The 57671-nt window shown below is 60.5% G+C and carries 49 protein-coding genes and 1 pseudogene (1 of these 50 running past the window's edge); 20 read left to right on the forward strand and 30 right to left on the reverse strand.

The window, feature by feature from the left end:
• Together ELQ88_RS15335 and ELQ88_RS15340 are read right to left on the reverse strand one after the other, a co-directional pair.
• Positions 1–941, reverse strand: the 5' portion of a protein-coding gene (locus ELQ88_RS15335; protein ID WP_138966075.1) for an aldehyde dehydrogenase family protein. It extends 451 nt beyond the left edge of the window; the window shows 941 of its 1392 coding nt (coding positions 1–941); the start codon lies at positions 939–941; the stop codon falls past the left edge of the window.
• A 21-nt stretch (positions 942–962) separates the two neighbouring features.
• Positions 963–2336, reverse strand: coding sequence for a glutamine synthetase family protein (locus ELQ88_RS15340; RefSeq protein WP_138966077.1), 1374 nt, complete (start codon positions 2334–2336; stop codon positions 963–965).
• A 197-nt stretch (positions 2337–2533) separates the two neighbouring features.
• On the opposite strand from ELQ88_RS15340, the gene ELQ88_RS15345 reads away from it, so the two are divergent.
• Positions 2534–2851, forward strand: coding sequence for a carboxymuconolactone decarboxylase family protein (locus ELQ88_RS15345; protein ID WP_138966079.1), 318 nt, complete (start codon positions 2534–2536; stop codon positions 2849–2851).
• Positions 2852–2863: 12 nt separating this feature from the next.
• On the opposite strand, the gene ELQ88_RS15350 is transcribed toward ELQ88_RS15345, so the two are convergent.
• On the reverse strand, positions 2864–4282 hold the full coding sequence (locus tag ELQ88_RS15350) for an MFS transporter (RefSeq protein WP_138966081.1): 1419 nt from the start codon (positions 4280–4282) through the stop codon (positions 2864–2866).
• 136 nt (positions 4283–4418) lie between these two features.
• Between ELQ88_RS15350 and ELQ88_RS15355 the strand changes: the two genes are divergently transcribed.
• A complete protein-coding gene (locus tag ELQ88_RS15355; RefSeq protein ID WP_138966083.1) occupies positions 4419–5309 on the forward strand; it encodes a LysR family transcriptional regulator in 891 nt (296 codons plus the stop codon).
• Between the two features lie 63 nt (positions 5310–5372).
• On the opposite strand, the gene ELQ88_RS15360 is transcribed toward ELQ88_RS15355, so the two are convergent.
• Positions 5373–5633: a hypothetical protein gene (locus tag ELQ88_RS15360; RefSeq protein ID WP_138966085.1), complete on the reverse strand. Its 261-nt coding sequence runs from the start codon at positions 5631–5633 to the stop codon at positions 5373–5375.
• A 446-nt stretch (positions 5634–6079) separates the two neighbouring features.
• On the opposite strand from ELQ88_RS15360, the gene ELQ88_RS15365 reads away from it, so the two are divergent.
• Positions 6080–7147 (forward strand): hypothetical protein, encoded by a 1068-nt coding sequence (locus tag ELQ88_RS15365; RefSeq protein WP_138966087.1) that lies wholly within the window; start codon positions 6080–6082, stop codon positions 7145–7147.
• A 16-nt stretch (positions 7148–7163) separates the two neighbouring features.
• Positions 7164–7517 (forward strand): DUF1428 domain-containing protein, encoded by a 354-nt coding sequence (locus ELQ88_RS15370; RefSeq protein ID WP_128869644.1) that lies wholly within the window; start codon positions 7164–7166, stop codon positions 7515–7517.
• A 15-nt stretch (positions 7518–7532) separates the two neighbouring features.
• On the opposite strand, the gene ELQ88_RS15375 is transcribed toward ELQ88_RS15370, so the two are convergent.
• A complete protein-coding gene (locus ELQ88_RS15375) occupies positions 7533–7727 on the reverse strand; it encodes a hypothetical protein (RefSeq protein WP_128869647.1) in 195 nt (64 codons plus the stop codon).
• Between the two features lie 60 nt (positions 7728–7787).
• Between ELQ88_RS15375 and thpR the strand changes: the two genes are divergently transcribed.
• Positions 7788–8327 carry an RNA 2',3'-cyclic phosphodiesterase gene (gene thpR, locus ELQ88_RS15380; protein WP_138966089.1) on the forward strand — a complete coding sequence of 180 codons (540 nt, stop codon included), beginning with the start codon at positions 7788–7790 and terminating at the stop codon, positions 8325–8327.
• Between the two features lie 293 nt (positions 8328–8620).
• On the opposite strand, the gene ELQ88_RS15385 is transcribed toward thpR, so the two are convergent.
• The 5 genes from ELQ88_RS15385 to ELQ88_RS15405 form a co-directional block, all read right to left on the reverse strand.
• Positions 8621–9718, reverse strand: coding sequence for a polyamine ABC transporter substrate-binding protein (locus ELQ88_RS15385; protein WP_138966091.1), 1098 nt, complete (start codon positions 9716–9718; stop codon positions 8621–8623).
• A 157-nt stretch (positions 9719–9875) separates the two neighbouring features.
• Entirely contained in the window at positions 9876–10760 is an 885-nt protein-coding gene (locus tag ELQ88_RS15390; RefSeq protein ID WP_138966093.1) for an ABC transporter permease subunit, read from the reverse strand.
• On the reverse strand, positions 10757–11638 hold the full coding sequence (locus tag ELQ88_RS15395; protein ID WP_168187302.1) for an ABC transporter permease subunit: 882 nt from the start codon (positions 11636–11638) through the stop codon (positions 10757–10759). Before ELQ88_RS15395 ends, ELQ88_RS15390 begins: the two co-directional genes overlap by 4 nt.
• Positions 11639–11667: 29 nt before the next feature.
• On the reverse strand, positions 11668–12810 hold the full coding sequence (potA, locus tag ELQ88_RS15400) for a polyamine ABC transporter ATP-binding protein (RefSeq protein WP_128869640.1): 1143 nt from the start codon (positions 12808–12810) through the stop codon (positions 11668–11670).
• 317 nt (positions 12811–13127) lie between these two features.
• On the reverse strand, positions 13128–13889 hold the full coding sequence (locus ELQ88_RS15405; protein ID WP_138966095.1) for a gamma-glutamyl-gamma-aminobutyrate hydrolase family protein: 762 nt from the start codon (positions 13887–13889) through the stop codon (positions 13128–13130).
• Positions 13890–14169: 280 nt separating this feature from the next.
• On the opposite strand from ELQ88_RS15405, the gene ELQ88_RS15410 reads away from it, so the two are divergent.
• From ELQ88_RS15410 to ELQ88_RS15420, 3 genes are all read left to right on the forward strand, one after another.
• Positions 14170–15546, forward strand: a complete 1377-nt coding sequence (locus ELQ88_RS15410; protein ID WP_128869638.1) for a glutamine synthetase family protein — start codon at positions 14170–14172, stop codon at positions 15544–15546.
• Between the two features lie 229 nt (positions 15547–15775).
• Positions 15776–17266, forward strand: coding sequence for an aldehyde dehydrogenase (locus ELQ88_RS15415; RefSeq protein WP_138966097.1), 1491 nt, complete (start codon positions 15776–15778; stop codon positions 17264–17266).
• Positions 17267–17318: 52 nt separating this feature from the next.
• Positions 17319–18605, forward strand: a complete 1287-nt coding sequence (locus tag ELQ88_RS15420) for an FAD-binding oxidoreductase (RefSeq protein WP_138966098.1) — start codon at positions 17319–17321, stop codon at positions 18603–18605.
• A 24-nt stretch (positions 18606–18629) separates the two neighbouring features.
• Here ELQ88_RS15420 and ELQ88_RS34125 read toward each other — a convergent pair whose 3' ends face one another.
• The gene (locus tag ELQ88_RS34125) at positions 18630–18776 is read right to left on the reverse strand and encodes a hypothetical protein (RefSeq protein WP_161599966.1); all 147 of its coding nucleotides are present in this window, start codon (positions 18774–18776) and stop codon (positions 18630–18632) included.
• Between the two features lie 142 nt (positions 18777–18918).
• Between ELQ88_RS34125 and ELQ88_RS15430 the strand changes: the two genes are divergently transcribed.
• Together ELQ88_RS15430 and ELQ88_RS15435 are read left to right on the forward strand one after the other, a co-directional pair.
• Positions 18919–19467, forward strand: coding sequence for a cupin domain-containing protein (locus ELQ88_RS15430; RefSeq protein WP_007895886.1), 549 nt, complete (start codon positions 18919–18921; stop codon positions 19465–19467).
• A gap of 155 nt (positions 19468–19622) precedes the next feature.
• Positions 19623–24386, forward strand: a complete 4764-nt coding sequence (locus ELQ88_RS15435; RefSeq protein ID WP_138966100.1) for a DUF3320 domain-containing protein — start codon at positions 19623–19625, stop codon at positions 24384–24386.
• Between the two features lie 214 nt (positions 24387–24600).
• Here the strand turns inward: ELQ88_RS15435 and ELQ88_RS15440 are convergent.
• The 4 genes and pseudogenes from ELQ88_RS15440 to ELQ88_RS15455 form a co-directional block, all read right to left on the reverse strand.
• A pseudogene (locus ELQ88_RS15440) lies at positions 24601–24783 on the reverse strand (putative addiction module antidote protein); the annotation flags it as partial.
• Positions 24784–25059, reverse strand: coding sequence for a hypothetical protein (locus ELQ88_RS15445; protein ID WP_138966102.1), 276 nt, complete (start codon positions 25057–25059; stop codon positions 24784–24786).
• A 102-nt stretch (positions 25060–25161) separates the two neighbouring features.
• Positions 25162–25464, reverse strand: coding sequence for a fructose-bisphosphate aldolase (locus ELQ88_RS15450; RefSeq protein WP_138966104.1), 303 nt, complete (start codon positions 25462–25464; stop codon positions 25162–25164).
• 608 nt (positions 25465–26072) lie between these two features.
• Entirely contained in the window at positions 26073–26291 is a 219-nt protein-coding gene (locus tag ELQ88_RS15455) for a PLD nuclease N-terminal domain-containing protein (protein ID WP_138966106.1), read from the reverse strand.
• A gap of 381 nt (positions 26292–26672) precedes the next feature.
• Between ELQ88_RS15455 and ELQ88_RS15460 the strand changes: the two genes are divergently transcribed.
• On the forward strand, positions 26673–27095 hold the full coding sequence (locus ELQ88_RS15460) for an HD domain-containing protein (protein ID WP_138966108.1): 423 nt from the start codon (positions 26673–26675) through the stop codon (positions 27093–27095).
• A 10-nt stretch (positions 27096–27105) separates the two neighbouring features.
• On the opposite strand, the gene ELQ88_RS34955 is transcribed toward ELQ88_RS15460, so the two are convergent.
• On the reverse strand, positions 27106–27228 hold the full coding sequence (locus ELQ88_RS34955; RefSeq protein ID WP_267464304.1) for a hypothetical protein: 123 nt from the start codon (positions 27226–27228) through the stop codon (positions 27106–27108).
• A gap of 158 nt (positions 27229–27386) precedes the next feature.
• Here ELQ88_RS34955 and ELQ88_RS15465 point away from each other — a divergent pair, with 158 nt between their 5' ends.
• From ELQ88_RS15465 to ELQ88_RS15475, 3 genes are all read left to right on the forward strand, one after another.
• The gene (locus tag ELQ88_RS15465) at positions 27387–28454 is read left to right on the forward strand and encodes a helix-turn-helix domain-containing protein (RefSeq protein ID WP_138966110.1); all 1068 of its coding nucleotides are present in this window, start codon (positions 27387–27389) and stop codon (positions 28452–28454) included.
• 387 nt (positions 28455–28841) lie between these two features.
• Positions 28842–30053, forward strand: a complete 1212-nt coding sequence (locus tag ELQ88_RS15470; RefSeq protein ID WP_138966112.1) for a M24 family metallopeptidase — start codon at positions 28842–28844, stop codon at positions 30051–30053.
• Between the two features lie 183 nt (positions 30054–30236).
• Positions 30237–31577 (forward strand): MFS transporter, encoded by a 1341-nt coding sequence (locus ELQ88_RS15475; RefSeq protein WP_138966114.1) that lies wholly within the window; start codon positions 30237–30239, stop codon positions 31575–31577.
• A gap of 77 nt (positions 31578–31654) precedes the next feature.
• Here ELQ88_RS15475 and ELQ88_RS15480 read toward each other — a convergent pair whose 3' ends face one another.
• The 3 genes from ELQ88_RS15480 to ELQ88_RS15490 all read right to left on the reverse strand — a co-directional run bounded on the left by ELQ88_RS15480 (position 31655) and on the right by ELQ88_RS15490 (position 35205).
• The gene (locus ELQ88_RS15480; RefSeq protein ID WP_128870375.1) at positions 31655–32671 is read right to left on the reverse strand and encodes a GlxA family transcriptional regulator; all 1017 of its coding nucleotides are present in this window, start codon (positions 32669–32671) and stop codon (positions 31655–31657) included.
• Positions 32672–32965: 294 nt separating this feature from the next.
• The gene (gabP, locus tag ELQ88_RS15485) at positions 32966–34345 is read right to left on the reverse strand and encodes a GABA permease (RefSeq protein ID WP_138966116.1); all 1380 of its coding nucleotides are present in this window, start codon (positions 34343–34345) and stop codon (positions 32966–32968) included.
• A 77-nt stretch (positions 34346–34422) separates the two neighbouring features.
• Positions 34423–35205, reverse strand: coding sequence for a creatininase (locus ELQ88_RS15490; protein WP_138966118.1), 783 nt, complete (start codon positions 35203–35205; stop codon positions 34423–34425).
• A 397-nt stretch (positions 35206–35602) separates the two neighbouring features.
• Here ELQ88_RS15490 and ELQ88_RS15495 point away from each other — a divergent pair, with 397 nt between their 5' ends.
• Genes ELQ88_RS15495 through ELQ88_RS15510 form a run of 4 tightly spaced genes read left to right on the forward strand, consistent with a single transcriptional unit; the run spans position 35603 to position 39590 of the window.
• Complete coding sequence (locus ELQ88_RS15495) at positions 35603–36730, forward strand: extracellular solute-binding protein (RefSeq protein WP_128870378.1); 1128 nt, start codon at positions 35603–35605, stop codon at positions 36728–36730.
• A 23-nt stretch (positions 36731–36753) separates the two neighbouring features.
• Positions 36754–37671 carry an ABC transporter permease gene (locus tag ELQ88_RS15500; protein WP_128870379.1) on the forward strand — a complete coding sequence of 306 codons (918 nt, stop codon included), beginning with the start codon at positions 36754–36756 and terminating at the stop codon, positions 37669–37671.
• Complete coding sequence (locus ELQ88_RS15505) at positions 37668–38465, forward strand: ABC transporter permease (RefSeq protein WP_128870380.1); 798 nt, start codon at positions 37668–37670, stop codon at positions 38463–38465. Before ELQ88_RS15500 ends, ELQ88_RS15505 begins: the two co-directional genes overlap by 4 nt.
• Before the next feature lie 36 nt (positions 38466–38501).
• Positions 38502–39590 carry an ABC transporter ATP-binding protein gene (locus ELQ88_RS15510; protein ID WP_138966120.1) on the forward strand — a complete coding sequence of 363 codons (1089 nt, stop codon included), beginning with the start codon at positions 38502–38504 and terminating at the stop codon, positions 39588–39590.
• A gap of 191 nt (positions 39591–39781) precedes the next feature.
• Here ELQ88_RS15510 and ELQ88_RS15515 read toward each other — a convergent pair whose 3' ends face one another.
• The 7 genes from ELQ88_RS15515 to ELQ88_RS15545 all read right to left on the reverse strand — a co-directional run bounded on the left by ELQ88_RS15515 (position 39782) and on the right by ELQ88_RS15545 (position 46671).
• Positions 39782–40378, reverse strand: a complete 597-nt coding sequence (locus ELQ88_RS15515; RefSeq protein ID WP_128870381.1) for a cytochrome c3 family protein — start codon at positions 40376–40378, stop codon at positions 39782–39784.
• Between the two features lie 9 nt (positions 40379–40387).
• A complete protein-coding gene (locus tag ELQ88_RS15520) occupies positions 40388–40873 on the reverse strand; it encodes a nitrate reductase cytochrome c-type subunit (protein ID WP_128870382.1) in 486 nt (161 codons plus the stop codon).
• An 11-nt stretch (positions 40874–40884) separates the two neighbouring features.
• The gene (napA, locus tag ELQ88_RS15525; RefSeq protein WP_128870383.1) at positions 40885–43389 is read right to left on the reverse strand and encodes a nitrate reductase catalytic subunit NapA; all 2505 of its coding nucleotides are present in this window, start codon (positions 43387–43389) and stop codon (positions 40885–40887) included.
• Complete coding sequence (locus ELQ88_RS15530; RefSeq protein WP_128870384.1) at positions 43386–43646, reverse strand: chaperone NapD; 261 nt, start codon at positions 43644–43646, stop codon at positions 43386–43388. Before ELQ88_RS15530 ends, napA begins: the two co-directional genes overlap by 4 nt.
• 32 nt (positions 43647–43678) lie before the next feature.
• Positions 43679–43846, reverse strand: a complete 168-nt coding sequence (gene napE / locus ELQ88_RS15535) for a periplasmic nitrate reductase, NapE protein (protein WP_064677494.1) — start codon at positions 43844–43846, stop codon at positions 43679–43681.
• Between the two features lie 247 nt (positions 43847–44093).
• Positions 44094–45401, reverse strand: a complete 1308-nt coding sequence (dctA, locus tag ELQ88_RS15540; RefSeq protein WP_138966122.1) for a C4-dicarboxylate transporter DctA — start codon at positions 45399–45401, stop codon at positions 44094–44096.
• Between the two features lie 100 nt (positions 45402–45501).
• Positions 45502–46671 (reverse strand): mandelate racemase/muconate lactonizing enzyme family protein, encoded by a 1170-nt coding sequence (locus ELQ88_RS15545; RefSeq protein WP_138966124.1) that lies wholly within the window; start codon positions 46669–46671, stop codon positions 45502–45504.
• A gap of 99 nt (positions 46672–46770) precedes the next feature.
• On the opposite strand from ELQ88_RS15545, the gene ELQ88_RS15550 reads away from it, so the two are divergent.
• Positions 46771–47649, forward strand: coding sequence for a LysR family transcriptional regulator (locus ELQ88_RS15550; RefSeq protein ID WP_138966126.1), 879 nt, complete (start codon positions 46771–46773; stop codon positions 47647–47649).
• Between the two features lie 5 nt (positions 47650–47654).
• On the opposite strand, the gene ELQ88_RS15555 is transcribed toward ELQ88_RS15550, so the two are convergent.
• The 3 genes from ELQ88_RS15555 to ELQ88_RS15565 form a co-directional block, all read right to left on the reverse strand.
• A complete protein-coding gene (locus ELQ88_RS15555; protein ID WP_138966128.1) occupies positions 47655–50096 on the reverse strand; it encodes a hypothetical protein in 2442 nt (813 codons plus the stop codon).
• 477 nt (positions 50097–50573) lie between these two features.
• Entirely contained in the window at positions 50574–51473 is a 900-nt protein-coding gene (locus ELQ88_RS15560) for a bestrophin family protein (protein ID WP_128870387.1), read from the reverse strand.
• A 303-nt stretch (positions 51474–51776) separates the two neighbouring features.
• Positions 51777–52628 (reverse strand): CAP domain-containing protein, encoded by an 852-nt coding sequence (locus tag ELQ88_RS15565; protein WP_128870388.1) that lies wholly within the window; start codon positions 52626–52628, stop codon positions 51777–51779.
• 142 nt (positions 52629–52770) lie between these two features.
• On the opposite strand from ELQ88_RS15565, the gene ELQ88_RS15570 reads away from it, so the two are divergent.
• Positions 52771–53391, forward strand: a complete 621-nt coding sequence (locus ELQ88_RS15570) for a cell wall hydrolase (RefSeq protein ID WP_138966130.1) — start codon at positions 52771–52773, stop codon at positions 53389–53391.
• 27 nt (positions 53392–53418) lie between these two features.
• Here ELQ88_RS15570 and ELQ88_RS15575 read toward each other — a convergent pair whose 3' ends face one another.
• On the reverse strand, positions 53419–57540 hold the full coding sequence (locus ELQ88_RS15575) for a bifunctional nitrate reductase/sulfite reductase flavoprotein subunit alpha (RefSeq protein WP_138966132.1): 4122 nt from the start codon (positions 57538–57540) through the stop codon (positions 53419–53421).
• Positions 57541–57671: the final 131 nt, after the last annotated feature.

Here is a 57671-nt window from a genome sequence, read left to right on the forward strand (position 1 = left end):
TCAGCGGCGCCACGTGACACCATCGGGCCGAGCGTGGTGGCTTCGTCCAGCGGATTGCCCAGCACATACTGGCGAGTCAAGGTAACGAATCGCTCGACAAAGGCCGGGTAGAGTTGTTCATCGACATAGATGCGCTCGATCGCGCAGCAGCTCTGTCCGGAGTTGAAGAAGCTGCCGTCCACCAGGTTTTCCACCGCATGCTCGAGGTTGGCGTCGGCCCGGACATAGGCCGGGTCTTTGCCGCCAAGCTCCAGGCCCACCCCGACGAACTCTCCGATGGCAGCGTGTTCCATGCTCTTGCCACCTTCCACTGAACCTGTGAAGTTCACCTGCTGCACACGTCCGGAGGCAATGATCGCCCCGGTATAAACATGACTGAGCAGCAGGTTCTGGAACAGCCCATCGGGCAGATGGGCGCGGCGGAACGCCTCGGCAAACCGTTCGCCGACCAGCAGCGTTTGTGAAGCATGTTTGAGGATGACGCTGTTGCCGGCCATCAGCGCTGGAATGATCGTATTCACTGCCGTCAGATAGGGGTAATTCCAAGGGGCGACGACCAATACCGTACCCAGCGGCTCGCGTTTGATAAATCGGCGAAAGCCCGCGATGGGCGTGGGCTCCAGCGCTGCCAACGCTTCAGGCGCAATGGCGATCATATGCCGGGCACGTTCTTCGAAGCCGCGCAATTCGCCTGCACCGAAGCGCACCGGGCGGCCCATCTGCCAGGCCAGTTCCGGCACGATTTCAGCCTTCATGGCCAACATTGCGTCCACTGCGGCGCTGCAGAAGGCGGCGCGTTCGCTCAGTGGGCGGTGTTTCCATAACCCCTGGGCCGCTTCGGCAGCCACCAACGCCTGGTCGATCTGCCCGGCATCGGCGCAGCGGCGTTCGGCATAGACCCGGCCATCGACCGGCGAGATGAGCTGAATCGTTGAAGTCATGATCTTCTCGATAAAGGCGGCTCAGTAGCGCTCGAAACCGCGCTGCAGTTCCCAGTCGGTAATCCGCCGGTCGTACTCCTTCTGCTCCCATTCGGCGGTGTGCACGTAGTGGTCGATCACTTCATCGCCGAATGCCTCGCGCAACATGCTCGACGTCTGCAGCGCGGCACAGGCCGCGCGCAGGGTCTTGGACACTTCCGGCAGGTGCTCGTCGACGTAGGCATCGCCTTCAAACGGCGGCGCGAGCTCAAGCTTCTCGTCGATCCCGGCCAGCCCGGCGGCAATCAACGCGGCGAACGCCAGGTACGGGTTGAGGTCGGCGCCGCCGATGCGACATTCGATGCGGATGGCTTTGCTGTCCTCGGCGCACAAGCGAAAGCCCGCGGTGCGATTGTCCCGGCTCCAGACCGCTCGCGTCGGGGCAAACGTGCCGGCCTGGAACCGCTTGTAGGAGTTGATGTAGGGCGCGAGGAAACAGGTGATGTCGTTGGCATACTTGAGCTGCCCGGCCACCCAGGCGCGCATCAGCTTCGACATGCCGAACTGCGCCTTGGCGTCGAAGAACAGCGACTTCTTGCCATTCTTGTCCCACAGCGAATTGTGGATGTGACTGCTGGAGCCGGCCGCGTCATAACGCCACTTGGCCATGAAGGTGATCGCCTTGCCCTGCAGCTGCGCGATCTCCTTGCAGGCGTGCTTGATGATGACGTGGTGGTCGGCCATGGTCAGCGCATCGGCATAACGGATGTTGATCTCTTCCTGGCCTGGGCCCCATTCACCCTTGGAGTTTTCCACGGGAATGCCCGAGGCCTGCAGATGTTTGCGAATCGCCCGCAGCACCGGTTCCTCGCGGGTGGTCTGCAGGATGTTGTAATCCTCGATGTAATGGCCGGCCGTCTTGGGCTGGTGGTAGTTGCGGTGGTGAATGGCTTCGTAGCTCTCGTCGAACAGATAGAACTCCAGTTCCGAGGCGAACATGCCGGTATAACCGCGCTGGCGCAGGCGCTCGATCTGCTTTTTCAGGATGGCCCGCGGGCTGTGCGGCAAGTCTTGCCGATGGTGATGATCGAGCACGTCGCACAGCACCAGCGCCGTGCACTCCAGCCAGGGCACCCGGCGCAAGGTGGCCATGTCCGGCTTGAGCACAAAGTCGCCATAGCCTTTGCTCCAGCTGGCGGCGGCATAACCCGGCACCGGTTCCATGTCGATGTCATCGGCCAGCAGGTAATTGCAGCAGTGGGTTTCTTCATGGCCGCTGTCGATGAAAAACTCGACCTGGAAGCGCTTGCCGACCAGCCGCCCCTGCATATCGACCATGCACACCAGCACGGTATCGATTTCGCCGGCAGCCGCGGCACGCTTGAGTTGGTCGAAACTGAGGAGGGGCTCGGTCATCACGTCAGTCCTGCGTGAAGGGGTTGGACCTTTCTGAAATAGCTGTTGCAGACGCTCTCCAGAAAAAACCAAAACCTGCAGACGCGAGCATCGTGGGCAATGAGCTGTTCTTAGCTTAGCTTACTGTTGGAATGCGCAAGTTTCGCCAATCGACGCCGAACAAGGCGGGCCGGGCACCGGCTCGCGAGGAGACACAGATGGGCAAGAAAAAAGAGCACAACCCGTACCGCCAACTCAAAAAGCAGTACCCGGATTACCTGGTCGCCGTGCAGGCGCTGGGTACGGCGGTGCGGCATGCCGGGCCTCTGGACGATGCCATGGTCCAGCTGATCCAGCTCGGCGCCGCGGCAGCCATTCGCTCCGAGGGCGCGGTGCATAGCCATGCCAGGCGGGCCCTGGAAGCAGGCGCTACGCCAGAGCAGATCCGTCACGCTCTGATCGCGCTGACGAGCACGATCGGTTTCCCTACCGTCGTCGCGGCCATCAGCTGGGTGGAGGATGTGCTCGAGCAATGAACGGGCCGCCATCTACCTTGTTTGATCCGCGCGGCTGCTTAGGGCGACGGCCAATGCCGTAACGATCAGCCCCAATGCAACGGCAAAGGTGATCCGCAGGCCGCTGGCCACTGCATCGGGGTGCGCATTGCTGATCTCGGCCGTCGCCGAGGCCAGCGCAAACACTGCACCCAAGGCGCTGGCCCCGGTGATGAGCCCCAGATTGCGCGACAGGTTGAGCAGGCCGGAGATGACGCCCCGCTGGTCCGGCGCCACATCGGCCATGACCGCGGTGTTATTGGCCGTCTGGAACAGCGCATAGCCGAGGGTGACGACCACCATGGGCACGAGGTAGCCGCCGATGCCGAGCGTAGGTGGCAATACCGATAGCGCGAGACAGCCGGCCGCCATGGCGAGCAGCCCGGCGAGGGTCATGCGTTGCGCGCCAAAATAGTCGGCGATGCGACCTGCGGGCACGCCCGTCAGCGCCACCACAAATGGCCCGACCGACAGCACCAGCCCGACCCTGACGGCATCCAGTCCGAGTGCCTGCGAGAGATAGAAGGGCCCGACCACCAGCGTCGCCATGATCACTGTCGCCACCAGTGTGCTCATGGCGAGGCTGGCGCCGAGTTGCGGATCACGCAACAGCGACAACCTGATCAAGGGGGAGCTGACTCGGGACTGGGTGAAGACGAAGAGGGCGCAGCCAACACCTGCCGCCACCAGCAACGCCAGGTTGAGGTGACCGAAGCTGCCGCGTCCGAGCGTCATGGCCAGGGCGTACGCCCCCAGCGTCAGCGCCAACAGCAGGGTGCCCAGCGAGTCGAAGCGGGCACCCTCGGACCTGGCTTTGGGGCGATCGGCCGGCAGGTGGCGATGCGCGAGCCACCCCGTCAGCAAACCCAGCGGCACGGTGCTCAGGAAGAGTGCCTGCCAGCCGAAACCGGCGATCAGCATGCCGCCCAGGGACGGCCCCAACGCGGTGCCAATCGCCGACATCGTCCCCAGCAACCCCATGGCGCTGCCGGTTTTTTCCTTGGCCACCGTCTCGCCGACGAAAGCCATGGTCAGCGCCATCATGATTGCTGCGCCGAGCCCCTGCAGCGCCCGGGCGCCTATCAGCAGCCACAGCGTCGGCGCCAGGGCGCACAGGGCCGAGGCCAGGGTGAACAGGCCAATGCCGCCCAGCAGCAGGCGTCGACGACCGATGAGGTCGCCGAGCCGACCGACGCTGACGATCAGGCTGGTGATCGCCAGCAGATAAGCGAGGACGATCCATTGCACCTGCTGGAACGGGGCGTCGAATACGGCGGCCAGGGTCGGCAGGCCGACGTTGGCGATGCTGGTGCCCAGCGCGGACAGCAACATCGACAGCGCCAGGCTGGCCAATGCCCAGCGCACTGAGGCAGTGGGTTGTACGGAGTCCGCTGCTGCAATAGTTGGCTTCATCTCGCCCCTCTTTTGTGAAGTCACTCCCCAAGTGGAGCTGTCACAAAGGTACGTCCGGGCCTAACATGGCGGAAGGCGCAACAGTTGCAGTTGATAAGTGCGTCAAACGCCATGTCACCATGCCGAGGGGCGATAGATGTCCACTCCCGATTTCAATCTGCTGGTCACCCTTGATGTGCTGCTTGCCGAAGGCAGCGTTGCGCGCGCCGCCAAGCGCTTGCGACTGAGCCCTTCGGCGATGAGTCGGGCGCTGGCACGCTTGCGCGAAACCACCGGCGATCCGCTGCTGGTCAGGGCCGGACGGAGCCTGGTGCCGACACCCCGGGCGCTGGAGCTGCGTGAGCGGGTCAGTCAGCTGGTGCAGGACGCAGAAGCGGTATTGCGGCCAGCCGAGCAGCCGGACCTCAGGCAACTCAGCCGCACCTTCACCCTGCGCAGCAGTGAAGGCTTCGTCGAGAATTTCGGCGCGGCGCTCATTGCGCGCATGGCCGGGCAAGCGCCCGGGGTACGGCTGCGCTTCATGCACAAACCCGACAAGGACAGCACTGCATTGCGCGACGGCACGATCGATCTGGAGACGGGCGTAGTGGGCAAGTCGGCCAGCCCCGAGTTGCGGACACAGGGCTTGTTTCGCGACCGTTTGATTGGCGTTATACGCAGGGGGCATCCACTGGCGCAGGGCGAGATCACCCCCGCCCGGTTTGCGGCGGGCAGCCACATCAGCGTGTCCCGGCGGGGGCTCGAAAGGGGGCCGATCGATGAGGCCCTGGCGTCGCGGGAACTGGAGCGGCAGATCGTGACCATAGTCGCCGGTTTCTCGACCGCCCTGGCCCTGGCCCGGGCTACCGACCTGATCGCCAGTGTGCCTGAACGGCATACTGCCAGCCTGCGCGAAGGGATGCACAGCTTCGCTTTACCCTTTGCCGTGCCGACGTTCACCGTGGCCATGCTGTGGCACCCGCGGCTGGATGCGGATCCTGCCCACCGGTGGTTGCGCAGTTGTGTACATGAGGTGTGTGCACAGTAAGGCAACAACTCGTGATCAAGTTGAAACCCCTGTACACAGGGCATCAGTGTTAACCAATCGGTGTCAGAAGGTAAATGAACGGGACGAATGCTGCGCCAGTCCGACGTCCAGCAGATGCTCGACCAGCACGTCGTTCAAGAAGCGGAACTGATCGTTGAGCCCGACCACTTCGTTGTTGAAGTGGTGGGTGGCAGCCGGCATCAGCAACGCCTCGAAGTCCTGGTCGAACACCAGCGAGCGTTCTTTGCGCGAAACGACTTGCTGGGCGTAGTAGTTGTTGCCGAACACCGGAAAACTCACGGCCAGGGTAATGGCGTGGATCATGACGTGCGCTCCTCGGACAGGATGTACCAGGCAAAAATGCTCAGGGTGACGACGGTCAGGGCCAGGCAGGTCAGGAGATGGATGATCATGATGTGCCCCTCCGGTGCGGGGTTTTGTGATGGGTTGAGATTGATCCTACGCTGACGGGTTTTTAGCGGAAGGCATTCGTGGCGATGGTGGATATCGATGTAAGTGATGGTCGGGTATTTTGTGGTGTTCTTGAGGGCCTCTTCGCGAGCAAGCCCGCTCCCACAGTGGATTTGTGGTGGGACATTGTTTCGTGAACGACACAGTCCCAATGTGGGAGCGGGCTTGCTCGCGAAGAGGCCCTGAGGCCCCGCCACAACATCCAGACGAATGGCCAATCACTGCCACCTATACTCAAACCAGAAGGCTTCCAACCCCCGGATATCCTGTTCAGGGGAAGTCTGTAGGACATCGCGATCTTGAACCTGCGTTCGCTGATCGTCGCCGTGCTGGTGGTGCTGGCGGGGTGCGTCGCGCCTGCGCGTGCCCCGGTGACAGGCCCGCCGGTGGTGATTTCCCAGAGCACCTGGCAGCAAGTGGACCGGGAGATCGTTGCAGCGTCGCAATCGGCCACCGAGCAGGCCAAGATCTACTCGCGCGGTGCCATGGATTACTGGCGAACCCGGGTCTATCAATTGACCGAAGAAAACTTCATCCCCTGGTTCAGCAGTTACTGGACCCAGGAATGGATATCGATGAAGGTCAGCTGGTACAGCCTCAGCGCGAAGGGCGAACAGGATGCCTCGGCCAAGCGCCTGGCCGCCTATCTGCTGGAGCAATACCAGGAGCGGGTGCTGGCGCCGGTCGCGGTGGAGATCGATCCCGACCAGATTCTCAGCCTGGCCATGGCGTTCTACGTCGACATTCTTCAGGAAGAACTGCAGCGCATCTCCCAGCGCCATGGCGTACCGATGGCCCAGCTCAATGGCCGGATCCAGAAGATCCCGGCCATCGCCCTGGGACCGCCGCCGGCACGGAACGCCTCGCTTTACCAGGTGGTGCATACCCAGCCGCTGAATACCTTGCCGGCGTATGCGGCGCTGATCGACAAGATTCACAAGGCGGGCGGCGACAAGGGCGTGGACAACACCGACACCGCCATGGCGCCGGTAGCCAAGCGTGCGAGCAAAAGGATCGAAGCCGAAATGGCTCCGCGCGGGGCCGCCAGTGCCGTGGCCGCAGCCGCGGGGAAACTGGCCGGGGCGTTGATTTCCGTGGGGGTGGCGGGCGTACGGGCGATCATTCAGGCCAACGACCGGCCGGACAGCGAAGCGCTGATTCGCAGCAGCCTGGGCAATACGTTCGACAAGGCCTGGGTGAAGCTGGTGCAAAACCCGACGAGCGGCGTGATGGCGGGGACGCTGTACATGGCGGCGCAGATTGAAGGCAACCTGGCGAGCAGCGCCGAAGTACCGTCGGTCAGTTCGGGCAGCGGATCGGTCGATTGGACCGCGACCCAGTCGACTAGCCAGCAGATGGCCCCATGACCCAAGGAGAATGACCATGTCCTACGTAGATGGCTTTGTGATTGCCGTACCCACCGCCAACCGCGAAAAATTCAAGCAACACGCCGAGTCCGCCGCCGCCATTTTCATCGAGAACGGGGCGCTCAGCCTTGCCGAATGCTGGGGCGACGATGTACCTGATGGCAAGGTGACGTCATTTCCCATGGCGGTGAAGCTCAAGGACGACGAAACCGTGGTGTTTTCCTGGATCGTCTGGCCCGACAAGGCCACGCGGGACAAGGGCATGGAAAAACTCATGGCCGATCCGCGGCTGCAGCCCGACGTCAATCCGATGCCGTTCGATGGCCAGCGCATGATCTTCGGCGGTTTCGACATGCTCGTGAAGGCTTGAAAGCCTCGGGCAGGATCACTCCGGCGTCGGGGTGATCCTGCAACTCTTGCGTTGACGAATCTCGCTGTCCGACGGCCGCTCCCTGACGAACTCGAAGCGCGGCTCACCTTCGTTGTAATGAACCAGCCAACCCCATTCCAGCTCGGTCTCATCCTGCCCGGGTTTCGGTGGCACGGCCCACCATGGCTCCTTGCTGATGATTTCTCGCATGGCCCCCTCCAGTTGAATCGTTTGCATGAACTATAACTTGGATGTCAGGAGGTGCCACGCATGAGCGACGAATCCCACGTGCCGTTGAAACGACTGTTTTTTGCCCTGGACTGCGCGCCTGCCCAACGCAAGGCGATTGCCCAATGGCGCGCTGACCTGCAGCTCAGGAGCGGACGCCCGGTGCCGGCGGAAAACTTTCACCTGACCCTGTTGTTTTTGGGCGCGGTCGGCGTAGCCCGGATTGCAGAAATCTGTACGGTTGCCGCGAAGGTCCGTAAACCGGGGGTGTCAATGCGGGTGGTGCTGGATCGTCTGGAGGTCTGGCGCCGGGCAGGGGTGCTGGTGCTGGCACCCGATCAGGCACCGCCGCAGTTGTTGCGTCTGGTGTATGCGCTGGAACAGGCGATGTTGCCGTTCGGGTTTGAAGAGACACCGAAGGAGTTCCGCCCGCACCTGACGTTGATGCGCGACTATCGAATGCCGGTGCCAGAGTCTGTGACGCCACCCGAGTTCTTTTTGCGCGCCGAACACTTCACCTTGTTCGAATCCCATAAAGGCCGCTATCGGGCGTTGGCGCAATGGCCGTTGGGTGCGTCGTAGCACACACAAAAAAGGCGCCCGAGGGCGCCAAACTTCACCTGAACCGAGGAAGCCAGGCGAGGCCGTTCGTCAGAGAGGAGGGCAGCGGTGGTAAGGCGCTGCGTGAACGGAAAAAGAGAGAGCGCCGCGGTCCACTGTGGGAGCGGGCTTGCTCGCGAATGCGGTAGATCAGTCACCACAAGTGTTGAATATGATGGCCTCTTCGCGAGCAAGTCGGATCGCCGCACCGCCGCTCCCACAGTTGATCTGCGGGGATCAAAAAATGTGTGTCCGGCACAGGAGCATTAGGGTATTTACTGACCGAGCTTCACCCGCGTCCACCCCCGGGTCATCACCCGCTGCACGCCAATCGGCATATCCGGAATCGCATACAAGGTCGCCATCACCGCCTGCGATGGATACGACCCCGGATCATCGCGAATCGCCTCATCGACCAAAGGCGTCGCCGCCGCGTTGGCATTGCTGTAGCCGATGTTGTTGGTGATCTCGGCGATGATGTCCGGGCGCATCAGGAAGTTCATGAACAGGTAGGCGTTGTCCACGTTCGCCGCATCCCGCGGGATGGCGACCATGTCGTAGAAACTGCCGGCGCCTTCTTTGGGAATGCTGTAGTCGATTTTCACCTTGTCGCCGGCTTCCTGCGCGCGAGCCTTGGCTTGCAGCACATCGCCGGAGTAACCGACGGCGACGCAGATGTTGCCATTGGCCAGGTCCGAGATGTACTTCGACGAATGAAAGTAAGCCACCGACGGGCGGATCTTCATGAACAGGGCTTCGGCTTCGGCGATCTGCGCCTTGTCCTGGGAGTTCACCGGATAGCCCAGGTAGTGCAGGGCGGCCGGGAGCATCTCGGTTGGCGAATCGAGGAAACTGATGCCGCACGCCTTCAGTTTTTCGGCGTTTTCCGGTTTGAACAGCAGATCCCAGGAATTGGTCGGCGCGTTGGCACCCAGCACTTGCTTGACCTTGTCCGGGTTGAAACCGATGCCGATCGAGCCCCACATGTAGGGGAAGGCATGGCCGTTATCCGGATCGCTGGCGGAAGCGTTTTTCAGCAGGACCGGGTTGAGGTTTTTCCAGTTCGTCAGTTTCGACTTGTCCAGTTCCTGATAGACCCCGGCCTTGATCTGCTTGGCCAGGAAACTGTTGGACGGCACCACGATGTCGTAGCCGGATTTGCCGGCCAGCAGCCGTGCTTCGAGGGTTTCGTTACTGTCGAACACATCGTAGGTCACGCGGATGCCGGTCTCGTCTTCGAACTTCTTGACGGTGTCCGGCGCGATGTAATCCGACCAGTTGTAGACGTGCAGTACCTTGTCATTGGCCTGGGCGCCGGTAACCATTGCGCCCAATAAGGACAGTGTCAGCAGAGTCCTGCCAAACATTTTCATCGGTACAACTCCAATTCTTTTCTTATTCAAAAATCATACACGCCCACTGTAGGAGCGAGCTTGCTCGCGATGGACTTCAACGATGATGTGGGCTGCCTGAATTAACGCGGCGTCCTTGAGCCCATCGCGAGCAAGCTCGCTCCTACAGGGGGCGGCACTAGGCCGTGGCTTCTGCCAGTTGCTTTTGCGGTTGCTGCCAGGATTCGCTGGCGGTCTGGTCCATCGCTTCCTGAATCGCCCGTTTGCGGGTGGCTTCTGCACGACGGCTGAAATACCAGACCATGAAGGTCACGATCGATACCGCCAGCAAAATCAGGCTGGCCACGGCGTTGATCTCCGGTTTCACTCCCAGGCGCACCGCCGAGAACACTTCCATCGGCAAGGTCGTCGAACCCGGGCCCGAGACGAAGCTCGCCAGCACCAGGTCATCCAGCGACAGGGCAAACGACATCATGCCGCCCGCCGCCAGAGACGGCGCGATCATCGGAATGGTGATCAGGAAAAACACCTTGAACGGCTTCGCCCCGAGGTCCATGGCCGCTTCTTCGATGGACAGGTCCAGCTCGCGAAGGCGGGCGGAGACTACCACCGCGACATACGCGGCACAAAAGGTGGTGTGGGCGATCCAGATCGTGACGATGCCACGCTCCATCGGCCAGCCGATCAATTGCGCCATGGCCACGAACAGCAGCAACAGCGACAGACCGGTGATCACTTCCGGCATCACCAGGGGCGCCGTCACCAGGCCACCGAACAAGGTGCGGCCCTTGAAGCGCGTCACCCGGGTCAGCACAAACGCCGCCAGGGTCCCCAGCGCCACCGCGGCAATCGCGGTGTAGCAGGCGATTTCCAGCGAGCGCACCACCGAGCCCATCAGTTGCGAGTTGTCGAGCAGGCCGGCGTACCACTTGAACGACCAGCCACCCCACACCGTCACCAGTTTCGAGGCGTTGAACGAGTAGATCACCAGGATCAGCATCGGCAGGTAGATAAACGACAGGCCGAAAATCAGCATGAACTTTGAAAATCCGAAGCGTTTCATCCCCGACCCTCCATCTCTTTGGCCTGGCTACGGTTGAACAACAGGATCGGCACAATCAGGATCAACAGCATCACCACCGCCAGGGCGGACGCCACCGGCCAGTCGCGGTTGTTGAAGAACTCCTGCCACAGCACACGACCGATCATCAGGGTTTCGGGACCGCCCAACAGTTCCGGAATCACGAACTCGCCGACCACCGGAATGAATACCAGCATGGCGCCGGCGATGATGCCGTTCCTGGCCAGCGGCACGGTGATTTTCCAGAAGTTGTTGAAGTTGCTCGAGCCCAGGTCGGACGCGGCTTCCAGCAGGCTTTGATCGTGCTTGACCAGGTTGGCGTACAGCGGCAGCACCATGAACGGCAAGTACGCGTAAACAACCCCGATATAGACCGCGGTGTTGGTGTTGAGGATCTCGATCGGGTGGTCGGTCAGCCCGGTCCACATCAGGAACCCGTTGAGCAAACCGTTGTTGCTGAGGATGCCCATCCACGCGTAGACCCGGATCAGGATCGCGGTCCAGGTCGGCATCATGATCAGCAACAACAGAACGTTCTGGGTTTCCTTGTTGGCCTTGGTGATCGCGTAGGCCATCGGGAAGCCGAGCACCAGGCACATCAGCGTGCTGAAAAACGCGACCTTCAGCGAGCCGAAGTAAGCCGAGATGTACAACTCATCCTGGGTCAGCAGCGAGTAGTTGCCGAGGTTCAGCAGCAGCTCGAATTTCTGCTCGGCGAAGGTGTAGATCTCGGAGTAGGGAGGAATGGCCAGCGCCGCTTCCGAGAAGCTGATCTTCATCACCAGGAAGAACGGCAGCAGGAAAAACAGGCACAGCCAGAGGAACGGAATCCCGATGACGAGCTTGCGACCACTCGGCATCAGCCGCAGGAACTGCTGATTGAGTGTGTTCATGAGCGCAGTACCACGCCGCTGTCGTCTTCCCACCACACGTAGACCTTGTCGTCCCAGGTCGGACGCGCGCCACGGCGTTCGGCGTTGGCCATGAACGACTGCACCACTTTGCCCCCGGGCAGCTCGACGTAAAACACCGAGTGGCCGCCGAGATAGGCGATGTCATGCACCTTGCCGCTGGACCAGTTGTAGCGGGTCTCGGGCTGGGTGGTGCTGACCAGCAGTTTTTCCGGGCGGATGGCGTAGGTGATCGACTTGTCCTGCACCGAGGTGCTGACGCCGTGGCCGACGTAGATCTTCTGCTCCAGATCCTTGCTGTGAATGATCGCGTGACCTTCCAGGTCCTCGACCACGGTGCCCTCAAAGGCGTTCACGTTGCCGATGAACTCGCAGACCATGCGGCTGACCGGCGCTTCATAGATGTCCACCGGGCTGCCGATCTGCGCGATCCAGCCCAGGTGCATGATCGCAATGCGCTGGGCCATGGTCATGGCCTCTTCCTGGTCGTGGGTCACCATCACGCACGTCACGCCGACGCGCTCGATGATCTCGACCAGCTCAAGCTGCATCTGCGAGCGCAGCTTCTTGTCCAGCGCGCCCATCGGTTCATCCAGCAGCAACAGCTTCGGACGCTTGGCCAGGGAGCGGGCGAGGGCCACACGCTGACGCTGACCACCGGACAACTGGTGGGGTTTGCGTTTGGCGTATTGGGTCATGTGCACCAGGCGCAGCATCTCTTCCACGCGGGCGTCGATTTCACTGGCGGGCAAACGGTCCTGCTTCAGGCCGAAGGCGATGTTCTGCGCCACCGTCATATGCGGGAACAGCGCGTAGGACTGGAACATCATGTTGATCGGCCGTTCGTACGGCGGCATGTCGGTGATGTCCACGCCATCGAGCAGAATCCGCCCTTCGGTCGGGCGCTCGAAGCCGGCGAGCATGCGCAGCAGCGTCGATTTACCCGAGCCGGAACCGCCGAGCAGGGCGAAGATTTCCCCTTGATGGATCTCAAGCGAGACATCGTCCACTGCGGTGGTTTCGTCGAATTTCTTGGTGACGCGGTCGATTTTCACCAGCACCTTTTTCGGTGCCTGGTGACCTTCAAGAGCCTTCCTGTAGACGCTGGAGGCGTTTGCCATGTGAAACTCCCAACAGGTTTCAGTCGTCGGGCCAACGCGGCCTGACTTAAGAGTGGATTGCAAGCCCGGGTCACCCCCTGTAGGAGCTGGCTTGCCAGCGAAGGCGTCCTTTCAGCCAACAATGATGTCGACTGGAAGGGCCCCTTCGCTGGCAAGCCAGCTCCTACAGGGGAGCGTGTCGCCCTGGGCTTATTCGGCACCGCCGTCCTGGCTGCCTGTTCGTACTTGTTGTTATTGCAGTGTGTTGTTGTCGCAAGTCACGGACGCGCAAAGGCACGCCCGCCTGACTCGCGGGGGCATTAAAAGGGTGTTTTAAGTCAGCGCCTGTTACGCAACGCGGCCCGTCGCTGGCACGCCTCGCCAAACGCCTGGAAAATACTCAAATAAGGAGGATTGGCCAGCACCTGCCATTCCGGATGCCACTGCACCCCAACGGCGAAGGCCTTACTGTGCTCCACCGAAATCGCCTCGATCAAACCGTCCGGCGCCACCGCTTCCGAGCGCAGGCCAGGAGCCAATCGATCAATGCCCTGACTGTGAATCGAATTGACCTGGAACACCGGCGGCAGATTCAGCGCTTCGAACACGCCGCCCGGCTGCACCGTCACCGCATGCGCCGGTGCGTATTGCACCGCCAGCTCCGGACTGTCCGCTTCGCGGTGATCGAGCATGCCCGGCAATTCATGCACCTTCTGGTGCAGGCTGCCGCCGAACGCCACGTTCATTTCCTGAAAACCGCGGCAGATGCCGAGCACCGGAACACCGGCGGCGATGGCTGCACGCAATAAAGGAAGGGTGGTGGCATCCCGCGCCGGATCATGATCCGTGCCGGGGGCGCTGGCCGGGCCTTGATAGTGGAAGGGTTCCACATTCGACGGCGAGCCGGTGAGCAACAGACCGTCGAGCTGCGCGAGCAGGTCCTCGATATCGGTCAGGTCGCCCAGGGAAGGAATGACCACAGGCAGCCCCGGAGCCGCGACGCTGACAGCACGCAAGTACTTGTCGCCGCTGACGTGGTAGGGGTGCAGGCCAATCTGTTTGACGCAGGCTGTAACGCCGATCAATGGCTTGAGTGCCATTTTTATCACCTCGAAGTTTCACACTTGAACGAGCTTTTCCGGAGCTTAGCCTTGTTGATTTTAATTAACAACTCTCATGTAAAAAATTCTAAACGCCGCACGTCAGGTACTGATGGATTACGCGGTGCCCAAGGCTGATCTGGCACTTTCGCGCCCAGAAAACGCCAGAAAATAAAGGTTGAAAGGCCAAGTGTTCGCTATTGACTTCACTTTGCCTTTCGGATTGACTGGGCTCGTGACAAGGTAGTGAACATAATAATTAACAGCGAATAGGTGCATCATGTCGGTCCCTCTGCGTACCGTTCAACTCAACGAAGCAAACGCATTCCTTAAGAAATATCCTGAGGTTTTGTACGTCGACCTTCTGATTGCGGATATGAACGGTGTGGTGCGCGGCAAGCGCATCGAGCGCACCAGTCTTCATAAGGTTTACGAAAAAGGCATCAACCTCCCGGCGTCACTGTTTGCTCTGGACATCAACGGTTCCACGGTGGAAAGCACCGGCCTGGGTCTGGACATCGGTGACTCAGACCGAATCTGCTTCCCCATCCCTGATACGCTCAGCATCGAGCCCTGGCAGAAGCGCCCGACTGCGCAACTGCTAATGACCATGCACGAACTCGAAGGCCAGCCGTTCTTCGCTGACCCGCGCGAAGTGCTGCGTCAGGTGGTGAGCAAATTCGATGCGATGGGCCTGACCATCTGCGCCGCGTTCGAACTCGAGTTCTACCTGATCGACCAGGACAACGTGAACGGTCGCCCGCAATCGCCACGCTCGCCAGTGTCCGGCAAACGTCCGATCTCGACCCAGGTGTACCTGATCGACGACCTGGACGAATACGTCGACTGCCTGCAAGACATCCTCGAAGGCGCGAAAGAGCAGGGCATTCCTGCGGACGCCATCGTCAAGGAAAGCGCCCCGGCGCAGTTCGAAGTGAACCTGCATCACGTCAATGACCCGATCAAGGCGTGCGATTACGCGGTGTTGCTCAAGCGTCTGGTGAAGAACATCGCCTACGACCACGAGATGGACACCACCTTCATGGCCAAGCCGTATCCGGGCCAGGCCGGTAATGGTTTGCACGTGCACATTTCGATACTCGACAAGGAAGGCAACAACATCTTTGCCAGCGAGGATCCCGAGCAGAACGCCGCGCTGCGACACGCGATCGGCGGTGTGCTCGAGACCCTGCCGGCGCAGATGGCGTTCCTGTGCCCGAACGTCAACTCGTACCGGCGTTTTGGCGCGCAGTTTTATGTGCCGAACTCGCCGAGCTGGGGCATCGACAACCGTACCGTCGCGGTGCGTGTGCCGACCGGTTCGCCAGATTCCGTGCGCATCGAACACCGGGTTGCCGGCGCCGACGCCAACCCGTACCTGCTGATGGCCTCGGTCCTGGCCGGTATCCACCACGGCCTGACCAACGAAATCGAACCGGGCGCCCCGGTGGAAGGCAACAGCTACGAGCAGAACGAGCAGAGCCTGCCGAACAACCTGCGCGACGCCCTGCGCGAGCTGGACGACAGCGAAGTCATGTCGCGCTACATCGACCCGATGTACATCGACGTGTTCGTGGCGTGCAAGGAAAGCGAACTGGCCGAGTTCGAGAACTCCATCTCCGACCTTGAGTACAACTGGTACCTGCACACGGTTTGATGGGCCTGAGCGGTGGGGCATCTTTATTGATGTCGCCTGACCCACCGCTTTCGCTGGCAAGCCAGCTCCTACAGTTGATCTGTGTCGTTCACACCTTTTGTGTACGACACAACTCCCCTGTAGGAGCTGGCTTGCCAGCGAAGGCGCCAGACCAGTCACCACCAATGCCCTGGCACTCGAATACCCATCGGCACGACAACCCAACATTCCTCTGCGTCGAGTCACAACCATGACAAACACTCGCAGCGACTGGGAACAACGCTTCCAGTCCCTAACCATAGAAAGCCGCGCCTTCATCGACGGCCAATACCGCCCGGCACTCAGCGGTGACACCTTCGAATGCATCAGCCCGGTCGACGGTCGCTTCCTGGCCAACGTCGCCAGCACCGACGAAGCCGACGCCAATGCGGCGGTCGCCGTCGCGCGTCGCAGCTTCGAATCCGGCATCTGGGCGCGGTTGGCACCCGCCGAGCGAAAGCGCATCCTGATCCGCTTCGCCGACCTGATCCTGGCCAACCAGGAAGAACTCGCCCTGCTCGAAACCCTCGACATGGGCAAACCCATCAGCGACTCGATGAACATCGACATCCCGGCGACCGCCAACGCGATCCGCTGGAGCGCCGAGGCCATCGACAAGATCTACGACGAAGTCGCCGCCACGCCGCATGACCAACTCGGCCTCATCACCCGTGAACCCGCAGGCGTGGTCGCCGCCATCGTGCCGTGGAACTTCCCGCTGATCATGGCCAGCTGGAAATTCGCCCCTGCCCTCGCAGCCGGCAACTCGTTCATCCTCAAGCCTTCGGAAAAGTCGCCACTGACCGCGATCCGCATCGCCCAGCTGGCGCTGGATGCCGGCATTCCCAAAGGTGTGTTCAACGTCCTGCCGGGCTATGGTCACACCGTCGGCAAGGCGCTGGCGTTGCACATGGACGTCGACGTCCTGGCCTTCACCGGCTCGACCGCGATCGCCAAGCAACTGCTGATCTACGCCGGGCAAAGCAACATGAAACGCGTCTGGCTCGAAGCCGGCGGCAAAAGCCCGAACGTGGTGTTCGCCGACGCGCCGGACCTGCGCGCGGCAGCACAAGCCGCAGCCGGTGCTATCGCCTTCAACCAGGGCGAAGTCTGCACCGCCGGCTCGCGCCTGCTGGTCGAGCGCTCGATCCGCGAGCAGTTCATCCCGTTGCTGGTCGAAGCGCTGCAAGCCTGGAAACCAGGGCACGCCCTCGATCCCGAAACCACCGTCGGCGCGGTCGTCGATCAGCGCCAACTGGACAACGTGCTGCGCTACATCCAGGTCGGCAAAGACCAGGGCGCACACCTGATCGCCGGCGGCAGCCGCACCCTCGAAAGCACCGGCGGCCTGTACGTGGAACCGGCGATCTTCGACGGCGTGACCAACGCCATGACCATCGCCCGGGAAGAAATCTTCGGCCCGGTGCTGTCGCTGATCACCTTCGACACTGAAGAAGAAGCCCTGGCCATCGCCAACGACAGCATCTTCGGCCTGGCCGCCGGCGTCTGGACCAGCAACTTGAGCAAGGCCCACACCTTCGCCCGCGGTTTGCGCGCCGGCAGCGTCTGGGTCAACCAGTACGACGGCGGCGACATGACCGCGCCGTTCGGCGGGTTCAAGCAGTCGGGTAACGGACGGGACAAATCGCTGCACGCGTTCGACAAATACACCGAACTCAAAGCGACCTGGATCAAGCTCTGACACCTCTACAACGGCGGCCGCCGGCACATGCCAGCGGCCATCGGAGAAACCTATGAAACAAACTACACATGTAAACAGCTACTACGCCGCCACCCGCAACTTCACCGGCGACTTCCCGGTACTCGAACACGCGGTGGACTGCGACGTCTGCGTGATCGGCGCCGGCTACACCGGTTTGTCCTCGGCCCTGTTCCTCGCCGAAGCCGGCTATAGCGTCACCGTGCTCGAAGCCGCCAAAGTCGGGTTCGGCGCCAGCGGTCGCAACGGCGGCCAATTGGTCAATTCCTACAGCCGCGACGTCGACGTCATCGAAGAGCGCTACGGCGACAAGACCGCCGAAGTCCTCGGCAGCATGATCTTCGAGGGCGCCGACATTATCCGTCAGCGCATACAGCACTACGACATCCAGTGCGACTACAAGCCGGGCGGCATCTTCGCCGCGCTGAACAAAAAGCAGCTCAAAGGCCTGGCCGAGCAAAAGAACAGCTGGGAACGCTACGGCAACAAAAACCTGAAAATGCTCGACGCGACCGAGATCAAACGCGAAGTCGGCTGCGACAACTACGTCGGCGGCCTGCTCGACCTGCAGGGCGGCCACATCCACCCGCTGAACCTGGCCCTCGGCGAAGCCTCGGCCATCATCGGCCTCGGCGGCAAGATCTACGAACAATCCGCCGCCGTGGAAATCACCTACGGCGAACCGATCACGGTGCGCACCGCCAAAGGCCTGGTCCGCGCCAAATACCTGCTGATCGCCGGCAACGCCTACTTGCCGCAAGACCTCGACAACCGCGTCACGCGCAAAAGCATGCCCTGCGGCTCGCAAATCGTCGTCACCGAGCCGTTATCGGAGAAGGTGGCGCGCAGCCTGATCAAAAACAACTACTGCGTCGAAGACTGCAACTACCTGCTCGACTACTACCGCCTCACCGCCGACAACCGCCTGCTGTATGGCGGCGGCGTGGTCTATGGCGCCCGCGAACCGGACGACATCGAACAGCTGATCAAGCCAAAAATCCTCAAGACCTTCCCGCAGCTCAAGGACGTGAAGATCGACTACCGCTGGACCGGCAACTTCCTGCTGACCATGTCGCGCATGCCGCAATTCGGCCGCATCGAGAAAAACGCCTACTACATGCAAGGCTACAGCGGCCACGGCGTTACCTGCTCGCACCTGGCCGGCAAACTCATTTCGGAAATGATCCGCGGCGACGCCGAACGCTTCGATGCCTTCGCATCCTTGCCGCACATGCCCATGCTCGGCGGCCGCACCTTCCAGGCCCCGCTCACCGCCATGGGCGCCGCGTACTACGCGCTGCGTGACCGGTTCGGGATCTAAGCCCAACCCACCCGGCGGCCACCCTCAATCCTGGCCGCCAACACCCCAGCGCAATACCGCACCACCCAAAACAGCCAGCACCACCACACCCTCCTGTAGGAGCTGGCTTGCCAGCGAAAGCGCCAAACCAGCCACCATCAATGTCACCTGACACACCGCCATCGCGAGCAAGCTTGCTCCTACAGCAACACCCCCAAACGTGATTTAATACCCGCCTTTCACATTTCCGGGACAGGGAAGCGGTACCTTCGCGGCCAAAAGTCGCCCGCCATCCACCCCCATAACCCTTAAGTATTCTGCACATAAGGCTGTCATGGACACGGGCTCACGACTCAAACTAGTACGCGAAAGCTACAAACTGTCCCAGCGCGAGCTGGCCCGGCGTAGCGGCGTCACCAATGCCACCATCTCCCTGATCGAACAGAATCGCGTCAGCCCCTCCGTCAGCTCCCTGAAAAAACTGCTTGAAGGCATTCCCATGTCCTTGGCGGACTTCTTTACCTTCGATCAGCCGCCGCGTGAGCATCAGTACGTGTTTCGGGCCAATGAACAGCCGGATCTCGGGCGTCATGGGTTGCGGTTGTTGCTTATTGGCGCTTCGGTGCCAAGTCGGCAGATGCGCTTGTTGCGCGAGCAGTACGCGCCGGGGGCGAGTTCGGGGGAAGAGCCGATTGTGCACTCGGAAGGGGAGGAGTGTGGGCTTGTCACTCGTGGCACAGTTGAGCTGACGGTGGATGGGCAGATTAGTGTGCTGAATGCTGGGGATGGGTATTACTTTCCTACGACACTGCCGCATCGGTTTCGCAATATCGGGGCGGATGAGGCGGAAATCATTAGTGCGAATACGCCAGCAAACTTCTAATGAGTAAAGTGCTTCGGTGTTTCCCTGTATTAGCTGCAGGGTTCTGGCCTGGGCGGAAGGATCAGCCCGGGGCGTTTATAGCGAGTTCCGGCGAAAGTCCTCGGTAATCTGTTTTCCATCGTTTCCAGCCTCTACCACGTTTCAAGAGAGTCCTCATGAGTTCAGGGATTAGTCAAAAACTGCAGGGTAGCCGCAAGGAACTGCTCGATATCGGCCTTCGTAACACCATGCTGAACTTCCGCGCGTCAGCCAAGACATTGGCTGTCGTTGATGAGCTTTCAGAGTCGGTGTTTCACCTGCTTTATCGGCAAGAGAAGGCCATGAGCTTTTCGCCAATGGCGCGCCAGAAGTTGGCGGCGTTGGCGACCCTCCCTCAGATCGATGGGGAAGACTCCCGGGACGCAGCAACTGATGAGTTGCTGTTGCAGGAGCTCGACGGTTTACACGAATCAGGTTTTGCAGACGATGAACTGGACGAGTCGGGTCGAGCGCGTCGGCATACGGATGCGCGCCTGCAGACAGCACTGGATGAGGAGCGCTTGTTCCTGCAGCTATTGAGGATTCACAGTGAGGCGCGAGCCTTCATCGAGGAGCAGGGCGTAAACACCCTGTTCCTGGCATTGGGCTTTCTTCATTGGTACGAAGCGGACAACTCAGAGACCCTTCGCAAGGCTCCCTTGATGTTATTGCCGGTGACTCTTGAACGCAGCGGCGCAAAGGACGCCTTCAAGCTGAGGTATTCCGGCGACGAGTTGATGCCTAATTTGTCGTTGATCGCCAAGCTCAAGACCGATTTTGGTCTAGACCTTGCGGCCTGTGAATTCAGTGACGATCGCTTCGATGCTATGGAAGGCAGTCTCGACAGTTTTTACGCCGAAGTCACGGACCTGATAAGCCAGCAATCGCGCTGGAAAGTTTCAACAAACGAGGCTGCCCTCGGATTCTTTTCCTTCGGCAAGTTCCTGATGTTCAAGGATCTGGATCCGAAGAGCTGGCCGCAAGACCAGCAGCCCGATGCCCACCCGGTCATCAACCGGCTCCTTGGGTCGGGTTTCGGTGACCAGCATCCTGCCTATGCCGAGGATGTGAACATCGACTCTGTGCTCCAACCTGGGGAAGTGCGATTCGTCAAAGATGCAGACAGTAGCCAGACCGAAGCGATTCTCGAAGTGCGAGAGGGCGCCAACCTGGTTATCCAGGGGCCACCGGGTACCGGTAAGTCGCAGACCATCACAAACATCATCGCGGAACTGATTGCCCAGAAAAAAACGGTGTTGTTCGTGGCCGAAAAGATGGCCGCCCTTGAAGTGGTCAAGCGTCGACTCGATGAATGTCATCTGGGTGATGCAGTGCTTGAGTTGCACAGCCACAAGTCGACTAAAACGTCGGTGCTCAAAGAGCTCGGACGTACACTTGAACAAGGCCGGCCACTGACCAGGGTGGGCGAAGATGATCTGGCCAACCTGGCGGAACTGCAAGGCAACCTGAACCGGTATTGCTCTGCAGTGAGTGCGCCTGTCGGGGTCAGCGGCATGGGCTTTGTCGAGGTGCTGGGGCGATACCTCAAACTCAAGCACAGCTACGGTGTGTTACCTGCGATTGCGTTCGCGCCAATGGCGTCGTGGACCCTGGCTGATCAGCTGAAACGCCGCGAACTGGTTGAAGAATTGACGCTTCATCTCAAGGAAATGGGCCGTCCGGACCAAAACCCGTTTTGGGGAAGCAAACGAACGTTCTTCTCCCCCATTGAAAAGGATACTGCGAGCGACGCATTGCAGCAGGCAAGTGCACACTTGGCCGCTTTGGAAGCCGCCACCAAGGCGCTGTCGATTCGGCTGATGCTGACTCAGCCCGCCACGCTCGCGGACGTAGTCGTCATATGCCGCGGCGCGAGGCGGGCGGCCGAAGCGCCTCGTCTGCACGGGGTAGAGCTGAGTACGGGCGACTGGCAGCTACGCCGCGATGCCATTGGTGAGTTGCTGGATGCGGGCCAGCGCATGAGCCTGTGCAAAGCCAAGCATGGCGCCCTGTTGATCGAGGCCGCGTGGGAGCAGGATCTGTTGGAAGTCCGGCAGAATCTTCTGGCCTACGGTGGCAAGTGGTGGAAGGTGTTTTCGGGGCGCTATCGCGCTTCAAAGGCTCGTTTGCAAGGGCTTGCACAGGGTGTGCTGCCTGGCAGCAATGCCGAACAACTCGGTATGGTCGATTCAGTTCTGACCTATCAACAAAGCCGGAAGGTTTACGACCAACACGAGGCGCTGGGAAGTGCCCTGTTCGGTGCTCAATGGCAGCGTCAGCAGTCCGACTGGGCGGTACTCGACCGCGTTCGTGCCTGGGTAGTCCAGCTCTACGAAGACCTCGGCAATGGCCATTTACCCGAAGGGATCATTGCGTTTCTCGCAGGAGGCACCGACGCCAGCGGGTTCGAGGAAACGGTCAGTCAGATTGAGGCCCATCTCGTTGGCCTTGACCAGGCATTACTGGCCGGCCTGGAAGTCATCGGTATGCAGGATGACACTGCGCAAACGCTGCGCAATTTGGATCTGTCTGCCCTGGGTTCACGCCTGCAGCTGTGGCAATCCAGCCTGGGCGCGCTGTACCAGATGGCTCGTCTCAATGTGTTGGCGGACGAAATGCATCAGGCACAACTGGGCGAATTGTTGAACATTGCCCTGGGCAGTGAAACGCCGGATCAGATTCCCGCCATCCTCGACTTTTCCTGGTATTCGGGGCTTGTGCAAAAGGCCTATGCGGAAAAACCCGCGCTACAGCAATTTGACCGCATCAAGCACGAACATCAGATCGCCAGGTTCAAGGCACTTGATGCTGCGTCGTTGAACCATGCTCAAACCTGGTTGGCGCGCCAGGTATGGGAGCAGATGCCCAATGTGAACCAACCGGGTGAAATGGCAACGCTGCGAGCAGAGCTGAATAAGAAGCGTCGGCATATTCCGATTCGCCAGCTGATCGACAAGGCCGGCCGGGCGATTCAGCAGATCAAGCCGGTATTCATGATGAGCCCTATGTCGATCGCCAATTTTCTGCCTCCAGGCAAGCTGGCATTCGACGTCGTGGTGTTCGACGAAGCGTCTCAAGTCAAGGCCGTCGATGCGTTTGGCGCGATATTGCGCGGCAAGCAAGTGGTGGTCGTGGGTGATACACGGCAGATGCCGCCCAGCGATCTGTTCAGTCGCGACATCGCCCCCGACGACGAGAACGACGCCACCGCAGACATCGAAAGCATCCTCAGTCTGTTCAAGGCGGCGGGTAGCCAGGAACGTTACCTGCGCTGGCACTACCGCAGCCGGCACGAATCACTGATCGCTGTCTCCAACGTCGAATTCTACGACAGCAAGCTGGTGGTGTTTCCCTCTGCCGGACAGCATCTCCACGCCAAGGGTGTGAGCTTCGATTATCTGCCCCACGCGGTGTATGACCGTGGTCGTACTCGCACCAACAAGGAAGAAGCCAAGGCGGTCGCCCAAGCGGTGATGAAGCATGCGTTGGAGACGCCGCAACTTTCCTTGGGAGTGGCTGCATTCAGTGTCCCCCAGCGGGATTTGATCAGTGTCGAGGTCGAGTTATTGCGGCGTAAGACACCTCAGGCCGAAGCGTTTTTCACCGCGCAGGGCAGCGAGCCGTTCTTCGTAAAAAACCTCGAAAACATTCAAGGTGATGAGCGCGACGTGATCTTCATCAGCATTGGTTACGGCCGAAATGAATCCGGTCGTATCGCCCGTGAATTTGGCCCGCTCAACAAAGATGGCGGGCATCGTCGACTCAACGTTTTGATCACGCGGGCCAAGTTGGCGATGCGCGTGTTCAGTAACTTCCGTGGTGATGAGCTGGACATTGATGCCACGGCGAAACACGGCGTACGAGCCTTGAAAAACTTCCTCAAGTACGCGGAAACAGGCGAACTGGAAGTCGCCAAAGTAACCGGCAAGGCTCCAGACTCGCCTTTTGAGGACCAGGTTATCCGGGCCTTGCGCAATCTCGACTACCAGATAGAGCCCCAGGTCGGCACCGCCGGTTACTTCATTGACCTCGCCGTGAAAGACCCGGAGTTCCCGGGTCGCTACGTGCTGGCCGTCGAATGCGATGGCGCGGCCTACCACAGCTCGCGCTCGGCCCGTGATCGCGATCGGTTGCGCCAAGGTGTGCTGGAGGGACTGGGATGGAATTTCCATCGTATCTGGAGCACCGATTGGTTCCGCAATCCCGAGCAGGAAATCAGCCGGACAGTGGCGGCGATCGAAGCGGCGCGCGAACGTATAGCCAGCCGTCGTAACGTTCCGGTTGCAGAGACTTTGATCGAACCCCTGCATGAAATTCTCCGGGATGAATCTGTTGATGAAGTCGAGCCGGTCGCCAGTGCGCCTTATGAGAAAGCGCGACTCGCTGCGGTAACCAACCAGCTGGAACTGCATCAACATCAACCGGAACACCTGCTGCAGTTGATCCGGACCGTGGTTGATGTTGAATCTCCGGTGCATTCGGTGGAAGTCACCCGACGCCTCATGGATGCGTTCGGGGTGACACGGCAAGGGTCGAGGATCACAGCCGCTGTTGAACAAGCCATAGGTATCGGCATTCAACAAAGGCACTTCTTGCGTCGGGGCGAGTTTCTTCATTTGGCCGACAACCGCCCCGTCGTCATCCGCAGCCGGGCGCACTGGGAGTCTTCCGAGCGTAGGTTGGAGTGGGTCGCGCCTGAAGAGCTCGACCGGGCGTTGATAGACATCATCGTCTCCGGATTTTCCATGAGTCATGACGATGCGATTTCCGGGGCTTTGAGATTGCTGGGTTTTGGTCGTGCTACTGCCAAGGTGACAGCGGTGTTGGAAGAGAGGATTGATCAATTGATCAGTGATAGGCGGTTGGAGCTGAGGGAGGGGCGGTTGGTGGTGTGTGGCTGATAAGGCATGCCGAAGAAACCGCTGATAACGGCCCGACGCTTGTTGGACCAGGGCAGGTGGGACGGGTGGCTGTAGCAGTGGTGGTGTGGGTGTTGGCAAGTAGGTTGTCCGGGAAGATCTGGCCCTAAGGTGGTCGATTAACAAAAATGCCTGTATTGCGAGATACGGGCATTTATTTTGCGTATTACCACCGTGACAGAGGGTCGCCCGCGACGCTTTTAGCAACGTCATCCAGAGCATGAGCCAGCGTCGTGTCTCCGGCCTTCATACTTTCAGCAATGTAAGCCGCTTTAATTTCCGTGCTGTCGAGAAAATTGGAAGCTTCGTATCGACTGGTGCCAGAAGTGTCGAGATTGAGGATGGGCATACTCTCGGGATTGAAAATCGTTTTTTTCATCTAGGTACGTCCAGATGTCGCTTGAACTTCGACACGGCGAACGGTGATTACCTCGCCGACCTTGACCTTACGGCGAGGCTTCGCTTTGGCCACAAAGGTTTTGCTGCCATCGAGTGACATCCAGACCAAATCACCAGAATCGACACGAAGCACGCTACCGCTCACTGACAATGCACGAGCATAAGCGGACATTGTAGCCATTTTGGCCAGATCAGGAATCTGACGCTCCAGAGCGTCCATTTCCTTATCTGAGAGCTTCTTCGCTTTTACAGTCATCGGGATTCCCCATCAGCGTGCACTTTGGTAATTCTTGCCTGGATAAAATATTGAATATGTTCAAGCAAGGAAAACCCGCAACAATGCGGGTTCTCCTTCGGTTCAGATCTGGTCAGTAACCCTTGGCGCCTCAAACCCCCGTTGCTCAATCACCCGAAACACATCGCTCACATCCTGGACCATGATCCGGGCGATATTCGTGACGGTATTGATGTCGTTTTCGGCGTAATCGGGGAGGCTGGTGCAGGCCATGAGGTGCAGGTACTGGAGGACGGCGTTGAGGCGTTCGCTGACGCAGTTGTGGAGTTCGCGGAGCGGGGCGTCGCTGTCGATGAGCAGGACGGGGTAGTCGGTGGCGAGTTGGGACATGGGGGTGAAGCGGCGGGGCGGATTGTTCATGGTCATAGGTATTTCTCTACGAAGATAAATAGAGGCACCACCTTTTCGCTGCGAAACAATTGGGTGGCAGCTGTACGCGGGTTCGCAGACCGAGAGATGACCTACACCCGGCAGACCCGAAAGTCTCCCACGCACAACCGCCATGAAATGAAACGCGGGCGGATTTTGCCAGACTTCTCATTTGACGGTGTAGTCATCTCTAATTAGGGCTGCGAAACCCTATCGCCGGTTGCTATCAGCGACGGGGCGAATATAAGCGTCCATTTGGGTGCCCACAACCGGGCTGTAGGACGCCTGGGTGGGCATTTTGGCAAGGTGGATTGCAGCTGAATGGCGGGGGAATCGTTGGAGTCGGCGTAAACCGCGCGAAGCGGAGTGTCCTAGGAAATCGGCTGCCAGTTTTGGGGCCGCTTCGCTGCCAAACGAGGGCAAGCCCCCTCGCCACAAAGGGAAAATTCCTACACGATTTTCGGAAGGCAAGATCCAGATTTGGCGGCTTCCAATAGCGCTGTGCGGAACGGGATAGCCAAAAATAACAAAGCCCCGAATCATCGGGGCTTTGTTATTTGGAAATTGTGCAGTTTCCCAAAATCGTTATCGCAGACCGTCCAACATCACTGCCTGGCCTGCGGCGAATGCGGGTTGTGTTGAGTGTGTTTCGGTCCGACCAATGCCCACGCCAGCACCCCGAACAGCGGCACAAACACGATAAACACTATCCACAAGAGTTTGTTGCTCGATTTGCCTTCGGCTTTGCGGACTTTGTTGATTGCCCATAGCTCGATCAGCAAAAGAATTGCTGTCAGCACGATCCAGATTGTTTCGATTTGCATTGGTCACCCTCCAGATAGTCTTTGCGTTAGGTGGGTGAGGGTGAGCAGGGTTCATTAAATTTTGAGGTTTTGTGGGTGAGACGTCAGCGGGGTTGCTCGCGATGGGACTGTCAGGTGAATCATTTTTGGCTGACAGGGCCTCTTCGCGAGGAGGCTCGCAGGGGGGGTAGTTAGATCGAGTTGTCCTGCGGGTCTTGCCATGGCGATCTTCGGGCGGCACGTAGCCGATGGTGTGTTTTTCTAACCTGACACCCCGCGGCGTTCTTGGGTTTTTCGCGAGCAAGCTCGCTCCTACAGGGGATTTGCAGTCAAACTGATCAAGTCGGGAAAGGGTCCAACGACCTCAACTTCATTCAGGCATTCAAACCGGGGAACCACGAGATGACTCAAACACTGGAACGCGCCATTGCCATTGCTGCCAACGCCCATCAAGGGCAAGTCGACAAAGGCGGATCGCCTTACATCCTGCATCCACTGAAGGTCATGCTGCGGGTCAACACCCTCGAAGAGCGCATCGTTGCGGTGCTGCATGACGTGGTCGAAGACTGCGGCATCAGCCTGGATGAGCTGCGCCAGGAAGGCTTCAGTGAAGCGGTGCTGGAGGCTATCGCGGCGGTGACTAAAGTGCCGGGCGAGTCCTATGAGGCATTCGTCGAACGCGCGGCGCTGAACCCGGTCGGCCGCGTAGTCAAATTGGCGGACCTTGAAGAAAACAGCGATTTATCGCGGATTGAACAGCCGTCCTGGGACGATCTGGAGCGCATTGAAAAGTATCGGCGGGCGATTGGCGTATTGCGCTCGTAACGTCACGCAATTACAACGCGTGCCTGGCCAGAGTCGCCTTGAGTGCCTCGGTGACCAGAGCGATCAGGATGGGTTCGGAGTTCGCCTGCATCTCGCCACCGATAGTGGCTTGCTGTGCTTTCACTTTGCCCATGTATTTCGAGCTTCGACCCGCTCCCCCGATAGCCTGCCAACTGCAAGAGTGGTACTGACGAACACTTAGAGGTCGAAATCTGACACGCCTCGATGATCACTGACGCCGACAATTCGCCTGGGTGCAACAACCTTGAAAGCGGCGCGCGGGGATCAACCATGGTTAGCAGTGTTTTTGACAAGTTCAAGCCAGGAGAGGATGCCTTTAGCGCCCATCCTGGCGAATCTGACCGACCACAACCATCGCCGCTGCGCATCGGCTTCTGGCTGATGGAGGCCTTCGATTTGTACACCCTGGCCAATGCGCTGGAGCCACTGCGCCTGGCCAACCAGGTGGCCGGGCGGGCGCTTTGCCGTTGGCAAATGCTCAGCCTGCAAGGCGGGCAACTGCACGCCAGCAACGGCATCGCTACCGCCACGGCGCGACTGGATCAGGCCCAGGCCCTGGATGTATTGATCCTCTGTGGTGGCGATAGCTTGCCCGCCGATGCGGATCAGCCGGACGTTCGCCAGGCGCTGTGTCACTGGGCCCTGCAGCCGATCAGCCTGGGGGCTTTGGGCCAGGCCGGTTGGCTGCTGGCGCGGATCGGGGCGCTGGACGGCTATCGCTGCAGCTTGCCGGAGCCCGATTCGCTTGCGCCCCAGGCCGCCTTCAATGAGTTGACCCCGGTGGCCGCGCCGTTCTGCGTCGATCGCCAACGCCTGACCTGCGTCGGGCCGCAGGCCGTTCAAGGGTTGATGCACGAATGGCTCGCACGGACCCACGGGCGTGGTCTGGTGCTGCGCATGGAAAAACACGCCGCGCGCCAGGCCCGGCCGCTGCAGGCGATGCATAACGCGCCGGCACGGCTGCAAGCGGCGCTGGCGTTGATGGGGGATCATCTGGACCGCGCCTTGGGTATCGACGAGCTGGCGGAGGCGATGGGCATGTCTCGCCGACACCTGGAGCGGTTGTTCAAGCGCAGTCTGGGGTGTTCGCCGTCTCGGCATTATCTGGATTTGCGCCTGCAGCGGGCGCGTCGGTTGCTGCAGGCCGGGGGGCAATCGATGGTGGAGGTTGTCCACGAGTGCGGGTTTGTCTCGCTGCAACATTTTGCTCGCTGCTATCGCCAGTACTTCGGTGTGCATCCGCGGGTGGATGTGGGTGGGCAATTGATTGCGGGGTGTCAGGCGAACTCTGTTTTGCATGTGCCGGACTCTTCGCTGGCAAGCCAGCTCCTACAGTAGATTTTCAGTGGACACCGGTTTTGTGCTCGACACTGATCCCCTGTAGGAGCTGGCTTGCCAGCGAAGAGGCCATCCGAGCCGGCATCATTGTTGACTATAAGTCCGCCTTCGCGGGCAAGCCCGCTTCCACAGGGTGCTGTGTCGATCACAAGACCTTGGCTTAACCCCAATCAATGTGGGAGCGTGAATCTCTGAACCAATGCCTCCGTCCGACGGGGGCATTGTTGTTTTTACCGGATGAGTTTTTGGCGCGCGTGCCAAAGAGCGGATCTGACCAACTACAGGTCGGATTCGCACAAAAAACCTCGCTTTGCATCTGTTCGAATGATCTTCAGCGGCCCGCCAGAGTGGCGCCTTCTGTTGCAATCACTGACAAGGATAAATGACATGCAAATGCCGAAAACCATCCAGATCAAGAACGGCGAAAAAGTGACTCCGACCTTTTCGGCCCAGGAATATGCCAATCGCCAGGCGAAATTGCGGGCTTACCTGGCGCAGAACAATATCGATGCAGCGGTCTTCACCTCGTATCACAACATCAACTACTACAGCGATTTCCTGTATTGCTCCTTTGGCCGTCAGTACGCACTGGTGGTGACCCAGGACAGCGCCGTCACCATCAGCGCCAACATCGATGGCGGCCAGCCTTGGCGCCGGACCGTCGGCACTGAGAACATCGTTTACACCGACTGGCAGCGGGACAACTATTTCGTCGCGATCCAGCAAGCCTTGCCCAAGGCCGGGCGGATCGGCATCGAGTTCGATCACCTGAACCTGCTCAATCGCGACAAGCTCGCCAGCCGTTACCCCCAGGCCGAACTGGTGGACGTCGCGGCGCCCTGCATGCGCATGCGCATGATCAAGTCCGCCGAAGAGCACGCGATCATTCGCCACGGTGCCCGCGTAGCGGACATCGGTGGTGCCGCGATCGTCGAAGCCTTGCGTGACCAGGTGCCGGAATATGAAGTGGCACTGCATGCGACCCAGGCGATGGTGCGCGAAATTGCCCGCACCTTCCCCGACTCCGAACTGATGGACACCTGGACCTGGTTCCAGTCCGGCATCAACACCGACGGCGCGCATAACCCGGTGACTTCGCGCAAGGTCAACAAGGGCGACATCCTCAGCCTCAATTGCTTCCCGATGATCGCCGGGTACTACACCGCGCTGGAACGCACCCTGTTCCTGGATCACTGTTCCGACGAGCATCTGCGCTTGTGGGAGGTCAACGTCAAGGTGCACGAGGCCGGTCTGAAACTGATCAAGCCGGGCATGCGCTGCTGCGATATCGCGCTGCAACTGAACGAGATTTTCCTGGAGCACGATCTGCTGCAATACCGCACCTTCGGCTACGGTCACTCGTTCGGCACGCTGAGCCATTACTATGGCCGCGAAGCCGGGCTGGAACTGCGCGAAGACATCGACACGGTGCTGGAGCCGGGGATGGTGGTGTCCATCGAGCCGATGATCATGCTGCCCGAAGGCCTGCCGGGCGCCGGTGGTTATCGTGAGCACGACATCCTGATCGTCAACGAGCAGGGCGGGGAAAACATCACCCATTTCCCGTATGGCCCGGAACACAACATCATCAAGAAGTAAGACCGCGCGCCGCACAGTGAGCCTGTGCGGCGTTTTTTGTTGCAACTGATGCATGCGCGCCCCAGAACGCGCAGCATCTACAGACCCATAACCCTGCCAAGTAAAACAATAGAGGGGTTTTGCCATGATCCACGTCCCGACTTTCCATCCCGATCACTGCACCTCTACCACCGGAGGTGCGCAATGAGCACCCAAAGCGCAAGCCTGACGTCCCCCCTGGAACAGCAACGTGAACTGACGGCCGAGCGTAAGGCCTTGCGCCGGGCGGCCAGTGCCAGCTTCATGGGCAACTTCGTCGAGTGGTTCGACTATGCGGCCTACGGCTACCTGGCAACCGTCATCGCCATGACGTTTTTTCCGCAGACCGACAAGGCGTCGGCGCTGCTGGCGACCTTCGCGGTGTTCGCGTTGTCGTTTATCGTGCGCCCGCTGGGCGGGCTGGTCTGGGGGCACTTTGGTGACAAATACGGGCGGCGCAGTGCGTTGTCCTGGTCGATTCTGATCATGTCGGTGTCGACCTTCTGCATCGGCATTCTGCCCACTTACAACCATATCGGCCTGTGGGCGCCCGCCTTGTTGTTGTTGATCCGCCTGTTCCAGGGCTTTTCCGCTTCCGGCGAATACGCCGGGGCATCGGCCTTTCTCGCCGAGTACGCCCCCGAGGGCAAGCGCGGTTTGTACACCAGCATCGTTCCGGCGAGTACCGCGGCCGGCTTATTGTTCGGCGCGGTGTTCGTCGCCGGTCTGCATGCCTGGATGAGTGTCGAGGATCTGCACAGCTGGGGCTGGCGCCTGCCGTTTCTGTTGGCGGCGCCGTTCGGCCTGGTGGGGCGGTATATCCGCATGAGTCTGCAGGACACGCCCAAGTTCCTGGAGATGGAAAAACGCCTCGAAGCCAAGGAGTGCGCGACCCATGCGCCGGTTCGCGAATTGCTGACCGTACACCGGCGCAGCGTGATGATCGGGATCGGCGTGACCTGCCTGAACGCGGTGGCCTTCTACCTGCTGCTCAGCTACATGCCCACCTACCTGTCCACCGAAATGGGCATGAGCGAGAGCGATTCGTTCCTGGCGTCGACGGTGTCGCTGGCGACCTATATCGGGTTGATTTTCCTGATGGGCAAGCTGTCGGACCGTTTTGGCCGCAAGACCATGTTGCTGACGGCTTCGGTGTTGTTCCTGGTGCTGACGTTTCCGCTGTTCGGCATGCTGGAGAACCAGCCGCTGATCGTGATCCTGATGATCCAGATCGCCTTCGGCGCGATCCTGGCGATGAACGACGGCACCTTGCCGTGCTTCCTCGCCGAGATCTTCCCGACCCGGGTGCGCTTCAGCGGTTTTGCCTTCAGCTTCAATATCGCCAATGCGGTGTTCGGCGGTACCGCGCCGTTTATCGCGACCTGGCTGATCCAACTGACCGGCAACAAAATGGCGCCTGCCTGGTATCTGCTGGCAGCAGCGGCAGTGGCGCTGGTTGCGATGCTGGCGAGTCGGGAAACGGCGCATAAGGCTTTGCAGGACTGAGTCAGTCTACCCCTGTAAACACAGCTTGCCTGCGATGGCGATCTCCCGGATGCCATCGCGAGCAAGCTCGCTCCCAATCAATGCACCGCAGCCACCTGCTTGCGCTCCCCAATAGGCGATACGCCGAAAAACCGGCTGTAGCATTTGGAGAAGTGCGCCGGCGACACAAAGCCGCACGCCAGGGCGATATCGCGCACTTGCGACTCGCTGCGCAACAGCAATTGCCGCGCCCGCGACAGGCGCAGTTCCAGGTAGTACTGGCTCGGCGTGCGTTGCAGGTGCTTGTGGAACAGGCGCTCCAGTTGCCGTACCGACACCTCGTTCAACCGCGCCAGTTCTTCAAGGCCCACCGGCTCTTCGAGATTGGCCTCCATGATCGCCACCATCTGGCTGAGCTTGGGCTGCGAGGTGCCCAGTTTCTGCCGCAACGGCACCCGCTGTTGCTCCTTCGCCCCACGTACCCGATCACACAGCAGCAACTCGGCCGCATGGGCGGCGATGTCCCGGCCGCCCGGTTCGCGGGCAATCAACTGCAGGGTCATGTCCATCGAGGCCACGCCGCCGGAGCAGGTGTAGCGATCGCGATCGAGTTCGAACAGCTGGTTGGAAATAATGATCCCCGGGAAACGCTCCTTCAGCGCTTCGATGTCTTCCCAGTGAATCGTGCAGCGATAGCCCTTGAGCAGATCGGCCCGTGCCAGCAAGTGACTGCCCGTGCAAATCCCGCCGAGCGGCACCTGATCGTGCGCCAGCTTGCGCAGCCAATTGAGCAAGGGGCGACTGCTGTGATTGGAGACGATCGGGTTGGATCCGACCACGAACAGGATGTCGAGCCTGGGGGCATCGGTAATGGTGTAGTCGGGCAGGATCCGCATGCCGTTACTGGCCGTGACCGGGTCCAGGCTGGCGGCGATGATGACCGTGCGGAACATCGGTTCGCGCGCTGCCATGTTGGCCATGCGCAGGGTCTCCACGGCGGAGGCGAAGCCGATGGTGGTGAAGTTGGGGATGACCAGGAAACCCACGGTTTTCACCGGCCGTTGTTCTTTTGCCGAACGTCCTGCGGCGGGTTTCGCCACCTGGAGTTTCGCCATCGTTACCGCTCCTCAACTGTAATAGTGACGCGCTCTGCGGCAAGCTGCCGACAGGTGGCAACATCATCTCGATTTTATGGTGATTAGCCCTGCATTCGGGTTACTGGATATTACACCCAGAGCCTTATGAATAGGCATTCGAGACCCGTTATAGGTGATCAGGAGAGGCGGGAAAGGAGGGGGAGGGGAAGGGCAAAAAAAAACGGCCCGCTCCGTGGTGGTAAGCGGGCCGCAAAGAGGTGAAAGGTCAGTCGTCGGAGCGGGGTTCAAGCGCGCCGTCGAATGTGTGTTCGTTCAAGCCAGTTCGGCTTTCTGCAACGTGCTCTTTTTGGCGTTGAAGATTGCACCCATGCAGATAATGGAAAGCGTCAGGGCCCCGGTAGCAATCACTTCCATGCGGTGCTGCGGCAAAATCAACATCACCACCAGAATGCTCAAGATGCTGGCGATCACCAGGTAACTGAGCCAAGGGTAAAACCACATCTTGAAGGCGATCGGCTGTCCTGAAGCGTTCATCTTCTTGCGCAGTATCAATTGCGAAACCGCAATGGCCAGATAGACCAGCAAGGCAACGGCCCCCGAACTGGCCAACAGGAAGGAGAACACTTCGTTGGGCGCAAAATAGTTCAGCGCCGTGGTCAGGAAGCCCACTGCCGTACTGGCCAGTACCGCAAAGTAAGGCACCCCTGACGCTGAAGTCTTTTGCAGTACCCGAGGGCCATCCCCGCGTTTGCTCAAGGAGAAGACCATGCGCGAAGCGGTATAAATGGCCGAGTTCAGGCAACTGGCGACGGCGATCAGGACGACGATATCGACAATCATTTTCGCGTAGGGAATGTTCATCAACTCCAGCGCCCGCTGATAAGAGCCGACCTGCACCAGCATCGGGTCATTCCAGGGCACGATGGAGACGATGAGGAACACCGAGACAATGTAGAAAATCCCCATGCGCCAGACGACGGAGTTGGTCGCGCGGGTAATCTGTTTCGACGGGTTCTGCGATTCTGCGGCGGCAATCGTGACGATTTCCGTGCCCATGAAGCTGAACACAGTGGTCAGCATCGCACCAACCACGGCGGTCATGCCATTGGGCATGAAACCACCGAATTCATGGCTTAATTGCATCACACCGCTGACGGTCGTGTCCGGCAACCCGCCCGCCAGGGCCAGCGCGCCAAGCGCGATAAAGCCCAATACCGCAATGACCTTGAGCATGGCGAACCAGAACTCGAACTCGCCGTAGCGCGCGACGCTGAACAGGTTTGTCAGGGTCAGCAGGCCGGTGACCGCTATCGCGAATTCCCAGGTCTGGATCGACGGGAACCAGGCGTTGAGAATGGCCGCGGCGGCAATGGCTTCGATGGGAATGACCAGCACCCAGAACCACCAGTACAGCCAACCGATGGTAAAGCCGGCGCTGCGTCCCATGGCGCGCTCGGCATAAGTTGAAAACGATCCGGTGTCCGGCGAGGCGACGGCCATTTCTCCGAGCATGCGCATCACCAGCACGACCAGGGTGCCGGACATGATGTAAGCGAGGATCGCCGCCGGGCCAGCCGAGGCGATGGCATGGCCCGAACCGATGAACAGGCCGGCACCGATGGCGCCGGCTATGGAGAGCATGGTGACGTGACGCTGCTTGAGCCCTGGGGCCAAAGTGGAGGTGCTGGACATGAGAGGTACCCTTTTTATTATGTTCTGGAGGGTGCAGCGTTAACGGCGGGTACTTGTTGGCGCCCGCCGTTGTCTCTTCAAGTGGTTAAATCAAAGGCCTCCCTGACGGCAGCACTGATGCCGGATACACAGACGTCCAGGATCAACTCGCCTTTTTCGCGACTCGAGCCTTTGGGGGAAGACAGCGTGCCGCACGCCGGGGTGCGCTCCGGGATGATGGGAAACACGTCATAAGGGGGGAAACGGGCGGGAGGATGGTCAACGGCGCGACTCAGATCGACCTTGTCCGGGTGAAGTGCCAGCATCAGCGATGTTTCAAAGACACCGCCGTGTTCGATATCCCAGCCGAGGAAGCCCTCGGGATACAGCTGTTTGATGACAGCAGGATCGTTGACGAAGTCCCAATAAGACAACACCACCACTTTGAAGTCATCGATGCCGCCATAACGAAGTTCGCGAAGTGCCAGGTCAATGCCCTCGACGATGAACATCGAGTTTTCATAGTGACCGTTCATCATCACCAGTTTGCGTGCGCCATGGCGTGCCAGTTCGCGGATGATGTCCTGCACGGTGTGGGTCAGTGTCGCGCCATCGAGGCTGGTGGTGCCGGGGAAGTGGTTGCCGCCACCGGACTTCTGCTGGGATTTGTAGCCGTAGGCCAGGGCCGGCAACACCAGGCCGCTGATGTTTTGCGCGACCGCCTTGCATATCGCGGTCGGCAGCAGCACATCGACCTCCATGCACATGTGATGACCATGCTGTTCCAGGGCGCCCACTGGCAAAAAGATCGGGCAGCCGGTAGCGACCTTCTCTGCATACTCTGGCCAGGTGAGCTCACCGATAACGACGCTGTTGTTCATCTACGGACTCTCTTGAGTGATTGACGCTGGAAGCGTTCGCCGTTTCCCTTGGCCATCTTTTCGACGGTAGGGATCGAACGTGGTGCATGGAATGATTCCATCAGATAGAAGCGGCATCGATTTGTCTAAAACCGACCCAGAATTGACAAAATACCCTTTGTTTTGGCTTTTCTGACAGGGCGCGGCCTTTTGGGTGTGGCGCTTTTGGACAAGGAGGGGCGATGAGTCGGATCTGACAAACTTCAGGTCGGACGGGTACAAAATCGGGTGATGGCGATCTGCTGCAATGGCGCTTGCCAGCCAATGAGGCGTGGGGCCGGCAGATCGACCAGCAAGCGGCAAGACCACAAGGACGAGAAGGACAGAAGCCACTTTCCATCACCCGGGAGAGACAATAATGAATAATCGCATCGACCTTTCGCGCCGTACTTTCCTCAAGACTACCAGCATCCTCGCCGGCACGGCGGCGCTGTCCGGTTTGCTGCCGTTGAGAAGTTTCGCCGCCGCGGAAAAAGAGCTGGTGATCCTGGCCTGGGCCGGACACGCCGAGCCGGACATCGTCGCCGATTTCGAACGTCAACACGGGGTCAAGGTCAGGGCCAAGTACTACACCGGTGGCGACAACATGCTGGGGCTGATCTCGCAATCGCCGCCCGGCACCTTCGATCTGATCCTGTCCGACGCCGAATATGTCCAGCAACTCAATGCCGCCGAATACATCGAGCAACTCGACCCGGCCGATTACCCCTTCGACGACTTCTATCCGGAGTTCCAGCACTTTCCCGGTCACTGGCAGGGGGACAAACTCTATTCCGTGCTGATTCGCTTCGGTTTTCTCGGCATTGCCTACAACACCCAGCTGGTGCCCGAAGCCAAGGTGCGCAGCTACGATGTGTTCTGGGACGAAAGCCTCAAGGGCAAGGTCGGGCACTTCGACTGGCACCTGCCGAACCTGGGGCAGATCAGTTTGCTCAATGGCAATGCCCGCCCTTACGACATCGATAACGCGCACTGGGAACTCGTCCAGCAGAAGATGATGAGCCTGCGCCCGCAGATCGGTGGTTTCTTCGATTACGGCGGCACCTTTTCTTCACTGAAGAACGGTCAGGTGCATGCCATGTGCGGTATCGGCGACTGGATCACCGGGGTCTTGCAGCGCGCCGGCGCACCGGTGAAAACCGTGCTGCCGGAGGAGGGCGGGCTGCAATGGACCGAGTCCTACTGCATCGCCAGGAAGGCCCATAGCCCGGAGCTGGCGAAGAAGTTCATCCAATACATCACCTCACCGCAAGGCCAGGTCAAGTCGGCGAAGATGGCGGCCTACCCGGCGCTGATCCCGAGCCAGAAAGGCTGGGAACTGCTGAATCAGACCGATCCCGCCGAAGCCAGGCGCCAAGGCATGCTGCTCGGCCAGCGCAACGTCATGGACGATATCCGCGACGGTCGCATCAAGTACCGCGAACTCCCGGTCCGGCAGAGCCTGGATGAGTGGAACGACTTCTGGTCGCAATACAAAGGTGCCTGACGAGTCACGTGGAGGTGGTCGCAATGATTTCAGACAAGCTAAAGACTTCACCGCCGGTGCTGACCGACAACGCGCCGAGCCAGCGGCGAGGTCACAAAAGAACAGTGCGCCTGCCCTGGTACGGCCTCAGCTTTTCGCTGCCGATCCTGATCTGGCAATTGATCTTCTTTGTGTTCCCGCTGGCATTCCTGGTGGCGATCAGTTTCTGGCTGGTGCGCAACTTCCGGATGGTACCGACGTTCGAGTGGCTGAATTGGAGCTACATGCTCAGCCGCGGCTTCTTCTGGGATGCCTACGTCCACACCCTGGCCATGGCGGCGGGCGCCACCGTGCTGGTGAGCCTGGTGGCTTTTCCCTGCGCCTATACGATCGCCTTCAAGTTTCGCGAGTCGACGAAACAGTTGCTGGTGTTGCTGCTGATCACGCCGTTCTTCACCAGCTACCTGGTGCGCACCTATTCATGGCAGGTGTTCCTCAGCGACAACGGCATCTTCAATGCCGCGCTCGGTCTGCTCGGGCTGGAGCCGTTGGCGATGCTGAACACGACGTTCGGTACCTATGTCGGCTACTTCACGCTGTGCCTGCCGTTGGTGGTGCTGCTGCAACTGTTCAGCCTGATGTACATCGATCGCTCGTTGATCGAGGCCGCGCACAACCTTGGCTGCGGGCGACTGCGCACGGTCATCCTGGTGGTGATCCCGTCGGCGCGGATCGGCATCGTGGTCGCGGCGCTGTTCTGCTTCATCCTGACCTTCGGCGACTTCGTCAGCCCGCTGTACCTGGGCGGCGGCCAGCCTCCGACCTTGAGCACCCTGATCACGGACACGACCAAGTCCGGTCAGCAATGGCCACGGGCGGCAGTGATCGCCACGATGATGATCCTGACGCTGCTGATCACCGCCTTTGCTGCGGTTCGCTTCGCTTACCGGAGACGCCCATGAACGAGCATCGACTGATCAACTTCCTGCTGCGCGGCTTTGTCGTGCTGGTGTTCATCTTCATCTTTACACCCATTGCCGGCAGCTTCGTGTTCTCGTTCAACATCGACCGCTTTCCGTCGTTGCCCCTGGGTGGCTTCAGCCTGTACTGGTACGAGACGATCTTCGCCGATCCGGCGGTCTGGCAGGCCTTCAGCAACAGCCTGAAAGTCGGTGTGGTGGTGTCGCTGGTCTCGACCCTGCTGGGGTTCACCGCGGCGTACACGGACTTCCGCTACCAGTTCTTCGGCAAGTCGGTCTACATGGCCCTGGCGCTGCTGCCGCCGACCATTCCGGTGGTGATCATGGGCCTGGCCATGCTGGCCTTCCTGTCGCGGGTCGGGCTGTCCGGAGAGGTGTACGCGGTGATGATCAGCCACATCGTGATGTGTGCGCCGTTCGCCATGGCGGTGATCAGGATGCGCCTGGCGCAGATGGACCCGAACATCGAGGCCGCGGCCTGGAACCTGGGGGCCAATCAGTGGAAGGCGATGCGCCATGTGATCCTGCCATTCACCGCGCCGAGCATCTTTGCCGCGCTGTTCGTGACCATGGCCGTGTCCTTCGATGAGTTCGCTGTCGCCTGGTTCGTCTCGGGGCTTAACGAGACGGTCCCCGTGCGCATCCTCAACACCTTGCAAGGGCAGGTGAGCCCGACCATCAACGCGATCGGCACGATCGTCTTCATTACAACCATGACCCTGGTGATCCTCGCGCAGCTGTTGCTGATGCGCCGGCGCAAGCCTGCGGCGGCCTGATATCACCTCACTCATCCGAACCCGAAGGATTCAGCCATGACTCAACCGTTGGTGGTATTCGATAACGTGGTCAAGCATTTCGGCAGCTATATGGCCGTCGAACGCATGAACCTGGAAATCTACAAGGGCGAGTTTGTCGCGATCATGGGGTCCAGCGGCTGTGGCAAGACCACCACGCTGCGCATGCTCGCGGGGCTCGATAAGCCCAGCGAGGGCGAGATTCGTCTGAACGGTGAGCGCATCAATGACTTGTGCTCCTGGGAGCGGGAGACGCCGCTGGTCTGGCAGAACCTGGCCCTGTTCCCGTTTCTCAACGTCGTGGAAAATGTCGAATTCGGCCTGCGCATGAGAGGCATGGCCAAGGCCGAGCGGCGCAAAAAGGCCCTGCACTGGCTTGAGCGGCTGGACCTGGCGGAATTCGCCAGCCGCGACATCAGCCTGCTGTCCGGTGGTCAACGTCAGCGGGTGGCGCTGGCGCGTTCATTGGTCACCGAACCGCCGATCCTGCTGCTCGACGAACCCCTGAGCGCGCTCGATGCGCATTTGAGCGTGCGCATGCAAGGTGTGCTGACCGGATTGCAGAAGGACCTGGGGATCACCTTTGTCTACGTCACCCACAGTCAATCCGAAGCCTTTGCCATGGCGGATCGGGTGGTGATCATGAGTCGCGGCCGGGTGGAGCAGATCGGCTCGCCGCAGGAGGTGTTCCTTGAGCCGCATAACCGTTTCGTCGCCGAGTTCGTCGGTGGCAAAAACATCCTGTGCGGCACGGTCGCCGGCTTCGACGATGCAGGGTTGGTTCGCTTCGATTCGGCGCACGGTCAATTCCAGGCGCGGCTGCCCCAGGGTAAATCGGTGGTCCCCGGGGAGGGCGTCACGGTCTGCGTCAGCGCCGAGCATATCGACCTGACCCCGCAGCCGGTGCGACACAACCGGCTGGCCTGTACCATCGTCGGCGAAGAGTTCATCGGTTCGATGGTCAACATCTACCTGGAAACCAGGGATGGGCTCGAGTTGCAGGTGCAGAAACCGCATGCCGATTACCACCGGCTTGGGCTGAACTGCGGGCAGGACATCTTCGCCGAATGGGAGGGCGTGCACGGGTTGATTCTGCGGGGAGATTGAAGCATCTCCCACTTCCGATCTTTGCCGGACGCAGCATTTGTGAACACCCCGATTATCTGTAGGAGCTGGCTTGCCAGCGAAAGCGGTGGGTCAGTCAATGAAGATGTTGAATGGTATACCGCATTCGCTGGCAAGCCAGCTCCTACAGGGGATCGTTGCCGTTCGCGGGAATTGTGCAGGCGGATAAAAGCCTACCAACCCTTGACCCCGCTCATATCCGGCAACTTGTGCGCGATGCCCTTGTGGCAGTCGATGCAGGTGGCTTCACCCTTGGCCAGGGACGTCGAGTGCATGGCCGCGGCGCGTTTGCCCTGGCGGGTAAAGTCCATGAACTCGAAGTTGTGGCAGTTGCGGCATTCGCGCGAGTCGTTGGCCTTGAGTCTGGCCCACTCATGTTCGGCCAGCTCGCGGCGCAGTGCGACAAACTTGTCGCGGGTATCGATGGTGCCGAAGATTTTGCCCCAGACCTCCTTCGAGGCCTGCATCTTGCGCGCGATTTTATGGGTCCATTCGTGGGGCACGTGGCAGTCCGGGCAACTGGCGCGCACGCCGGAACGGTTGGTGTAGTGGATCGTTTCCTTGAGCTCGACGAAAACGTTGTCACGCATTTCATGGCAGGAGATGCAGAATTTCTCTGTGTTGCTCAGCTCGAGCGCCGTGTTGAAACCGCCCCAGAAAATGATCCCGGCAATAAAGCCCCCCAGCGTCAGAAAGCCCAAACTGTAGTAGAGGCTCGGCCGACGCAGGATGCCCCAGTAGTCCTTGAGCAGGGCGAACAGTGCTTTCATCTTGCCTCCTCAGGGTTTCTGCGCGGCGTTGGCGTCGTCTTGCAATATTTTGTCGATGGTCTCGAAGTTGTTGCCTACCAGGGGTAGCACCTCTGTTTGCGGCACATGGCACTGGTTACAGAAGTAGCGGCGCGGTGACACCGCCGCCAGCGCCTGGCCGTCGCGGTCCATGTAGTGGGTGATGCTGATCATCGTCGCCTGGCTGCGCGCGCTGTTGGCACGGCTGTGACAAGACAGGCACTTGTTGCCGTTGATGTCGATTTGATAACCGCGAATGCTGTGGGGGATGGTGGGCGGCTGGTCCGGGTAGTTGCGTTCGCGCTTGAGGTCCTTGTTTTCTTCGTTGGCGATGGGCGGGGCGGGCATGCTCTGGGTCAAGGTGCCGCCTGGCCGGCGCCCGTCCGGCCCGGAGGCATCGAGCGGGTAGTCGACGTCTGCAGCCATCACCACGCCGATCGCAGCGAGCAGGAGCAACGGCAGGATTCGAAAAGGCATGACGGTTCTCCTCAGGCCACGCTGATCAACTCGATGCGTATCGCGCATTTTTTGTAGTCGGTTTGTTTGGAGATCGGGTCGGTGGCGTCTAGCGTGACCTTGTTGATCAGTTTGTTGGCATCGAAAAACGGCACGAATACCAGCCCTTGCGGCGGTTTGTTGCGCCCGCGGGTTTCGATGCGCGCGCGGATTTCACCGCGCCGGCTGATCAGCTTCACTTCACTGCCGCGCCGCGCCTTCAAGGCCTTGGCATCGTCGGGGTGCATGTACACCAGCGCGTCAGGCACCGCTTTGTACAGCTCCTCGACGCGTTGGGTCATGGTGCCGGTATGCCAGTGTTCGAGCACCCGTCCGGTGCTCAGCCAGAACGGGTAGTCGGCGTCCGGGGCTTCGGCCGGCGGCTCGTAGGGGAGGGCGAAGATGATCGCCTTTTTGTCCGGATGGCCATAGAACTGCACCTCGCTGCCTTTCTCCACGTAGGGGTCCAGCCCTTCGCGGTAACGCCAGCGGGTTTCCTTGCCATCGACCACCGGCCAGCGCAGGCCTCGTTCGTTGTGGTAGCGGTCGAACGTGGCCAGGTCATGGCCGTGGCCGCGACCGAACTGGGCGTACTCTTCGAACAAACCTTTTTGCAGGTAGAAACCGAAGGCCTTGGCTTCATCGTTCTTGTAGCCGGCTTCCAGTTGCTCGACGGGGAACTGGTCGACCTGGCCATTTTTGAACAGCACCTCGAACAGGGTCTTGCCCTTGTACTCAGGCGCCTTGGCCAGCAACTCGGCAGGCCAGGCGTCGTCGGTGGTGAACCGCTTGGAAAACTCCAGCAACTGCCACAAGTCCGACTTGGCGTCCCCCGGGGCGGTCACCAGTTGATGCCAGAATTGCGTCCGCCGTTCGGCGTTGCCAAACGCCCCTTCCTTTTCCACCCACATGGCGCTGGGCAGGATCAGGTCGGCGGCCTGGGCGGAAACGGTGGGGTAGACGTCGGAGACAATCACGAAGTTTTGCGGGTTACGCCAGCCCGGCAGCACTTCCTGCATGATGTTCGGCCCGGCGTGCATGTTGTTGCTGGCCTGGGTCCAGTAGACGTTGAGCACGCCGTCCTTGAGCATGCGGCTCTGTTCGACCGCATGAAAACCGGGTTTCTCCTGAATGGTGCCGGCGGGCAGCTTCCAGATTTTTTCGGCGATGGCGCGGTGCTTGGGGTTGGTCACGACCAGGTCGGCGGGCAAGCGGTGGGAGAAGGTCCCTACCTCGCGCGCGGTACCGCAGGCCGACGGCTGACCGGTCAACGAGAAGGGGCTGTTGCCCGGCTCGCTGATCTTGCCCGTGAGCAAGTGGATGTTGTAGATCAGGTTGTTGGCCCAGACGCCGCGGGTGTGCTGGTTGAAACCCATGGTCCAGAACGACACGACCTTGCGCTTGGGGTCGGCATACAATTCGGCCAGGCTTTTGAGTCGTTCAGCCGGGACACCGGTCTCCCTGGCGGTTCGCTCCAGGGTGTAGGGTTTGACGAACGTTGCGTACTGTTCGAAGGAAATATCCGTCCAGGTGTTGGCCTTGGCCGCGTTTTTCGCCTTCATTTCCCGTGGATCGTCAGGGCGCAGGCCGTAACCGATGTCATCGGCGCCTTGGGCAAACCGGGTGTGCTTGCTGATGAAATCCTGATTCACCGCACCGCTTTCAATGATGTGGTTGGCGATGTAGTTGAGGATCATCAGGTCGGTTTGCGGCTTGAACACCATGGGAATGTCGGCCAGTTCGAAGCTGCGATGCTCGAAGGTCGACAGCACTGCGACTTTCACGTGGGGCTGGCTCAGGCGCCGATCAGTGACGCGGCTCCAGAGCACCGGGTGCATCTCGGCCATGTTCGAGCCCCAGAGCACGAAGGCATCGGTGGCTTCGATGTCGTCATAGCAGCCCATCGGCTCATCCATGCCGAAGGTGCGCATAAAGCCCATCACTGCCGAGGCCATGCAATGGCGGGCGTTGGGGTCGATGTTATTGCTGCGAAAGCCGCCCTTCATCAGCTTGTTGGCGGCATAGCCTTCCCACACCGTCCATTGTCCGGAGCCGAACATGCCGACCGATCCGGGCCCTTTGCTCTTCAAGGCTTCCTTGAACTTGAGCTCCATGATGTCGAAGGCCTGCTCCCAACTGACCGGCTGGAATTCGCCCTGCTTGTCGTATTGGCCATTGCTCATGCGCAACAGCGGTTGGGTCAGGCGATCAACGCCGTACATTATTTTCGACAGGAAATAGCCCTTCACGCAGTTCAGGCCACGGTTGACCTCGGCCTTGACGTCGCCATGGGTGGCGACCACCCGGTTGTCCCGGGTCGCGACCATCACGCTGCAGCCAGTACCGCAGAAACGGCAGGGCGCCTTGTTCCAGTCCAGGGTGACCATGTCCGCTTCGGTCACCAGATTACTGGCGGAGGTCACGATCGGCAGGCCGGCAGCGGCGGCGGCAATGGCGGCGGCCTGGGCCTTGACGAATGCTCGGCGGCTCATGCTCATTCGATGTCTCCTTCGGGTTCGAGGAGTTCGTGGTAGATCAACGCGGCGTTGAGCACGCCTGGCAAGTTGTTGATCTGTTCGATGCGTTGCAGAATCTGGCTTTCGTGCACGGCCTCAAGGACCACCACCAGTTTTCCGGCCGCACTTTCCTGATGCAGTTCCAGCCCCTCCAGCAGACGCAGGTTGGCTTTGACGGCATCGAACAATTCGGGGCGGGCAAGTACGACAAGACTGGCAATATGCAACGCTTCGTCCATGTGCTGGCTCCAATAGGCCTTGAGAAAGGCTATTAGTTGGGGGGGCCGGGGGGTCCATACAACATCTGGAAAAACCAGACGAGAAAGCCGTAGCCGCCAACGATGGCGACCGACAGCAGCGGGAAGAGGCAGACGACAAGAAAGAGGAACAGCCGGGTTTCCTTGCGGCGCTCGGGTTTGCGTTCTTCAGCCAATGGCATCGAGCAATCTCCAGCCGAACTTTGCACTCAGACTAGATCACGAAGTTTTCGCCGGTTTCCTGGCAGGGGTGTTTAACGACCGGCGGTGAATTATCGTGGCCGCGGTGTTGCAACAGCTATAAGGCGCTAAACCATTACTTCGTTTGGTTACCGTTAAACAGGCAATGCCCGACAGCGCGTCGGGCGATGTCGGGCTGTATCGAGGATGGGGGAAGGCGGGCGTCGGCTCCCGCCACTCAGTACGGGATTACGACTGTGTCGCCAGCGCCTTGCGCGCCGCCTTTTGCGCCTTCATATCAGCGATTTCACGCTCGCAGGTCGCGACGTCAAACGAGCCGTCCCACTTGGCGATGGCGATGGTGCCGATACCGTTGCCGATCAGGTTGGTCACGGCCCGCGCTTCGTTGAGGAATCGGTCGATGCCCAGCAGCAATACCAGGCCCACCAGCGGGATGGTATGGATGGTGGTCAGCGTTGCGGCGAGGGTGACAAACCCGGCGCCGGCCACCCCGGCCGAACCTTTCGACGTCAGCAGCATGACGCCCAGCAATACGGCCTGATCCATCAGCGTCAGTGGCGTGTTGGTCGCCTGGGCGACAAAGATCGCCGCCATGGTCAGGTAGATGCAGGTGCCATCGGCGTTGAAGGTGTAGCCGGTCGGCAGCACCATGCCCACCACCGATTTCTTGCAGCCGAGCTTTTCCAGCTTGACCATCATGCGCGGCAGCACCGCTTCGGTGGAGCAGGTCCCGAGGGTGATCAGGATCTCGTCCTTGAAGTAGCGCAGGAACAGCATCAAGGGCATGCCCGACCATCGCGCGACCGACCCCAGCACGACGATGATGAACAACAGAGTGGTGGCATACAGCGCAATGAGCAGATGCCCCAGCGACCACAAGGTACCGATGCCATATTTGCCAATGGTGAACGCCATGCCGGCGCCCGCACCGATCGGGGCCAGGCGCATCACCATGGCGACGATCTTGAACAGGCCTTGCAGGAACAGGTCGATGATGTTGATCAGCGGTTTGCTGGTCTCGCCCATCTGCACCAAGGCCACGCCCATCAACACCGACAGCAGGATCACCTGCAGCATCGAGCCCTTGGCGAACGCATCGATGAACGTACTGGGGATGATGTTGAGGAAGAAATCGACGGTGCCGCCCTGTTCCTGGGCGACCTGGGCGTACTTGCCGATCGCGCCGGCGTCCAGGGTGGTGGTGTTGATGTTCATGCCGACGCCGGGCTTCATCACGTTGACCACGATCAGGCCGATGACCAGGGCGATGGTCGAAAGGATCTCGAAGTAGATCAGCGCCTTGACGCCGATCCGCCCGACTTCCTTGATGCTGCCCATTTTGGCGATCCCGACCACCACCGTGCCGAAGATGATGGGCGCCAGGAGCATTTTGATCAGCTTGATAAAGCCGTCGGCGAAGGGTTGCAACTTGGCCCCCATGTCGGGCACCAGGTAACCGAAAATGGCGCCGATCACGATACCGATCAGCACTTGCACATACAGCTGGCCATACCAGCGGGACTTGGACGTTTCCACGGATGCACCTCATTTTATTGTTGTGATGGGCGATGTGGCGTGGCGTCGTCGGGGACGCCAGCAAGCGACGGCTGCGCAAGGCAGCCGTCGTCGTCGCGGGTCAGCCTTCGCCGAGTTCGCGCATGACGGCGTACAGCGCGGACTTGGCTTCGAACCCGACCCCCGGGATGTCCGGCAGCCCGACGTAGCTGTTCTCCACCCGAATCCCGTCAGCAAAACCGCCGAATGGCTGGAACACGTCCGGATAGGATTCGTTACCGCCCAGGTGCAGGCCGGCGGCGATGTTCAGCGACATCTGGTGGCCACCGTGGGGCACCACGCGGCGCGACGACCAGCCCAGGTCTTCCATCACTTTCAGGGTGCGCATGTACTCCACCAGGCCGTAGGACAGGGCGCAGTCGAACTGCACGTAGTCGCGATCCGGGCGCATGCCGCCGTGGCGCAACAGGTTGCGCGCATCCTGGTGGGAGAACAGGTTTTCGCCAGTGGCCATCGGCAGTTCGTAGTGGTTCGCCAGCTCGGCCTGCAGGGCGTAGTCGAGCGGGTCGCCGGCCTCTTCGTACCAGAACAGGTTGTACGGTTTCAGCGCCTCGGCGTAGGCGATCGCGGTCTGTTGATCGAACCGGCCATTGGCGTCGACCGCCAGGCGCCGACCGTCACCCACGACCTCGAGTACCGCCTCGATCCGGCGGATATCGTCCGCCAGGGGCGCGGCGCCGATTTTCATCTTGACCACGTCATAACCACGGTCGAGGTAGCTGCGCATTTCGTCTTGCAGTTTGGTGTCGTCCTTGCCCGGGTAGTAGTAACCCCCGGCGGCGTAGACCCAGACCTTGTCGTCGGCCACACCGTTGCGGTAACGGTCGGCCAGCAGGCGATACAACGGCTTGCCTTCGATCTTGGCCACGGCGTCCCACACCGCCATGTCGAGGGTGCCGACCGCGACCGAGCGCTCGCCGTGGCCGCCTGGTTTTTCGTTGGTCATCAGGGCTTTCCAGATGGCGAACGGGTCGAGGTTGTTGTGCTCTTTGTCGATCAGCGTATCCGGATCGGCTTCGGTGATGCGCGCCAGGAAACGATCGCGCATCAGCGCGCCCTGGCCGTAGCGCCCGTTGGAGTTGAAGCCGTAGCCGATGACGGGTTTGCCGTCGCGAACCTGGTCCGTAATCACCGCCACTACCGAGCAGGTCATCTTCGAAAAATCGATGTAGGCGTTGGCGATGGGGGAGGCAATGGAAACGGTTTTTTCACGGATGTCGACGATACGCATGGCGGGGTCCTCTTGTTGTTGAGGGCCCCACGTTAAGCTTTGCGATGACCCCCGCCCAATGCTATTAATGCCGCGCCCTATGCTCAGGAGGCATTGCCCATGGAACTCGTCTGGCTCGAAGATTTTGCCGCGTTGGCGGAGTACGGCAGCTTCGTTCGCGCCGCTGAAGCCCGCCATGTGACCCAGCCGGCCTTCAGCCGCAGAGTGCGGTCACTGGAGAACTGGATGGGGGTCGAACTGTTCATCCGCACCCCGCAAGGGGCGACGTTGACCGAAGCCGGCAAGCAGATGTTGCCCAGCGCCCAGGAGGCCACCAGGCGCCTGTACCGGATGCGCAGCGAAGCGCAGGAAGTGGCGGGCATGGCCGCCAAGACCCTGCAGTTCGCGGCGACCCATTCGTTGTCTTTCACCTTCTTCCCGCGCTGGCTCCGGCGTGCGGAGAAGGGCACGCCGATCGAGGCCGTGCGCCTGCATTCGGACAGCATGGTGGTCTGTGAGCAGATGCTGGTCCAGGGCCAGGTGCAGTTCCTGCTGTGCCATCGCCACCCGGACGTTCCGCCGCTGCTGGCGCCGGATCAGTTCGTCAGCAGGAAAATCGGCGAGGACGTGCTCGTTCCGCTGGCCGGTGCTTCGGCCGATTTCGGCTCATCCCCGGCGTCGCTGCCGTACCTGGCTTACACCCAGGAATCCGGGCTCGGCCGGATCGTCGCGCATCGCCTGCAAGGCAAGGAAGATTTCCTGCACCTCAAACCGTTGTTCAGCAGCCACCTCGCCGCGGTGCTGATGTCCATGGCGCTGGAAAACAAAGGCGTGGCCTGGCTGCCCAGGAGCCTGACGGAACAGGAAGTGATCGATGGCCGTCTGGTCCGGGCCCTCGATGAAAGCTGGGATATCCCGCTGGACATTCACCTGACGCGGCCACTGGCGCCGATCAGTCCGTTTGCCGAGGCGTTCTGGGCCGGGGTGAGTTGCGTCTGATCACGTCATTTCGACACGCGATCACACACCGCCTGCCTGGTCGCCAATCGAAAAAAATAATCCTGATACCAACGCTTGTAGCTTTCCTGCGCGTCGGGATCGGCCTGTTGCAAGACTTCCATCAGCCTGGCCTCAGGCACTTCTTCCCAGCGGATTGTTGGCTGATAGGGGACAAAGCTGCGTGTGGCGCTCTCCAGCGTTATCAGCTGAATCAGCGGAAAGTCTTGCCCAAGGCCCCCAGCCAACGCGGTACGAAAGAAGCGCTGCAGTAGCACGAAGTCTTCCAGCGGCGCCATGAAGTCGTCGTACGAAGGGCTGTTCAGTTGGCCTTTCAAGTAACCTGGCAAACGGTTCGTTACTCGCTGGCGCAATTGCTGGAGCCCCCGCGCAGGGGAATCCATCGCGAGGGTGCTCGCTTCGCCGGTCACCTTCCGGGGAGCCTGCCCGCGCTCAAGGGAAAAGGTGGTGTGGACCCAAATATCGATATTTCCAAGGTGATCGGGGGAGCGTTTCATCCAGGCCCAGTCGGGTCCGGCCGAGACTCGACGCTCGCGAAACTGCGGAGTGTGATCTTCAGCCAGCCGGTACTGATCCGGCAGGCCTGGACCCACTACATCGGGCACCTTGCCGGGGGAAGCATAGGAGGCAGTGAACGTGTCGAGCAGCCGATCCGCCTCTGCCAGCCGGCAGCCCAGCGGCGTATCGGTCAGCACCGGATGAGTGTAAGTCACACGGCTGATCAACGTCCCGTCGCCGGGCGCACTCTTCACAGCCACCACTCGACCGTCCGCTGCGTAGCGCAGTGCCTGGTTGACGATGGCTGCATCGTAAACGCCAAGATTGAGCCATTGACCCTTCGCCATGATCTCCAGGGTGACTTTGGTGGTGGCGCTTGTTGCCGGTTGCAGGGTCCAGCGAATCTGGTTGGCATCAATCCCTTCAGGGTAAGTGTCCAGGCCGATCAATACTTCCCGGATGCGCGCGCCACTGGGTGCCACTTCGAAGTCGGTGGCCCCAGGGAATAGTTGATCGTAGCCACCCAGACGTTCTTGCAAGGCTGCTTTCATCGGGAGCGGGTGAAACTCGGCGACCTTGGAACTGACCGCCTCGGCGATTTTCGCTTCATGCAGGGCTTCGGGGCTTGAGGTCCAGCCCTGGCCTTCGGCTGCATTCAGCGCCCTGACCAGGTTGCGATCCTCGTTTGTGGCTTCAAAGGAGGCCTGGCGCGCCGCCACGGCGGGCACACCGGGCCGGGCAGCGTTCATGAGCGCTTCGGTCACCCAGTTCTTTGCCCAGGCGTGCGTCCAGGTTCTGACGGCATCCCTGCCCAGGTGTTTAACCAGTGCTTGAGCTTGTCGGCCCAATTCTGTCGAAGGTCTGGCCTCGACTGCCCCGAAGGCCTGGTCCAGCACTTGTGCAATCAGTTTTCCCTGGGCATCCAGGGGGGCGAGCGGGGTGCCGTAGCGCTGTTCGAGCACTGCGTTCAATGTTGCAAAGCGCTGCGGGTTTTGCTGTTTAAGGCGCGCGACAGAGGGGGCTATCGCCTGTTCGATCTGTTGTTGTGCCTTGACAATGCCTGCCTTGTCTTCGATGGCGTCGCCGAGCGTCGCTGCGACCTCTCGCCGGACTTTCGTCGCGCTGTCGGCAGAGTCGGACACTTCGAGACGCTGACCGATCAAGGCGGCGCGGACAAATTCGGCGTCGTTGTGGTTTGAACGTGTGACTTGCACCCATTGCTCAAAGGCCGTGCTGCGGGTCATATCACTGAGGGCTGCCCGTACGAAAAGCCGGGTGGCGGCCTGGACGGCGGGGGCGGCAGGATCCGGATCGACGGGGTCGGCGTTGGGCTTATCTAACGGAGGAATGGCGGACAGTGCTGCGTCCATGTCCCGTTGCGCGTGTTGATCGGCCGCATTCATCCGAAGGTTGTTGACCATCAGCTGCATGTTGTCGGCCAGGGGTTTGGCGCACCAGCCAATCAGGGAAAGAATGAGCAGGGCGGTGGTGACATAAGGCCGAGGTTTTCTCACCCTGCCTTGGTCTTCGCCCGATTGTTCGCTGGACTGCAAGGGTGCCTGGCGCGCCGCAAAATACAACGAAAGGACGACGCCGAGTAAACCGAGGATGCCCAGCAGTATGCCGTATTGGCCGATTTCGCGGATGACCCCATAGATTGACTGTGCCGGGTCAAGGACTGCCTGGGATACGACGCGCGAGCTTGTGGCCAGGGAGCGGCAGGCCTGGATGAGCACGATCAGGGCGCCAACGATGATGGCCCCTATCCACGATAGATGTCGGACGCGCTTCAGTACTGTCAGGCTGCCGGTCTGCGTCTTTGGTTCTCGACGATCGGCCGCCTTGCGTCGAATTTTGCGGAGAACCACAAGCCACAGCTGACACAAGGCCCACAGTGCAACAAGCAGTGTCAGGATGGCGTACGGGCGCATGGCGTTCTCCGGCAGACACGGCGCCCGTTTTCACAGCCTAGACCGCAGAACGCGACTGCCGTGCCGATCTTCCTCGATGCACAGAAAGTCGAACCCCCACGATTCTGTGCACGGCCGCCTGTACAGGGGCGCCGAATCCTGATGCCGCCGTGCCACCCTAGCAGTAAGGTTGCGAATCAAAGACAGCGCAAACCCGATGAGACGAACGGCCCGCTTGGCGCATCGCTGCTCGGGTTGCTCGGTCACAGCATTGTGCTAGCGGGTTAACGCAGCCTGTTCATCTGGCGTCCATCAGCTGTGACCCAGTGCAATGGCAAACGAGACCACGATCATGCAGGCAAAGGCAAAATTGAGATTCATGCAGCGTTCTTCCGCGATAGTCGAATCGGCACCATCTTGCCCGGTGCGGGGAAGAATAAAAAATTCGCCTGCATGATTTGAATGATCGACAGAATTGATGACTGGGGCTGATCGACATCAGCGCAACACATAATCCACCGGCTCCAGGGCCGGGGGAAGTTGCGTTGCCCCCAGCGCCGCCAGCACGTCCCGTTCGATGGTGCGCACCATGGCATCGGTGGGCAGGTCGTTTTCGTCACGGCCGAAGGGGTCCTCCAGTTCATCGCCGATCGCATCCAGGCCGAAGAAGGTGTAGCTGACGATCGCGGTGAACACCGGCGCCAGCCAACCCAGCGGCTCGGCCATGGCGAAGGGCAGCAAAATGCAGAAAAGGTAGGTGGTTCTGTGCAGCAACAGGGTGTAGGCAAAGGGCAGGGGCGTGTGTTTGATTCGTTCGCAGACGGCCTGGGAGCGGGTCAGGTCGGTCAGGTGGTTGGCCATCAACGTATAGCGCCACTCACTGATCGCCCCCGACTCGGCGAGTGTCGAACACTGTTGGCCGACCTCGATCAGAATGCGTCCGCTGAGATCGGGCACGTTGCCCGTGGGCATGGGTTCAAGCCAGTCACACGCGGCATCCAGTTCCTTTTCCGAACGCAATCTGGCGTTGAGCGCATTGGCGAAACCGCACAGGTTACGCAGGATGATCTGCCGTTCGTTCGCGTTCTTGATGGCCTGGGTTTCACGAATCATCGAGCGGATTCCGACGATCATTTCGCCCCAGGCTTTTCGCGCTTCATACCAGCGGTCGTAGCAGGCGTTGTTGCGAAAGCTCATGAAAATCGACAGGGACAAGCCCAGCAAGGTGAACGGCGTGGCGTTGACCTTGGCAAAGTAGCTGGGGTGCAGGGTTTCGACGAGCACGATGACGCAGGCCAGCAATGTCACCATCAGGCTGCGCAAGGCTATCCGCTTGGCGATCGAGCCCTTGAGCGCACTCAGGATGTGGATCAGGTTGGGTTTGGGTCTGACGATCATGACGGGCTACCTGCGCAGGCGTCCACCTGGACGGGGACTGCGCTGTTCACGGATGGTGGTGTGCGCAGGCTAAGTGCAGCGTGGCAGAGCGTCAAATCACTGGTTATGACCGGTTGATCGACGGGGTCTATGACGGGCACTCGTTGTAAAACTGGCCCGGCCCCATGTGGAGCCAGTCTTTGTGGGAGCGAGCTTGCTCGCGATAGACGACAACGATAACGCGTGCTGTCTGGATGAACGCGCCGCTCTTGAGTCCATCGCGAGCAGGCTCGCTCCCACAGGGGGGTGTGGATATCCGGGTGTTTATGGCGTACCGAACATCGCCGTCCAGTAGATCCCCGAATCACTCTTCGGATCCACCGCATAGGCCGCGCCCAATTCCTGGAAGCCCGGGTTCATCAGGTTTGCGCAGTGACCGGGGCTGGACACCCAGCCATCGACCACCTTGCGCACGGTATCCTGCCCGGCCGCGATGTTCTCGCCGATCTGTTGACCGCTGTAGCCGGCCAGCTCCGCCCGGTCACCCGGTGTGCGGCCATCGCGGTCCTTGTGATCGAAGTAGTTGTTGTTGGCCATCGAGCGCGAGTGAGTCTCGGCCGCTGTGGCCAGCGTGGCGTTCCAGGCCAATGGCGTGGTGGCGGCAAAGGCTTGCGTACCGCACTGGCGTGCCCGGCTGCGGGCAACATTGAGTTCGGCCAGCAACTTCTGACCTTCCGCCTGCCAATCGCCGAGGCGCCCGCTCAACAGCGGACGGGCGAGCACGATGCGCCATTCACGGTCCTGGCGGCTCACGCCGATGTCGACGAATTGCGGGTCCAGCACCACCTGGCAGAAACTCTCGCGAATCGCCGTCATGGCCGCCTGCGCATCACGGGGACCGGACAAGCTGATCGCCTGCACATTGACCATCGGATACCCCGCCGTGGCCAATGCCTGCTGCAGATTGCCGAAGCTGGTGGCGGACAGCGCCAGCCGTGGATCGCCCGCCAGCGGTGGCAACTCCGGTGAAGCCTGACCCGCGCACGGCTGCGATTGGCTGCGGTAGGTATTGATCGAGTCGATCAGCTGTTTCTCGTCGGCCGCCAGCGCGTTCATGGCGCACAACAGACCCAGTGTTAACGTGGCGAGACAGCTGACGGGTGAAATGAAGCGCATGGAAATCCTCCTTGAACGGACTGCCGCCATAATGCGCGAAATTGCCCCCTCGAAGGCAACGGATTTTTCAGATTGCCGTGGTGGGATTGCTATCATTTCACTACTACACTGAAGCGATACTGCCCACCGAGTCATTTCGATCATGCGCCTCCACTGGATTGCCACCTGCGTTGCCATGATGCTGCTTGCCGGTCCCGCCTTCGCCGCAGATCAACAGCAAAAACAACAAGCGGCCGAGAACAAGGCCGAGGTGCTCGAGCAAAAAGCTGCAGAGAACAGCAGTCCAACGCCCGCGCCCAAGGCCGCAGCCATCACCCAGTCAGAAGTTCAGGCCGTTGACCCTGCCGGTTCCGCGCCGCTGGACGATGCGATCACCTGCCTGGCCCGTTCGATTTATTGGGAAGCCAAAGGCAAGGATTCCGCCGACATGGAAGCGGTGGCCAATGTCGTGATGAACCGACTGGGCCACGGGGGCTTTCCGGATACGGTGTGCGGTGTGGTCAAGCAAGGCTCCGAAACCAGGAGCTGCCAGTTCTCATGGTGGTGTGACGGGCGCCCCGATTCGGTCCAGGAAGAAGTGCCTTACGCACTCGCCAAGGAAATTGCGCGCAAGGCGTTGAACAAGCAACTGCCGGATCGCACCCACGGCGCGCTGTATTTCCACGACCGCACGGTGAAGCCGGATTGGGCCAGGGAGTACATCAGGACGGCGGATATCGGCTTGTTCCGGTTTTACAAGCCCCATGATGGGGACGCGAAGTAGGGGCTTGTCGAGCGCTATAGTCGTTAGTCAATAAACATCCCGCAGGTAGCGTTTCTGTTCGCTCAGCTGGCGCCAGTAGTCAGCTGCGCTGTCGGCGCTCAGTCCACCATGGCTTTGTGCAACCTGGCGCAAGGCCTGGTCGACATCCTTGGCCATGCGGCTGGCATCGCCACAGATGTACAGCTGCGCACCTTCCTGGAGCCAGCGCCACAGGTCGGCACCTTGCTCGCGGATTCGATCCTGCACGTAGATTTTCTCCGGTTGATCGCGAGAAAAGGCCAGGCTGAGTTGGTTGAGCAGGCCATCACGCTGCATACCCTCCAATTCTTCGCGATAGTAGAAATCGCTGGCGGCATGCTGCTCACCGAAGAACAGCCAGTTGCGACCCTGGTCCCCCCGCGCGCGGCGCTCCTGCAGGAACGCCCGAAACGGCGCCACGCCCGTGCCGGGGCCGATCATGATCATCGGCAGGTTGCCATCGGCCGGTGCGCGGAAGTGCTTCGATGGCTGGACGAAGACCGGGACCTCACCGTTCTCTGCGCGATCGGCGAGGAAGGTCGAAGACACGCCTTTACGCTTGCCATAACGGACGGCCGCCACGGTCAGATGGACTTCATGCGGGTGCGCCTTGGGGCTGGAGGCGATTGAATACAGTCGTGGTTGCAGGCGCTTGAGCGTGGCCAACAGTTCGCTGGCCGAACAATCGAGCGGAAATTCCTGTAATACGTCCGCCAGTTGCCGGCCCCAGAGCCAGTCTTTCAACTCGGCCTTGCGTTCACTGCCCAGCAGCTGTTTCAGCGCCGGGTTGGTGCTGCGTTCGGCGATGAACGCCAGGGTGTCGCTGTTGGGACGGGCGATTTCAAAGTGTTCGGTCAGCGCCTGATGTAACGGGACTTCACCGAGCTTGTCGACATTCACCGTGGTGTCGGCACCCAGGCCAGTCAGATCGAGCAACTCACCCACCAGTTCCGGGCAGTTGCGCGGCCAGACGCCCATGGCGTCACCCGCCTCGTAGTTCAGTCCGGAATCGGCCAGGGCCAGGGAAAACAGGCGGGTTTCCTTGTTTGCGCTCTGGTTGTTCAGCCGAAGGTTGACCAGCAGCCGCGATGCATAAGGATTGGCCTTGTCGGGTGCCTGGATTGGGTTGACGACCGCATTCTGTGTCGGCCCGACGGTCACCGACTGCGCGGGTAGCAAGGTTCGTTGGAATTCGGCCAGCCAGGCATCCGCCCGCTCCTCGAATTCCGTATCGCAGTCGACGCGCTCCAGTAGCCGTGTCGCACCCAACTCCTGCAGACGCTGATCGAGTTTCTTGCCGTGCTGGCAGAACTGGTCGTAATTGGGGTCGCCTAACGCCAGAACCGCAAAGCGTAGCGACTCCAGACGCGTCTCGGCGGTACTCAAGGTGTTCCAGAAGCCTTCGCCATTGTCTGGCGGATCGCCGTCACCAAAGGTGCTGCTGATCAGGGCCAGATTGTCGGTGCTTGCCAGTTTGCTCGCTGGAAAGTCGGCCATCGCGCTCAGCTCCACGGCTACACCGCCGTCGCGCAAACGCGTGGCAAAACGCTCGGCGAGGGCTTCGGCGTTGCCGGTTTGCGAGGCCCACAACAGCGTCACTGCAGGTTTGGTGCCTGCCGTCGAGGGGGCCGCAGGTTCAGTGCTGCTGCTCAAGCGTGGCATTCCCGACTCGACTCGGCTGAATAGCCCGCCCAAAACGCCGTCAAGCCACAGCCGAGTGCCGTTGGCCAGGGGGGCGGTGGGCGGCAGGACAGGAACGCCGCCCACCTGCCGACCCGCGGGGGATTGCAGGCCACTGAGAAAACCGGCGAGGTAGGTGCGCTCGTTCTCGTTCAGTGGCGGGGACGGCAGGTTGCTGATGCCGGCGAGATCGGCGAAGGCCTCGATGCACGACATGGGAAGTTCCTCTTTCAAAGACGAAGCTGGGGGGAGGTCGACGGCGGTGGGCGCTGGCACTTCGAGAAACGCGTGCTCGATCAGTTCGACCCGTTGCAGGGCGACCGCGCAGAACTTGAATTCCGGCTGCAGGGAAATCGGGTCGACGGCATCGTTGGTCACGGCATTGATCGCCAGGTTTTCGCCAAACACATCGTTCCAGTGGAAGGGCGCAAAACAATTGCCCGGGCGAACCCGGTCGGTCACCACCGCCGGCAACACGGCGCGGCCACGCAGTGAACGGACCTCGACATGATCCTTGTCTTTGATGCCAAAGCTGGCGGCGTCTTCCGGATGGATTTCAACGAATGGCCCGGGATTGAGCTTGTTCAGCGTCGCCACCTTGCCGGTCTTGGTCAGGGTGTGCCATTGGTGTTGCAAGCGACCGGTGTTGAGGACGAAGGGGAATTGCTTGTCCGGCATTTCCGCCGGCGGCATGTGCGGACGGGCGAGGAATATGCCCTTGCCGCGTTCAGTGGCGAATACGATGGCGGGTTGGCTGCCATCGGCCTCGATCTTGAGCGTCTGGCTCACGCCGGTGTTCAGGTAGCGAATCGGATTGCGGTCGGCGCCATCGCCCGAAGCGCAGGGCCACTGCAGCGGTTTTTCCCGCAGGCGCGCATAACTCGCACCACGGATGTCATAACCGGTCTTGGGATTCCAGGCACGCTTGATCTCTTCAAACACCTCGCAGGAGGAGGCGTAGGTGAAGGCCTGCGCAAAACCCATTTCGCACGCCACCCGAGCGATGATCTGCCAGTCGGGCAGCGTCTCGCCGGGCGGCTCGACGGCTTTCTGCATCAGCGTCAGGTTGCGTTCGGAGTTGATCATCACCCCTTCGGCCTCGGCCCAGAGCGCACCCGGCAGGAGGATGTCGGCGTAGCGGTTGGTCTCGGTGTCGAGGAAGGCATCCTGGGTGATCACCAGTTCGGCGGCCTGCAAGCCTTCAATCACTTTCTGGCGGTTGGGGACGCTGGCGACCGGGTTGGTGCAGATGATCCAGCAGGCTTTTATCTGGCCGGCGCCCATCTGCTCGAACATCGCCACGGTGCCACCGCCGACCTCACGGGGCAGGCTATCGCGCGGGATGTCCCACAGGTCTTCGATGAATACCCGATCGGCCTCGACCAGCACCGAACGCTGCCCCGGCAAACCGGGGCCCATGTAACCCATTTCGCGGCCGCCCATGGCATTCGGTTGCCCGGTCAGGGAAAACGGCCCGCTGCCCGGCCGGCAGATCGCCCCGGTGGCCAGGTGCAGGTTGCACAGGGCATTGGTGTTCCAGGTGCCGTGGGTGCTTTGATTGAGGCCCATGGTCCAGCAACTCATCCACTCGGCGGCCTGGCCGATCCATTCGGCGGCCTGACGGATGTCCGCCTCGGGGATGCCGGTGAGCTGCGCGACTGTCTGCGGTGGATAGTCTTCGAGGAACTCGGGCATGGCGTCCCAGCCTTCGGTGAACGCCGCGATGAAGTCCGGGTTGGTATGGCCGTTTTTCACCAGCAGGTGCAGCAGGCCATTGAGCAGGGCCAGGTCGGTACCAGGCTTGATCTGCATGAACAGACTGGCCTTGTCCGCCGTGGCGCTGCGCCGCGGATCGACCACGATCAGCTTCGCCCCGGCCTTGACCCGATCCATCATGCGCAGGAACAGGATCGGATGACAGTCGGCCATGTTGGCACCGATGACGAAGAACAGGTCCGAGCGATCGAAGTCTTGATAGGAACCCGGCGGCCCGTCCGATCCGAGCGACAGCTTGTAACCACTGCCCGCGCTGGCCATGCACAGGCGCGAGTTGGATTCGATGTTGTTGGTGCGGACAAAACCCTTGGCCAGCTTGTTGACCAGGTACTGGGCTTCCAGCGACATCTGTCCGGACACGTAGAACGCCAGGGCGTCGGGGCCGTGGGTATCGAGGATCTCGCGCAATCTTCTGGCCGTCTCGCTGATGGCCTTGTCCATGTCGATCCGTACCGGGTCGCGATTGCGCTCCTGGCGCAGGTAGGCGTTTTCCATCCGGCCCGACTGGGCGATGGCCTGGCCGCAGGTATTGCCTTTGGTGCACAGGCGACCGAAGTTGGTTGGATGGGTCTTGTCACCGGCGATCTTGACGACCTGGTTGCCTTCGACCTGCATGACGATGCCGCAGCCCACTCCACAATAGGGACATACACTGCGTACGGTCTTGTTTGCCATCCTCGCCCCTCGATTCTCTGCCGCACCTGACCGGTCCGGAAACAAAAAAGGCGCCATGTGACCCTCCGTCGAAACGGGGGCTACACGGCGCCTTTGTCGTATATGCGCAATCAGCGTTGACTGCGTGTCAG

This window comes from Pseudomonas sp. MPC6 (genome assembly GCF_006094435.1).
Lineage (GTDB): Bacteria > Pseudomonadota > Gammaproteobacteria > Pseudomonadales > Pseudomonadaceae > Aquipseudomonas.

Bases quoted from the DNA above. Each gene is read 5' to 3' on its own strand.
- ELQ88_RS15480 (WP_128870375.1), bottom strand. From the start codon at position 32,671: ATGGCGAAACTCCAGGTGGCGAAACCCGCCGCAGGACGTTCGGCAAAA.
- ELQ88_RS15455 (WP_138966106.1), bottom strand. From the start codon at position 26,291: ATGCAAATCGAAACAATCTGGATCGTGCTGACAGCAATTCTTTTGCTG.
- ELQ88_RS15555 (WP_138966128.1), bottom strand. From the start codon at position 50,096: ATGCGCCCGTACGCCATCCTGACACTGCTTGTTGCACTGTGGGCCTTG.
- ELQ88_RS15545 (WP_138966124.1), bottom strand. From the start codon at position 46,671: ATGCGTATCGTCGACATCCGTGAAAAAACCGTTTCCATTGCCTCCCCC.
- ELQ88_RS15430 (WP_007895886.1), top strand. From the start codon at position 18,919: ATGGACACGGGCTCACGACTCAAACTAGTACGCGAAAGCTACAAACTG.
- ELQ88_RS15475 (WP_138966114.1), top strand. From the start codon at position 30,237: ATGAGCACCCAAAGCGCAAGCCTGACGTCCCCCCTGGAACAGCAACGT.
- thpR (WP_138966089.1), top strand. From the start codon at position 7,788: ATGAGCGACGAATCCCACGTGCCGTTGAAACGACTGTTTTTTGCCCTG.
- napA (WP_128870383.1), bottom strand. From the start codon at position 43,389: ATGAGCATGAGCCGCCGAGCATTCGTCAAGGCCCAGGCCGCCGCCATT.
- ELQ88_RS15355 (WP_138966083.1), top strand. From the start codon at position 4,419: ATGTCCACTCCCGATTTCAATCTGCTGGTCACCCTTGATGTGCTGCTT.
- ELQ88_RS15570 (WP_138966130.1), top strand. From the start codon at position 52,771: ATGCGCCTCCACTGGATTGCCACCTGCGTTGCCATGATGCTGCTTGCC.
- ELQ88_RS15520 (WP_128870382.1), bottom strand. From the start codon at position 40,873: ATGCCTTTTCGAATCCTGCCGTTGCTCCTGCTCGCTGCGATCGGCGTG.
- ELQ88_RS15415 (WP_138966097.1), top strand. From the start codon at position 15,776: ATGACAAACACTCGCAGCGACTGGGAACAACGCTTCCAGTCCCTAACC.
- ELQ88_RS15510 (WP_138966120.1), top strand. From the start codon at position 38,502: ATGACTCAACCGTTGGTGGTATTCGATAACGTGGTCAAGCATTTCGGC.
- ELQ88_RS15410 (WP_128869638.1), top strand. From the start codon at position 14,170: ATGTCGGTCCCTCTGCGTACCGTTCAACTCAACGAAGCAAACGCATTC.
- napE (WP_064677494.1), bottom strand. From the start codon at position 43,846: ATGCCATTGGCTGAAGAACGCAAACCCGAGCGCCGCAAGGAAACCCGG.
- ELQ88_RS15490 (WP_138966118.1), bottom strand. From the start codon at position 35,205: ATGAACAACAGCGTCGTTATCGGTGAGCTCACCTGGCCAGAGTATGCA.
- ELQ88_RS15505 (WP_128870380.1), top strand. From the start codon at position 37,668: ATGAACGAGCATCGACTGATCAACTTCCTGCTGCGCGGCTTTGTCGTG.
- ELQ88_RS15435 (WP_138966100.1), top strand. From the start codon at position 19,623: ATGAGTTCAGGGATTAGTCAAAAACTGCAGGGTAGCCGCAAGGAACTG.
- ELQ88_RS15565 (WP_128870388.1), bottom strand. From the start codon at position 52,628: ATGCGCTTCATTTCACCCGTCAGCTGTCTCGCCACGTTAACACTGGGT.
- ELQ88_RS15530 (WP_128870384.1), bottom strand. From the start codon at position 43,646: ATGGACGAAGCGTTGCATATTGCCAGTCTTGTCGTACTTGCCCGCCCC.
- ELQ88_RS15450 (WP_138966104.1), bottom strand. From the start codon at position 25,464: ATGACCATGAACAATCCGCCCCGCCGCTTCACCCCCATGTCCCAACTC.
- ELQ88_RS15405 (WP_138966095.1), bottom strand. From the start codon at position 13,889: ATGGCACTCAAGCCATTGATCGGCGTTACAGCCTGCGTCAAACAGATT.
- ELQ88_RS15395 (WP_168187302.1), bottom strand. From the start codon at position 11,638: ATGCCGAGTGGTCGCAAGCTCGTCATCGGGATTCCGTTCCTCTGGCTG.
- ELQ88_RS34955 (WP_267464304.1), bottom strand. From the start codon at position 27,228: ATGGGCAAAGTGAAAGCACAGCAAGCCACTATCGGTGGCGAGATGCAG.
- ELQ88_RS15470 (WP_138966112.1), top strand. From the start codon at position 28,842: ATGCAAATGCCGAAAACCATCCAGATCAAGAACGGCGAAAAAGTGACT.
- ELQ88_RS15515 (WP_128870381.1), bottom strand. From the start codon at position 40,378: ATGAAAGCACTGTTCGCCCTGCTCAAGGACTACTGGGGCATCCTGCGT.
- ELQ88_RS15500 (WP_128870379.1), top strand. From the start codon at position 36,754: ATGATTTCAGACAAGCTAAAGACTTCACCGCCGGTGCTGACCGACAAC.
- ELQ88_RS15420 (WP_138966098.1), top strand. From the start codon at position 17,319: ATGAAACAAACTACACATGTAAACAGCTACTACGCCGCCACCCGCAAC.
- ELQ88_RS15340 (WP_138966077.1), bottom strand. From the start codon at position 2,336: ATGACCGAGCCCCTCCTCAGTTTCGACCAACTCAAGCGTGCCGCGGCT.
- ELQ88_RS15375 (WP_128869647.1), bottom strand. From the start codon at position 7,727: ATGCGAGAAATCATCAGCAAGGAGCCATGGTGGGCCGTGCCACCGAAA.
- ELQ88_RS15575 (WP_138966132.1), bottom strand. From the start codon at position 57,540: ATGGCAAACAAGACCGTACGCAGTGTATGTCCCTATTGTGGAGTGGGC.
- ELQ88_RS15550 (WP_138966126.1), top strand. From the start codon at position 46,771: ATGGAACTCGTCTGGCTCGAAGATTTTGCCGCGTTGGCGGAGTACGGC.
- gabP (WP_138966116.1), bottom strand. From the start codon at position 34,345: ATGTCCAGCACCTCCACTTTGGCCCCAGGGCTCAAGCAGCGTCACGTC.
- ELQ88_RS15370 (WP_128869644.1), top strand. From the start codon at position 7,164: ATGTCCTACGTAGATGGCTTTGTGATTGCCGTACCCACCGCCAACCGC.
- ELQ88_RS15560 (WP_128870387.1), bottom strand. From the start codon at position 51,473: ATGATCGTCAGACCCAAACCCAACCTGATCCACATCCTGAGTGCGCTC.
- ELQ88_RS15350 (WP_138966081.1), bottom strand. From the start codon at position 4,282: ATGAAGCCAACTATTGCAGCAGCGGACTCCGTACAACCCACTGCCTCA.
- ELQ88_RS15495 (WP_128870378.1), top strand. From the start codon at position 35,603: ATGAATAATCGCATCGACCTTTCGCGCCGTACTTTCCTCAAGACTACC.
- ELQ88_RS15345 (WP_138966079.1), top strand. From the start codon at position 2,534: ATGGGCAAGAAAAAAGAGCACAACCCGTACCGCCAACTCAAAAAGCAG.
- ELQ88_RS15390 (WP_138966093.1), bottom strand. From the start codon at position 10,760: ATGAAACGCTTCGGATTTTCAAAGTTCATGCTGATTTTCGGCCTGTCG.
- ELQ88_RS15460 (WP_138966108.1), top strand. From the start codon at position 26,673: ATGACTCAAACACTGGAACGCGCCATTGCCATTGCTGCCAACGCCCAT.
- ELQ88_RS15445 (WP_138966102.1), bottom strand. From the start codon at position 25,059: ATGACTGTAAAAGCGAAGAAGCTCTCAGATAAGGAAATGGACGCTCTG.
- ELQ88_RS15465 (WP_138966110.1), top strand. From the start codon at position 27,387: ATGGTTAGCAGTGTTTTTGACAAGTTCAAGCCAGGAGAGGATGCCTTT.
- ELQ88_RS15360 (WP_138966085.1), bottom strand. From the start codon at position 5,633: ATGATCCACGCCATTACCCTGGCCGTGAGTTTTCCGGTGTTCGGCAAC.
- potA (WP_128869640.1), bottom strand. From the start codon at position 12,810: ATGGCAAACGCCTCCAGCGTCTACAGGAAGGCTCTTGAAGGTCACCAG.
- ELQ88_RS15385 (WP_138966091.1), bottom strand. From the start codon at position 9,718: ATGAAAATGTTTGGCAGGACTCTGCTGACACTGTCCTTATTGGGCGCA.